Source organism: Acidovorax sp. 100, from assembly GCF_003688355.1.
GTDB lineage: Bacteria > Pseudomonadota > Gammaproteobacteria > Burkholderiales > Burkholderiaceae_C > Acidovorax > Acidovorax delafieldii.
In genome coordinates this window covers 2,497,865-2,554,900 of sequence record NZ_REFD01000001.1, presented here as the reverse complement: position 1 = coordinate 2,554,900, position 57,036 = coordinate 2,497,865, and the positions used below count along the sequence as shown (strand labels likewise).

At 65.4% G+C, this 57,036-nt stretch carries 52 protein-coding genes (2 of these 52 only partly in view); 36 read left to right on the top strand and 16 right to left on the bottom strand.

What is annotated here, in order from left to right:
• Positions 1 to 520, top strand: the 3' portion of a protein-coding gene (locus C8C96_RS11770) for an alpha/beta hydrolase (RefSeq protein WP_121942427.1). Its footprint begins 26 nt before the window's first position; only the last 520 of its 546 coding nucleotides appear in the window; its start codon lies off the left edge, out of view; it ends in the stop codon at positions 518 to 520.
• Positions 521 to 581: 61 nt separating this feature from the next.
• On the opposite strand, the gene C8C96_RS11765 is transcribed toward C8C96_RS11770, so the two are convergent.
• Positions 582 to 1,076 (bottom strand): DUF2242 domain-containing protein, encoded by a 495-nt coding sequence (locus C8C96_RS11765; RefSeq protein WP_056747050.1) that lies wholly within the window; start codon positions 1,074 to 1,076, stop codon positions 582 to 584.
• Positions 1,077 to 1,565: 489 nt separating this feature from the next.
• Between C8C96_RS11765 and C8C96_RS11760 the strand changes: the two genes are divergently transcribed.
• The 4 genes from C8C96_RS11760 (at position 1,566) to C8C96_RS11745 (ending at position 6,649) form a co-directional block, all read left to right on the top strand.
• On the top strand, positions 1,566 to 2,000 hold the full coding sequence (locus C8C96_RS11760; RefSeq protein ID WP_121942425.1) for a thermonuclease family protein: 435 nt from the start codon (positions 1,566 to 1,568) through the stop codon (positions 1,998 to 2,000).
• Positions 2,001 to 2,148: 148 nt separating this feature from the next.
• Positions 2,149 to 3,441, top strand: coding sequence for an MFS transporter (locus tag C8C96_RS11755; protein WP_121942424.1), 1,293 nt, complete (start codon positions 2,149 to 2,151; stop codon positions 3,439 to 3,441).
• A gap of 169 nt (positions 3,442 to 3,610) precedes the next feature.
• Positions 3,611 to 5,221 (top strand): DUF1800 domain-containing protein, encoded by a 1,611-nt coding sequence (locus tag C8C96_RS11750; protein WP_121942423.1) that lies wholly within the window; start codon positions 3,611 to 3,613, stop codon positions 5,219 to 5,221.
• Positions 5,222 to 5,422: 201 nt separating this feature from the next.
• Positions 5,423 to 6,649 (top strand): DUF1501 domain-containing protein, encoded by a 1,227-nt coding sequence (locus C8C96_RS11745; protein ID WP_121942422.1) that lies wholly within the window; start codon positions 5,423 to 5,425, stop codon positions 6,647 to 6,649.
• Between the two features lie 98 nt (positions 6,650 to 6,747).
• Here the strand turns inward: C8C96_RS11745 and C8C96_RS11740 are convergent, their stop codons facing one another.
• A complete protein-coding gene (locus C8C96_RS11740; protein ID WP_099730750.1) occupies positions 6,748 to 7,665 on the bottom strand; it encodes a DHH family phosphoesterase in 918 nt (305 codons plus the stop codon).
• Positions 7,666 to 7,789: 124 nt separating this feature from the next.
• Here C8C96_RS11740 and C8C96_RS11735 point away from each other — a divergent pair, with 124 nt between their 5' ends.
• Positions 7,790 to 8,269, top strand: a complete 480-nt coding sequence (locus tag C8C96_RS11735; RefSeq protein WP_121942421.1) for a TerB family tellurite resistance protein — start codon at positions 7,790 to 7,792, stop codon at positions 8,267 to 8,269.
• Positions 8,270 to 8,347: 78 nt separating this feature from the next.
• Here C8C96_RS11735 and C8C96_RS11730 read toward each other — a convergent pair whose 3' ends face one another.
• A complete protein-coding gene (locus tag C8C96_RS11730; protein ID WP_121942420.1) occupies positions 8,348 to 8,683 on the bottom strand; it encodes an ankyrin repeat domain-containing protein in 336 nt (111 codons plus the stop codon).
• A 273-nt stretch (positions 8,684 to 8,956) separates the two neighbouring features.
• Between C8C96_RS11730 and C8C96_RS11725 the strand changes: the two genes are divergently transcribed.
• From C8C96_RS11725 to C8C96_RS11695, 7 genes are all read left to right on the top strand, one after another.
• Positions 8,957 to 9,745: a pseudouridine synthase gene (locus C8C96_RS11725; protein WP_121943986.1), complete on the top strand. Its 789-nt coding sequence runs from the start codon at positions 8,957 to 8,959 to the stop codon at positions 9,743 to 9,745.
• Between the two features lie 70 nt (positions 9,746 to 9,815).
• Positions 9,816 to 10,766, top strand: a complete 951-nt coding sequence (locus C8C96_RS11720) for a nitronate monooxygenase family protein (RefSeq protein WP_121942419.1) — start codon at positions 9,816 to 9,818, stop codon at positions 10,764 to 10,766.
• Between the two features lie 161 nt (positions 10,767 to 10,927).
• Entirely contained in the window at positions 10,928 to 12,106 is a 1,179-nt protein-coding gene (locus C8C96_RS11715; protein ID WP_121942418.1) for a two-component system response regulator, read from the top strand.
• Positions 12,107 to 12,178: 72 nt separating this feature from the next.
• Positions 12,179 to 12,796, top strand: a complete 618-nt coding sequence (locus C8C96_RS11710; RefSeq protein WP_233584223.1) for a histidine phosphatase family protein — start codon at positions 12,179 to 12,181, stop codon at positions 12,794 to 12,796.
• A 23-nt stretch (positions 12,797 to 12,819) separates the two neighbouring features.
• On the top strand, positions 12,820 to 16,473 hold the full coding sequence (locus tag C8C96_RS11705; RefSeq protein ID WP_121942416.1) for a response regulator: 3,654 nt from the start codon (positions 12,820 to 12,822) through the stop codon (positions 16,471 to 16,473).
• A 215-nt stretch (positions 16,474 to 16,688) separates the two neighbouring features.
• A complete protein-coding gene (locus C8C96_RS11700; RefSeq protein WP_233584222.1) occupies positions 16,689 to 17,600 on the top strand; it encodes a DMT family transporter in 912 nt (303 codons plus the stop codon).
• 128 nt (positions 17,601 to 17,728) lie between these two features.
• Positions 17,729 to 17,944, top strand: a complete 216-nt coding sequence (locus C8C96_RS11695) for a hypothetical protein (protein ID WP_121942415.1) — start codon at positions 17,729 to 17,731, stop codon at positions 17,942 to 17,944.
• Between the two features lie 43 nt (positions 17,945 to 17,987).
• On the opposite strand, the gene C8C96_RS11690 is transcribed toward C8C96_RS11695, so the two are convergent.
• Positions 17,988 to 18,923 (bottom strand): succinylglutamate desuccinylase/aspartoacylase family protein, encoded by a 936-nt coding sequence (locus C8C96_RS11690; protein WP_121942414.1) that lies wholly within the window; start codon positions 18,921 to 18,923, stop codon positions 17,988 to 17,990.
• Positions 18,924 to 19,028: 105 nt separating this feature from the next.
• Here C8C96_RS11690 and C8C96_RS11685 point away from each other — a divergent pair, with 105 nt between their 5' ends.
• On the top strand, positions 19,029 to 22,157 hold the full coding sequence (locus C8C96_RS11685) for a polymer-forming cytoskeletal protein (protein ID WP_121942413.1): 3,129 nt from the start codon (positions 19,029 to 19,031) through the stop codon (positions 22,155 to 22,157).
• A gap of 139 nt (positions 22,158 to 22,296) precedes the next feature.
• Here C8C96_RS11685 and C8C96_RS11680 read toward each other — a convergent pair whose 3' ends face one another.
• Entirely contained in the window at positions 22,297 to 22,995 is a 699-nt protein-coding gene (locus tag C8C96_RS11680) for a VOC family protein (protein ID WP_121942412.1), read from the bottom strand.
• A gap of 176 nt (positions 22,996 to 23,171) precedes the next feature.
• Between C8C96_RS11680 and C8C96_RS11675 the strand changes: the two genes are divergently transcribed.
• Positions 23,172 to 24,458, top strand: a complete 1,287-nt coding sequence (locus C8C96_RS11675) for an MFS transporter (RefSeq protein WP_121943984.1) — start codon at positions 23,172 to 23,174, stop codon at positions 24,456 to 24,458.
• Positions 24,459 to 24,538: 80 nt separating this feature from the next.
• Positions 24,539 to 24,682, top strand: a complete 144-nt coding sequence (locus tag C8C96_RS25015) for a hypothetical protein (protein WP_167514358.1) — start codon at positions 24,539 to 24,541, stop codon at positions 24,680 to 24,682.
• A gap of 142 nt (positions 24,683 to 24,824) precedes the next feature.
• On the opposite strand, the gene C8C96_RS11670 is transcribed toward C8C96_RS25015, so the two are convergent.
• A complete protein-coding gene (locus C8C96_RS11670; protein WP_121942411.1) occupies positions 24,825 to 27,101 on the bottom strand; it encodes a bifunctional diguanylate cyclase/phosphodiesterase in 2,277 nt (758 codons plus the stop codon).
• Between the two features lie 171 nt (positions 27,102 to 27,272).
• Positions 27,273 to 28,259, bottom strand: coding sequence for a ribosome biogenesis GTPase YlqF (gene ylqF, locus C8C96_RS11665; RefSeq protein ID WP_121942410.1), 987 nt, complete (start codon positions 28,257 to 28,259; stop codon positions 27,273 to 27,275).
• Positions 28,260 to 28,353: 94 nt separating this feature from the next.
• Here ylqF and C8C96_RS11660 point away from each other — a divergent pair, with 94 nt between their 5' ends.
• Both C8C96_RS11660 and C8C96_RS11655 read left to right on the top strand, forming a co-directional pair.
• The gene (locus C8C96_RS11660; RefSeq protein WP_121942409.1) at positions 28,354 to 28,605 is read left to right on the top strand and encodes a hypothetical protein; all 252 of its coding nucleotides are present in this window, start codon (positions 28,354 to 28,356) and stop codon (positions 28,603 to 28,605) included.
• A gap of 56 nt (positions 28,606 to 28,661) precedes the next feature.
• Complete coding sequence (locus C8C96_RS11655) at positions 28,662 to 28,832, top strand: oxidoreductase-like domain-containing protein (RefSeq protein WP_121943983.1); 171 nt, start codon at positions 28,662 to 28,664, stop codon at positions 28,830 to 28,832.
• Positions 28,833 to 28,926: 94 nt separating this feature from the next.
• On the opposite strand, the gene gshA is transcribed toward C8C96_RS11655, so the two are convergent.
• Together gshA and C8C96_RS11645 are read right to left on the bottom strand one after the other, a co-directional pair.
• On the bottom strand, positions 28,927 to 30,453 hold the full coding sequence (gshA, locus tag C8C96_RS11650; protein WP_121942408.1) for a glutamate--cysteine ligase: 1,527 nt from the start codon (positions 30,451 to 30,453) through the stop codon (positions 28,927 to 28,929).
• A gap of 71 nt (positions 30,454 to 30,524) precedes the next feature.
• On the bottom strand, positions 30,525 to 31,433 hold the full coding sequence (locus tag C8C96_RS11645; RefSeq protein ID WP_121942407.1) for an SDR family oxidoreductase: 909 nt from the start codon (positions 31,431 to 31,433) through the stop codon (positions 30,525 to 30,527).
• A 317-nt stretch (positions 31,434 to 31,750) separates the two neighbouring features.
• Here C8C96_RS11645 and C8C96_RS11640 point away from each other — a divergent pair, with 317 nt between their 5' ends.
• From C8C96_RS11640 to tolA, 11 genes are all read left to right on the top strand, one after another.
• Entirely contained in the window at positions 31,751 to 32,032 is a 282-nt protein-coding gene (locus tag C8C96_RS11640) for a DUF427 domain-containing protein (protein WP_056064826.1), read from the top strand.
• A gap of 566 nt (positions 32,033 to 32,598) precedes the next feature.
• Positions 32,599 to 33,237, top strand: a complete 639-nt coding sequence (locus C8C96_RS11635; RefSeq protein WP_121942406.1) for a DUF938 domain-containing protein — start codon at positions 32,599 to 32,601, stop codon at positions 33,235 to 33,237.
• Positions 33,238 to 33,249: 12 nt separating this feature from the next.
• A complete protein-coding gene (locus tag C8C96_RS11630) occupies positions 33,250 to 33,546 on the top strand; it encodes a 2Fe-2S iron-sulfur cluster-binding protein (RefSeq protein WP_056064834.1) in 297 nt (98 codons plus the stop codon).
• A 225-nt stretch (positions 33,547 to 33,771) separates the two neighbouring features.
• Positions 33,772 to 34,893 carry a bifunctional 3,4-dihydroxy-2-butanone-4-phosphate synthase/GTP cyclohydrolase II gene (gene ribBA / locus C8C96_RS11625; protein WP_099730764.1) on the top strand — a complete coding sequence of 374 codons (1,122 nt, stop codon included), beginning with the start codon at positions 33,772 to 33,774 and terminating at the stop codon, positions 34,891 to 34,893.
• 19 nt (positions 34,894 to 34,912) lie between these two features.
• Entirely contained in the window at positions 34,913 to 35,377 is a 465-nt protein-coding gene (gene ribH / locus C8C96_RS11620; protein WP_015015031.1) for a 6,7-dimethyl-8-ribityllumazine synthase, read from the top strand.
• The gene (gene nusB / locus C8C96_RS11615) at positions 35,374 to 35,913 is read left to right on the top strand and encodes a transcription antitermination factor NusB (RefSeq protein ID WP_056064843.1); all 540 of its coding nucleotides are present in this window, start codon (positions 35,374 to 35,376) and stop codon (positions 35,911 to 35,913) included. The genes ribH and nusB overlap by 4 nt, the downstream gene beginning before the upstream one ends.
• 118 nt (positions 35,914 to 36,031) lie before the next feature.
• On the top strand, positions 36,032 to 37,216 hold the full coding sequence (locus tag C8C96_RS11610; RefSeq protein ID WP_121942405.1) for a pyridoxal phosphate-dependent aminotransferase: 1,185 nt from the start codon (positions 36,032 to 36,034) through the stop codon (positions 37,214 to 37,216).
• A 20-nt stretch (positions 37,217 to 37,236) separates the two neighbouring features.
• Positions 37,237 to 37,656: a tol-pal system-associated acyl-CoA thioesterase gene (gene ybgC, locus C8C96_RS11605; protein WP_056065182.1), complete on the top strand. Its 420-nt coding sequence runs from the start codon at positions 37,237 to 37,239 to the stop codon at positions 37,654 to 37,656.
• Positions 37,653 to 38,366 (top strand): protein TolQ, encoded by a 714-nt coding sequence (gene tolQ / locus C8C96_RS11600; protein ID WP_121942404.1) that lies wholly within the window; start codon positions 37,653 to 37,655, stop codon positions 38,364 to 38,366. Before ybgC ends, tolQ begins: the two co-directional genes overlap by 4 nt.
• A 15-nt stretch (positions 38,367 to 38,381) precedes the next feature.
• On the top strand, positions 38,382 to 38,804 hold the full coding sequence (locus tag C8C96_RS11595) for an ExbD/TolR family protein (RefSeq protein ID WP_116747557.1): 423 nt from the start codon (positions 38,382 to 38,384) through the stop codon (positions 38,802 to 38,804).
• 31 nt (positions 38,805 to 38,835) lie between these two features.
• Positions 38,836 to 39,807 carry a cell envelope integrity protein TolA gene (tolA, locus tag C8C96_RS11590; RefSeq protein ID WP_116747558.1) on the top strand — a complete coding sequence of 324 codons (972 nt, stop codon included), beginning with the start codon at positions 38,836 to 38,838 and terminating at the stop codon, positions 39,805 to 39,807.
• A 279-nt stretch (positions 39,808 to 40,086) separates the two neighbouring features.
• Here the strand turns inward: tolA and C8C96_RS11585 are convergent, their stop codons facing one another.
• Entirely contained in the window at positions 40,087 to 41,427 is a 1,341-nt protein-coding gene (locus C8C96_RS11585; protein WP_056065185.1) for an MFS transporter, read from the bottom strand.
• Between the two features lie 261 nt (positions 41,428 to 41,688).
• Between C8C96_RS11585 and cyoA the strand changes: the two genes are divergently transcribed.
• The 7 genes from cyoA to C8C96_RS11550 are packed head-to-tail and all read left to right on the top strand — an operon-like array spanning position 41,689 to position 48,499.
• On the top strand, positions 41,689 to 42,747 hold the full coding sequence (gene cyoA / locus C8C96_RS11580) for a ubiquinol oxidase subunit II (protein ID WP_116747559.1): 1,059 nt from the start codon (positions 41,689 to 41,691) through the stop codon (positions 42,745 to 42,747).
• 8 nt (positions 42,748 to 42,755) lie between these two features.
• On the top strand, positions 42,756 to 44,759 hold the full coding sequence (gene cyoB, locus C8C96_RS11575; protein WP_056064859.1) for a cytochrome o ubiquinol oxidase subunit I: 2,004 nt from the start codon (positions 42,756 to 42,758) through the stop codon (positions 44,757 to 44,759).
• Positions 44,752 to 45,387, top strand: a complete 636-nt coding sequence (cyoC, locus tag C8C96_RS11570; RefSeq protein ID WP_015015041.1) for a cytochrome o ubiquinol oxidase subunit III — start codon at positions 44,752 to 44,754, stop codon at positions 45,385 to 45,387. The genes cyoB and cyoC overlap by 8 nt, the downstream gene beginning before the upstream one ends.
• Positions 45,388 to 45,810, top strand: a complete 423-nt coding sequence (gene cyoD, locus C8C96_RS11565) for a cytochrome o ubiquinol oxidase subunit IV (protein ID WP_056064862.1) — start codon at positions 45,388 to 45,390, stop codon at positions 45,808 to 45,810.
• A complete protein-coding gene (locus tag C8C96_RS11560; RefSeq protein WP_121942403.1) occupies positions 45,810 to 46,628 on the top strand; it encodes an SURF1 family protein in 819 nt (272 codons plus the stop codon). The genes cyoD and C8C96_RS11560 overlap by 1 nt, the downstream gene beginning before the upstream one ends.
• Positions 46,603 to 47,934: an ATP-binding protein gene (locus C8C96_RS11555; protein WP_056747020.1), complete on the top strand. Its 1,332-nt coding sequence runs from the start codon at positions 46,603 to 46,605 to the stop codon at positions 47,932 to 47,934. The genes C8C96_RS11560 and C8C96_RS11555 overlap by 26 nt, the downstream gene beginning before the upstream one ends.
• Positions 47,935 to 47,953: 19 nt before the next feature.
• The gene (locus tag C8C96_RS11550) at positions 47,954 to 48,499 is read left to right on the top strand and encodes a response regulator transcription factor (RefSeq protein ID WP_056064872.1); all 546 of its coding nucleotides are present in this window, start codon (positions 47,954 to 47,956) and stop codon (positions 48,497 to 48,499) included.
• Between the two features lie 104 nt (positions 48,500 to 48,603).
• Here C8C96_RS11550 and sbmA read toward each other — a convergent pair whose 3' ends face one another.
• The 6 genes from sbmA to C8C96_RS11520 all read right to left on the bottom strand — a co-directional run.
• Positions 48,604 to 49,593, bottom strand: coding sequence for a peptide antibiotic transporter SbmA (sbmA, locus tag C8C96_RS11545; RefSeq protein WP_121942402.1), 990 nt, complete (start codon positions 49,591 to 49,593; stop codon positions 48,604 to 48,606).
• 150 nt (positions 49,594 to 49,743) lie between these two features.
• Positions 49,744 to 52,287: an ankyrin repeat domain-containing protein gene (locus C8C96_RS11540; protein ID WP_121942401.1), complete on the bottom strand. Its 2,544-nt coding sequence runs from the start codon at positions 52,285 to 52,287 to the stop codon at positions 49,744 to 49,746.
• A gap of 155 nt (positions 52,288 to 52,442) precedes the next feature.
• Positions 52,443 to 55,034: a bifunctional aconitate hydratase 2/2-methylisocitrate dehydratase gene (gene acnB / locus C8C96_RS11535; protein WP_121942400.1), complete on the bottom strand. Its 2,592-nt coding sequence runs from the start codon at positions 55,032 to 55,034 to the stop codon at positions 52,443 to 52,445.
• Positions 55,035 to 55,121: 87 nt separating this feature from the next.
• Positions 55,122 to 55,763 (bottom strand): hypothetical protein, encoded by a 642-nt coding sequence (locus C8C96_RS11530; protein ID WP_108498859.1) that lies wholly within the window; start codon positions 55,761 to 55,763, stop codon positions 55,122 to 55,124.
• 32 nt (positions 55,764 to 55,795) lie between these two features.
• Complete coding sequence (locus C8C96_RS11525) at positions 55,796 to 56,863, bottom strand: CoA ester lyase (RefSeq protein WP_121942399.1); 1,068 nt, start codon at positions 56,861 to 56,863, stop codon at positions 55,796 to 55,798.
• Between the two features lie 20 nt (positions 56,864 to 56,883).
• Positions 56,884 to 57,036: the end of a malate dehydrogenase gene (locus C8C96_RS11520; protein ID WP_056064888.1), read on the bottom strand. It continues 834 nt past the right edge of the window; 153 of the gene's 987 nt are visible here — the last part of the coding sequence; its start codon lies off the right edge, out of view; the stop codon is at positions 56,884 to 56,886.

The window sequence follows — 57,036 nt, the reverse complement described above, 5'->3', positions numbered from 1 at the left end:
CATCTACAATTCTGGCCCCCGCCACTGGCAATCATTGTGGCAAACCCAGCACACGGGCGTGGTGCGGGTGGAGCAGGCCGATTGGGCACACCCGCAATGCGACGCCTGGGTGCATGCCATTGACGCGGCCATCACCGCAGCAGGCCAGCCTCCCATCCTGGTGGCCCACAGCCTGGGTTGCCTGGCACTGGCGCGGTGGGCTGCCAGCGCGTTGACCGCTGTGCATGCCCTGATGCTGGTGGCCGTGCCAGACCCCGACGGGCCCGACTTTCCACCGGATGCCAAAGGCTTCACGCCCGTGCCTGCGGCGCTGACCGCCCCGGGTCAGCCCGCGCGGCAGACCATGCTGGTGAGCAGCAGCGACGATCCGTATTCCACTGCATCCTTCTCGGCCCATTGCGCGGCCGCCTGGGGTGCCCAGCAGGTGGACCTGGGGGCCAAGGGGCATATCAATGCCGACAGCGGCCTGGGCGACTGGCCCGAAGGATGGGCCTGGGTACAACGCTGGCGCGCCGCCTGATGAGGCACCAGCGGGAAGTGGGCCGAGAGACGAGCGAAAAGCCGGGCACGCCCCCGGCCGCTCAGTCCGCCAGCGCCTGGTCAATGACCAGGTAGCGTTTGACCAGATCAAAAAAGCTGTCGTAGAAGGTGTCCTTGGCAATGGTCTCGCTGCCCACCTTGACCAGGGACTCGCTGCTGGATGAGAACGGCAGCGACACCGAGCCGATGGCGCCCACACCCACGCTGGCCGAGTTGTTGGTCTTGCGCAATGCGTAGGTGTCCTGGGTGGCCGTCACAAAGCCCAGGCTGACCTTGCCGTCGTTGGCCTCGGGCACACACACCACGCGCACCACCATCTGCAGGTGCGACTCGGGCTCGGGCTGGAAGCTCTTCTTGCCTTCCACCAGGTCGGCCGCGCTGGACGAGATGACGTAGCCCTGGCTGAGCAGCGCGCGGCGCGAGGCTTCACACGTCTGGGCCGGCGTGGCATCGAACAGGCGCGAGTACGTGGCGACCGAGCCAAAGTTCTCCTGCACGCCAAACGTCTTGGCCCCTGTGCCGGCACAGCCCGCCATGACCAAAGTCGCGCCACAGGCCAGAGCCACTGCAGCGGCGCGCAGGGGCGCTGGTTGGGGGGCATGGGATTCTGTGGACCAGGGGAAACGCAAAACCGGGACTCCTTGGGGGTGGGCGGCTATCGCCGACGATAACAAGCGCGAAGCAAACGCGACGCGAGCGCATTGGACAATGCACCCCATTGTCACAGCGCCTGTGGTGTCTGACGGCAGTAACCGTTCCCGGTTCCCCAGATTCTTCAAGCCATACACACCACGGCGTGGTCTCACCTTGAAGCAAAGCAGACCTGTGGCCCGCCAGGTGCTACGCTGGGCGGCGGCAGGCGCATGCCCCCATACCAGCCCTTGTTGTGTCACCGTCACCACGCAGCACACCGCTATACTATTAATAGCTACAAAAGCATGCCGTTGTGGCGCACCCAGCCAAATCGCTCCATTTTTGCAAGAAACACTGGCGCCAGTGCCTGCAAACACACACCCAAGCTCCCTGTGCCCCTCGCTTCCCTGTTTTGCCTGGTCGTTGCCATCAGCGACGGCGACACCCTCACTGCCCGCTGCGGACCACCTGGTGCCTACCAGCAGGTGAAGGTGCGCATCGCCGCCATCGATGCGCCCGAGTCGCGGCAGGCGTTTGGGCAGAAGTCGCGGCAGCACCTGGCACAGCTGTGCTTTCGACAACGGGCCACGCTACAACCCGTGGATGAGGACAGCTACGGCCGCATGGTGGCGCAGGTGCGTTGTGGTGGCACCGATGCCGCCACGGCACAGGTGCGCGCAGGCATGGCCTGGGTGTACACGCCCTACGCCAGCCACTACCCGCACCTGGCGCCCTTGCAGCGCTCTGCACAGGCACAGCATGCGGGCCTGTGGTCCCAGAAGCGGCCTTTGGCGCCCTGGGACTACCGGCACCGGCAGCGCCGTTGAAGCCATCGAATGCTCGTCATCAGCGCGCCCACTGCGAGGCTTTACCAACGCTTGACTGCAGCCCGGCGCAACAATCGCTAGCATCTGGCCTCCCGCCGTTTGGGAGCATCGCCGCATCGGGCGGATGCTTCCCCCGCTGACCCTATCCATGCCCACCCCTGAGCCCCTCACCCCGAGCGCTGCTGTTGCCGCGCCCGCCGAACCTGCCAACGTCTACCGCCATACCGGTTTTGTTTCATTTCTGGTCGCCCGCGTGGTGGCCGTCATCGCCACCCAGGTACAGGCGGTGGTGGTGGCCTGGCAGGTGTACGACCTGACCCGGCAGCCGCTGGCGCTGGCCTATGTGGGGCTGGCGCAGTTTCTGCCCATGCTGGCTTTGTTGCTGCCCGCGGGCGACCTGATCGACCGCTTTGACCGCAAGCGCATCCTGGCGATCGCCTGGTCGGTGGGCGGCCTGTGCAGCGCCCTGCTCTGGTGGCTGTCTGGCCACGGCAGCAGTGGGGTGGCGGGCATTTATGCCGTGCTGGTGCTGTATGGCTGTGCCCGCGCGTTCTCGGGCCCGGCCATGCAGAGCCTGTTGCCACAGATCGTGCCCCGTGCACAACTGGCCCAGGCCATCGCCGCCAACAGCATGCTGATGCGTGTGGCCAGCATTGGCGGGCCGCTGCTGGGCGGGCTGCTGTATGCGCTGGGCGGCGGCGAGCTGACCTATGCCATCTGCTGCGCGTGTTTTGTGCTGGGGGTGGCCCTGCTGCTGCGCGTGGTGGTGGCCCACGCCACGGCACCCGGCCCCGCGCAAGGCACGATGTTCGAGCGCTTTGGCGCGGGCATCACCTTCATCCGCACGCGGCCCATCATCCTGGGCACCATCTCGCTGGACCTGTTTGCCGTGCTGCTGGGCGGCGTGGTGGCGCTGCTGCCCATCTATGCGCAAGAGGTGCTGCATGTGGGCCCGGCGGGCCTGGGTGCGCTGCGCAGTGCCATGGCTGTGGGCGAGGTCAGCGCCGGGCTGTACCTGAGCATGCGGCCCTTCAACCGCCAAGTGGGCCGCACCATGTTCATCGCGGTGGCGGTGTTTGGCGTGGCCAACCTGGTGTTTGCGCTGTCCACGCTGTTCTGGGTGTCGTTTGCGGCGCTGCTGGTGGCGGGCGCGGCCGACATGGTGAGCGTGTACATCCGGGGCGCTCTGGTGCAGTTCTCCACGCCCGACACCATGCGCGGGCGGGTGAACGCGGTGAACATGCTGTTCATCGGCTCGTCCAACGAACTGGGCGAATTCCGCGCGGGCACCAGCGCCGCATGGCTGGGCGTGGTGCCCGCCGCCATCGTGGGTGGCCTGTGCACGCTGGGTGTGGTGGGTGGCTGGATGATGGCGTTCCAGACCCTGCGCAAGGTAGACCGTTTTGAGGAGGCCGCACAGGCCACGGGCGCAGCGCCATAGCACCGAGAACCTGTTCTCAGGCGATCATGTCTGGGGGTTTGAAGATACCCCTCGATACATCCTCCCTGGCGTTTGTGTCGCGCAGGTAAAACCGGCCGTGCGGGCTTGCATGCGGGTGGTGGCAGCGGCACCATGCGGACAGCCATTGGCTGGCTGCCCGCGAGGCCCCATGACCCCCACTAACCCACTGCACCTCCACCGCCGCACCCTGCTGCTCGGCCTGGCGGGCTGCGCCGTCTTTGGCGCCCCCCTTGCCACACAAGCCGCGCCCCCCGCAGCCGCAGTGCCCCACACAACAGGCCCGGGCACCTGGAGCGCGGCCGACGAGCCCACCCTGGCCCGCCTGCTGGACCGCGTGACCTGGGGCTGCACCGCCCAGGGCACGCAAGCGCTGGGCGGCTTGGGCATCAGCGCGTATCTGGCTGCGCAACTGCGCCCAGGTGTCCACACCGCACTGCCCCGCGAAGCCCAGGCGCAGATCGACGCCATGGCCATTTCGCGCACCCCCATCGAGGCGCTTGCAGCCGACATGGAAGCCCGCAACCGCGCCGCCAAGGCCCTGCCCACCGAGGACGAGCGCAAGGCCGCGCTCAAGGCCTGGCAGCAGGACATGCGCGCCCTGCAGCAAGAGGCTGCCGCCCGGTTTGTGCTGCGCGCGCTGTATTCGCCCAGCCAGTTGCGCGAGAAGATGACTTGGTTCTGGATGAACCACTTCAACGTGTTTGCAGGCAAGGGCAACCTGCGCGCCCTGGTGGGCGACTACGAAGAGCGTGCGGTGCGCCCCCACGCGCTGGGCCGCTTTCGCGACCTGCTGGGTGCCACCGTGCGCCACCCGGCCATGCTGCGCTATCTGGAAAACGCGCAGAACGCCGCAGGCCGCATCAACGAAAACTACGCGCGCGAGCTGATGGAACTGCACACGCTGGGCGTGGACGGTGGCTACAGCCAGCAGGACGTGCAGGAGCTGGCCCGCGTGCTGACCGGCGTGGGCGTGTCGCAGCGGCCGCCGGGCGACGAGCCCCCGCGCATGAGGCCCGCACTGCTTCGCCACTACGTGCGCGAGGGATTGTTTGAATTCAACCCGCAGCGGCATGACTGGGACCCCAAAACACTGCTCGGCCAGCCGCTCCGCGCCCAAGGCCTGGCCGAGGTGGAAGAAGCGCTGGACCGCCTGGCCCGTGCGCCTGCCACCGCGCGCTTCATCACCCGCAAGATCGCGCTCTTTCTGGTGGGCGACAACCCGCCCCCTGCACTGCTACAGACACTGGCCCGCAGCTTTGAGCGCACGGACGGCGACATTGCGGCAGTGCTGGAAACGCTGTTCCACACACCAGAGTTCCGCGCATCCCTGGGCCAGCGTTTTCGGGACCCGCTGCACTACGCACTGGCGGGCCTGCGCCTGGCCCACGGCGATGCCGTGCTGCCCAGCCCCGACCCTGCGCTGGCTTGGCTGCAACGGCTGGCCGAGCCTTTTTATGGCCGTGTCACGCCCGATGGCTACCCGCTGGACTCCGCGACATGGTCAGGCTCGGGGCAGATGAGCACGCGCTTTGAGATGGCGCGGGCCTTGGGTGCAGGCGCCATGGCCGCCCCACCAGCGAACGATGACGCGGCACCCCGCGCCGCGCCGCGCACGCCCCCGGCCCTGGCGCAGACCGCCTACGTGCGTACGCTGGAGCCCACGTGGTCCCCAGCCACGCGCAGCGCCCTGGCGCAGGCCACCTCACCGCGCGAATGGAATCTGCTGTTCCTCGCATCCCCTGAGTTCATGCACGGATGAGGAGAAGAGATGGAGTACATCCCCCTGAATCGCTTCGCGCCTTCCCCCTTCTCTCGAATGGCTTCGCCCTTCGGGAAGGGGGACGCAGCCCGTGCGGCGGGGCGGCCCTTGCACGGCTGCCATCGCTTTGGCCGCGCACGCGCCTGCGCAGCAGCCGATGATGCGTTCGGGCGCCATTGAATAGGTTGAAAGGACAGCCCCATGCTTTGTAGACGACACCTTCTCCAGGCCCTGGGCGCCAGCGCACTCGGCACGGGCCTGGGCGTGTACAGCGCCAGCGTGCTCGCCGCACCCCGCGCGCAGGACGCGCGCTTTCTGCTGGTGTTCTTGCGCGGTGGCTACGACTGCGCCAGCCTGCTGGTGCCCACGGCCAGCAGCTACTACTACGAGACGCGGCCCAACATCGCCATCGCCCGGCCGGGGCAGGAGGGCGGCGCCCTGCCGCTCACGCCCGACTGGGGCTTGCATCCGGCACTGGCTGAATCGATGCTGCCGCTGTACCAGCAGCGCCAGCTCGCCTTTGTGCCGTTCGCGGGCACGGACGACCTCTCCCGCAGCCACTTCGACACCCAGGACAGCATTGAGCTGGGCCAGCCCCTGGGCGGGCGGCGCGACTACCGATCGGGCTTTCTGAACCGGCTGGTGGCGGAGCTGAACCCGCGCGCCGACAGTGCCCCGGTGGCGCTGCAGCCGATGGCGTTCACCAGCACCCTGCCCCTGGTGCTGCGCGGGGCGGTGGACGTGCCCAACACCGCACTGAGCGCAGGCGCGGGGCGCGGTGGTGTAGATGCGCGGCAGGCCGAACTCATCGCCTCCATGTACCGGGGCACACCGCTGGCCACGCCCGTGAACGAAGGCTTTGCCACCCGCGATGAGGTCGCCCGCACCATGCAGGGCGAGATGGAGGCCGCCAGCCGCAATGCGCTGAGTACCAAGGGATTTGAAGGCACGGCCCGGCGCATGGCGCGGCTCATGCAGTCGCGCTACCAGCTCGGCTTTGTAGACGTGGGCGGCTGGGACACCCATGTGGGCCAGGGCGCCGCCACCGGCACGCTGGCCAACCGCCTGGAGGAACTGGGCCGGGGCCTGGCAGGCTTTGCCGACGAGATGGGCCCCGCGTGGAAGTCCACCGTGGTGGTGGTGATCAGCGAGTTTGGCCGCACCTTCCGCGAGAACGGCAACCGGGGCACAGACCATGGCCACGGCACGGTGTTCTGGGTGCTGGGCGGCGGGGTCAATGGCGGCCGCATCGCGGGAGAGCAGCAGGCGCTGACCGCCACCACGCTGTTCCAGAACCGCGACTACCCCGTGCTCAACGACTACCGCAGTGTGTTGGGGGGATTGTTCGCCCGCATGTACGGGCTGAACGCGGCGGCCGTGGCGCGGGTGTTTCCAGGGACCCAGGGGGCCGACCTGCGGCTGGTTTAGCCGCGCTGGCGCGCCATATCATTCACTATATTTTTGATAGCTACTCAGGCATGGAAATGTAGCGCTACAGACGATTTATCCTCAAAATCGCCCGGGCATCACGCGTTGAAGGTACCTGTCAGCAGCTCTGGCAGGCGCTCCACCTTCATCTTGAAGCCGCAGGCCTGCGCATGGCCACCGCCGCCCATGCTTTCGGCCAGCGCGATGCAGTCAAAGTTGCGCTGCGCACGCAGCCCCACCTTCACGCCCTTTTCGCCTGCACTCCACATCAGCGCAAAGGTGCCCGTTTTGGCCGAGAGGATGTCGCCCACCAGGCTGTGGAACATGCCGGGGGCGTTGACCATCAGGCCGGTGATGCCGTTGAACACCAGCGGCTGCGCGCCTTCGGCGATGTCGGCGCAGAGCTTGCGGTACTTCTGGTCCATGGCCTCGCCGCGCACCATGAACTGTTGGAGCTGATCGGGCGTGAAGTCGGCAATCTCGCGCCAGCGCGCAAAGCCTTGCTCTTCCATGTCCAGGGCTGACAGGAAGGCAGCGCTCTCGGCAAACTCCCACTTCCAGATATCGCGGTCTTCCACGTATTTGAACAGGGCAGGCATCGGTTCGTGCGGATGGAAAAACTCCCACGCCAGCCGCGCACCCGACTTGTTCATGTCGAAGTGCACCACACCGCAGCGGCAGGCAAAGCCGGTGAGCTTTTCGGCCGCGCTCTTGTGGTGGTCCAGCATGACCAGCTTGGCGGCGCGCTCGTCGATGGCGGCCATCACCTCGTTGGCAAACGAGAAGTCGAGGATGTAGACCGCGCGGCCTTGCAGGGGCGGCAGGTCGTCCACGGTCTTGACATCGCCGTGGTCCAGCCCCACGTATTCAGCCTGGTCGCCGTAGTACAGCCATGCCGCCAGCGCCGCACCAAAGCCATCGGGGCAATTGCGCCCGTGGTACAGGATCAGCGGTGCGGGGTCGTTCTTGTCGGGGGCAACCAGCAGTTGCAAGGGGAGTATGGTTTTCTTCGTCATGGCCCCCGATTGTCGCCGGGGCTTTGTGCCGCAGCGAGCGCAACGTGCGCAGCCAGCACACGTCAGCGGAACCAACCCCATCCCCAACGCCTCCACCCTACTGACGCAGCCAGCAAACCACACGATGTTCCAAGCCCTCAAAGACCTGCTTGAAAGCCTCACCCCGTTGAACCCCGTGCCATCTCCTGCAGAGCGTGCGCGGTCTGTGCAACTGGCAGCCGCCGTGTTGCTGGTGGAGGTGGTACGGACCCAGTCGGCGGTGGGCGATGCGGAGCGCAGCGTGATGCAGACTGCACTGCACCGGCAATTTGCACTAAGTGACGATGAACTGCAGCGCCTGCTGGAACAGGCCGCAGCCACCTCCAGAACCGCCTACGACTACCAGCGCTTCACCAGCCAGCTGAACGAGCATTTCACGCAGGACGAGAAAATCCAGCTCGTTGAAGCCATGTGGCAGGTCGCCTACGCGGACGCACGCCCGGACGAGAACGAGATGCACACCATCAGCAAGGTGGCCGGCCTGCTGCATGTGACGCACGGCGAGTACATCGGCGCCAAGCTCAGGGCGAAAGAAGCAGCACACGCCGGCCAGTCACCCCATTGAGACGGGCGCGGCCCCGGTGAGCGCCGCAGCGCACGGGTGGCGTCCCTCGGGGAAAAGGACGCCAAGCAACCCAGGGGGTTAAATGGGCAACCAGCGCCACCAGAACGGCTTGCGCTCTTCCTTGGCGCCCTGCGCCTGCAGCAAGGCGATGAACTCGGTGCGCCGGTAGCGGCGCGCGGCCTCCAGCGGGGTCATGTCGTCAAAGTCCGATCGCAGCGCTGGGTCAGCCCCATGAGCCAGCAGGTAGTGAGCGATCTCGTGGTGGCCGTGGATCAGGCTCGCCACCAACGGCGTGCAAAGGATCTCGGGATGCTGGTAGTTGGGGTTCACGCCTGCACTGATGTGGTGGCGCACCAGCGCCAGGTCGCCCGCCACGGCGGCGGCGTACATGTCTTTCCAGTCTCCAGCGGACATACCTGGGCATCCTTTGCAAGGGTTGAACGGGGCCAGTGTAGGCAGCGGGGCGTGCGGCACAATCCGCGCCTTCCCCTAGGTATCCTCTGCACGAATCAGCGCGCCGTGTGCATCAGCGGCCTCGGGCGGTCTGCAGCGTTGCAAATACTCGCAATAGCTACGGCTATTGCTGCGTTTTGCGCCTTGCAGCCCCTCCCGATCCGCTGCGCTCACTTGGCCAGCGAGATTCGTGCAGAGGATCCCTAGCCCGCGATGGCCCACACACATTCCTCCATGCCCCCTCCCCTGCAGATCCTCTGGCGCGACGAGCACCTGGTGGCCGTGTACAAGCCCGCAGGCTGGCTGGTGCACCGCACGGGGCTGGACGCGGGCGAGACGCGGTTTGTGATGCAGACCCTGCGCGACCAGCTGGGCCAACATGTGTACCCCGTGCACCGGCTCGACAAGGGCACCTGCGGCGTGCTGGTGATGGCGCTGCACAGCGATGCGGCGCGCGCGCTGTCACAAGCGTTTGAGCATGGCGCCACGCACAAGCGCTACCTGGCGATGGTGCGCGGCTGGGCGCCTGAGGCCATCGAGGTGGACCATGCCTTGAAGCCCGACGATGCGCCTGCGGACGCCGCCGTACAGGACGCCCACACACGCTTTCGGCGGCTGGCGCAGCTCACGCTGCCCGAGGCCAGCGACGCGCGTTTTGCAACCACCCGCGCCTCGCTGGTCGAGGCCATTCCGACCACGGGGCGGCGCCACCAGATCCGCCGCCACCTCAAGCACCTGGCGCACCCCATCATTGGCGATGCCACGCATGGCAAGGGCCCGCTCAACCGCTGGTGGGCCGAGCGGCTGGGCCAGCAGCGGCTGTGGCTGCATGCCTGGCAGTTGACGGTGCCGCACCCGGTGTCGGGGGTGGCGATGACCTTCGACAGCGGGCTGCGCTGGCCGGGGCCCGCGGACTGGGACTGCGGGCACGCCCCCGCCGACGACTCCACCGTGCCATGTGCCGACTGGCAGCGCCTGTTTGCCAAGCTGCCCTGGCACGAGCCCCCCGCCCAGGCCCCGTAACGCGGGCGACACGGCGACGGCATGCCCGTCGAAATAATGGGCGCTCTCAAAAAATCAGGAGACCTTGCCCATGACCTCACCCGCCACCAACCGCGTCCTTGCCCACACGGGCGCGCGCTACCCCATCATCCAGGCGCCCATGGGCTGGATTGCGCGCACGCAGCTGGCCTCGGCGGTGTCACGCGCGGGTGGGCTGGGCATCATTGAGACGTCCTCCGGCGAGACGGCCAACTGCCAAGCCGAGATCACCAAGATGAGCGCGCTGGGCCTGCCGTTTGGCGTGAACCTGCCCATCCGCTTTTTGAAGGACGACGCCATGCTGCGCTTTGTGTGCGCGTCGGGTGTGAAATTTGTGACCACCTCGGCGGGTAGCCCGGCCAAGTTCATTGCGCCGCTGAAGGACGCGGGCATCACCGTGTACCACGCGGTGCCCACGGTGGACGCCGCGCTGAAATGCGTGGACGCAGGCATTGACGGCCTGGTGGTCGAAGGCGGTGAAGGCGGCGGTTTCAAGAACCCCGAAGAGGTCTCCACCCTGGTGCTGCTGCAGGCCATTCGCGCGCGGGTGGACGTGCCGCTGGTGGCGGCAGGTGGCATCTGCGACGGGCGCGGCATGGCCGCAGCCTTTGCGCTGGGGGCCGAGGCGGTGCAGATGGGCACACGGTTTGTCAGCTGCGCCGAAAGCCCCGTGCACGCCAACTACAAGAACGCCATCGTCGATGCGGACGTCACCGGCACCTGGATGCTCAACACCAAGGCCAGCCCCTGCATCCGCGCGCTCAAGTCGCAGCGCACCCAGGCCATCCACGAGGCGGGACTGATGCCCGCCGACAGCTTTGCAGGCATCCAGCGCGTGTACTTTGACGGTGACATGGAGGCGGCCCCTGCGCTGGCGGGCCAGACCGCGGGATTGATTGACTCCGTCAAGACCGCGCAGCAGATCATTGAAGACACCGTGGCGGAATTTTTTGCCATCAGCCAGCGCATGGGTGCCATGGCGGCAGCGCAGTCGTTTGGCTGAAGGCGGGCCGGTCGTCCGGCAGCAGCAGCGGCGGCGATGCTCGGTTGCGCTGAGCTATCCGACCACCGCGCCATGGAAAGCTTCTCAGCCCCTGTAAGCGCAGTAACATGCGCTTACACTCCAGCGGATTCTCTGCGTGGTAGCCCGAAAGCACTCCGACCATGTTTTTGCCGACCGATGACAAAGCCCTGCTCAGAACGGTACTGGTCGTCGATGACACCCGCGAAAACCTGACCGTCATTGGCCAGCTGCTGCGCCCGTACTACCACGTGCGCGTGGCCAACTCGGGGCAGCGGGCTTTGCAGGTCGCCCAAACCCAGCCGGTGCCCAACATCATCCTGCTCGATGTGATGATGCCGGAGATGGACGGTTACGAGGTGCTGGCGGCCCTGCGTGCAGCGCCGGAGACCCGCGAGATCCCGGTGATCTTCGTGACCGCCCTCGACGCCATTGCCGACGAAGAACGCGGCCTGCAAGCGGGCGCCGTGGACTATGTGGCCAAGCCCATCAAGCCCGCCGTGCTGCTGGCGCGGGTGCGCACCCATCTGGAACTGAAGGCCGCGCGCGACTGGCTGGCGGACCAGAACAGCTACCTGGACGCCGAGGTGCAGCGGCGCATGGCAGAAAACGAACTCATCAAGGACTTCAGCCTGCACGCCATGGCCACGCTGGCCGAAAAGCGCGACAACGAAACCGGCAACCACCTGCACCGCACCCAGGCCTACATCGAGGCACTGATGCTGCACTTGCAGGACCACCCCCGCTTTCAGCACCTGCTGGGCAGCGCCCACCAGCGCCAGCAGATCGCCAAGGCTGCGCCGCTGCACGACATCGGTAAGGTGGGCATCCCTGACGCGATCCTGCTCAAACCGGGGAAGCTCACCCCTGAAGAGTTCGAGATCATGAAGACCCACGCCCGCATTGGCGCTGATGCCATCGAAGAGGCCATCCGCAACGTGCTGGAGGTCGGCCGTAGCAAGCATCTTTCCACCGAGTCCGCACTGGGCGACCCGGCGCTGCAGTTTCTGGAGACAGCGCGCCAGATCGCAGCGGGCCATCACGAGAAATGGGATGGCTCAGGCTACCCCGAAGGCCTGCGGGGCGACGCCATCCCGTTGCCAGCCCGGCTGATGGCCATTGCCGACGTGTTTGATGCACTGATCTCGCGCCGCCACTACAAGCGGGCCTTCACCTTGGACGATGCGGTGGACATCATCCGCAACGGCCGTGGCCAGCATTTCGACCCCGATATCTGCGACGCGTTTTTGGAGCTGGTGCCGCAGTTTTCCCTCATTGCCGAGCGATTTTCCGACCACCCTGCAGAGCACGCCGAGGACTGAACCATGCCGCCCTGCTGCCCACCCCCTGCAGCCAAACCACAACACCGTCTGGCCCGAATGACGCTGGCCTGCATGACGGTATGGACGGGCATTGCGGCCGCACAGACCCCGGCCTTTCAGGAAAAACTGGCGGATGCGGCCCTGCTCGCCCAGCTGCGCAACGGTGGCTTTGTGCTGTACCTGCGCCATGGCGCCTCAGACAGCACGCGGGCCGACCGGGCCCCGCAGGTAGACCTGAACGACTGCAGCACCCAGCGGGTGCTCAGCGACGAAGGACGCCGGCAGGCACGTGAGTTGGGCCTCATCCTGCAGCGGGCGCGGGTGCCGGTGGGTGAAGTCATTCACAGCCCACTGTGCCGGGCCCGCGAGAGCGCACAGCTCACCTTTGCCACCCAGCCCCAGCTGTTGCGCGCAGAGCCCCTTTTGGCCTACACCGCCAACCTGACCAGCGAGCAAAAAATACCGGTGATTGCCGCCACGCGGGCACTGGTGTCAGCGCCTGTCCCCGCTGGCACCAACCGCGTCATCGTGGCGCACGCCCCCAACATGGCGGACCTGATGGGCTATTTCGTCAAGCCCGAAGGAACCATGGTGTTGCTTCGTCCCCTCGGGCCGTCCGGCTTTGAATACCTGGGCAGCATCCCCCCGTCGCACTGGGACACTTTGCTCCCCCCCAACCCTAAACGCTGATCCCACACGGCGCTCACTGCCCCATGCTCCGCCTGCTCAAGCGCCAACGCTTTTTTCTGCGATTTTTCCTACCAGTGGTATTGGCCGTGCTGGCAGGCGTCGGGTTTGACTACGCGGTGCAGCACCGCACCCAGGCCGTACAGCTCCAAGCGCTGCAGAGCCAGGAAGAAGACATCGAGGTGGCTGCCAAGGCAGAAGCCATCAGCCGCCAACTGCTGGAGATCAAGCTGCGGCTTACACAGGCCCTCACCGCCTCCAAGTACCGGGAGGTGGACGAAGCCAAGGCCTACCAGCTGCACGCACTCATCGTGGACGAAATGGCGGCGCTTGAAAAAGACCTGACCGCACTGACCACAACCCATGACTTCACGCACATCCGGGCCCACTACCCCGCCGCGCTGAGCGCTTTCCAGGAGTTTCGCCAGTTCGCCTTGATGAGCTCGGACCAGATGTCCATCGACCAGTCTCTGGCTGGCGAACACCTGATCAGTGCCACGGCGTACTACGGCGTGTTTGCCCTGCGGATGGGGGACATCGCCAAGACCTTCATGGACCACGCAGTCCAGAATGCAGCCACCACGCGCAACCAGGTGAAGGATTTCAACCGCCAGATGCGCCTGTACGGCACGCTGGCGACGCTGGCCTTTCTGTTGCTGTGGTTCTGGCTTTCGCGATCCACATCGCGGCAACTGGACCGGCTCAACCACCTGCTGCAAAAACTGGCGCGCGGCGAGAGTGGACTCAGCGACTACAAGACTTTTGCCGAGATCAAGACGGTGGCCGCGCGCAAAGGCACCCTCATTGGCGACATGGCAGATGCCGTGCTGGCGTTCCAGAAAGCGCAGGACGAGCGCCGCCTTGCATTGACAGAGCTGCATGACCGCGAGGAACTGCACGCCAACATCATCAGCCAGGCCCCCATTGGCATCGTGGTGCTGGATGTGCAGACCCTGCAGTTCGTCAGCTTCAACGACGCCACGTACGAATCGCTGGGCTACACGCGCGAAGAGTTTGCCCAGATGACCCTGTACGACTTGCAGCTGAACCCCGACACCCAAAAAGTCGATGACAAGCTACGGCGTATCGTAGCGGAGGGGGGGCTGGACTTTGAGACCCAGCGGCGCGACAAGAACGGCAATATCCGGGATTTCTGGGTGTCCATGCGCCCCCTGCACATGCACGATCGCGAATGCATGACAGGCATTTGGGTGGACATCACCAACCGCAAGCAGTCCGAGCGCGAGTTGGCGCGCTACCGCGACGAGCTCGAGCAACTGGTGGCTGAGCGCACGCTCGATCTCGAAAAAACCAGCCAGGCCCTGGCTCAGCAAACCCTGGAGCTGCAGCACACCAACGCGCAGCTGCGCAGCGCCAAGGCCATGGCCGACGAGGCCAACCAGGCCAAGAGCGCCTTCCTGGCCAACATGAGCCACGAAATCCGTACGCCCATGAACGCAATCATCGGCCTGACCCACCTGATCCGCCGCGACACCACCAACCCGCACCAGCGCCAGCAGCTCGACAAGGTGTCCGGCGCTGCCATGCACCTGCTGGCCGTCATCAACGACATTCTGGATTTTTCCAAGATCGAAGCGGGCAAGATGGCCCTGGACCCGACTGATTTCGAGCTGGAGAAGGTAGTGAGCAACGTGTTCACCATCACCGGCGACAAGGCCGAGGCCAAGGGCCTGGAGGTGATGGCCGAGCTGGCGGGCGTGCCGCCCATCCTGCACGGCGACGGAGTGCGGCTGGGGCAGATCCTGACCAACTTCATGGGCAACGCGGTCAAGTTCACCGAACGCGGCAGCGTTTCATTGCATGCTTTTGTCATCCACCGCGAAGCGACCGAGGTGCGCTTGCGTTTTGAGGTGCGCGACACCGGCATCGGCCTGAGCCCCGAGCAACAAGGCAAGTTATTCCTCGCGTTTCAGCAGGCCGATGTCTCCACCACCCGTACCCATGGCGGCACAGGACTGGGGCTTGCCATCTCGCGCCGACTGGCAGACCTCATGGGTGGGCAGGTGGGCGTGCGCAGCGAGCCTGGCAGGGGCAGCACCTTCTGGTTCGAGGCGCCCTTTGGCATCAGCACACAGGCGGCCGCCACACAACATGTCCAGGCCCTGCCCCCGAGCACCCGCGTCCTGGTGGTCGATGACATGGAGGAAGCCCGCGAGTTGCTGGCCGACATGCTCACCCACCTGGGAGCGCGGGCCGATGCCGTATCGTCTGGCGCGCTTGCGCTGCAGGCGGTAGCGCAAGCCGACGAAGTGGGGGACCCCTACGAGCTGGTGCTCACCGACTGGCTGATGCCAGGCCTGAACGGCACCCAGACCTGGCAACAGATCTGCGCACTGCCGCTCAAACATCGCCCGGCCTGCATTCTTGTCAGCGGCAGCCTGAGTTGCCCGGCCGACGAGGTGGATGCAGGCCCGTTTGCCGCCTTCTTGCCCAAGCCTGTGCTGCCCACTGCACTCGACGAAGTGCTGGTGCGCGTGTGGAACCGTGCCCAACTGCCTGAGACCGCTACGCCCGCGCTGACCGCCGATGCGCCGGTGCGCTTCACCTCGGGATTGCAATTGCTGCTGGCCGAAGACAATGCGCTGAACCAGGAAGTGGCGGGAGAACTGCTGCGCCAACTGGGCTTTGCAGTGGATGTGGCAGGCGATGGGGCCATGGCCGTGGAGCGCGCGCGTGAACATCACTACGACCTGATCCTGATGGACATACAGATGCCCCACCTGGACGGTCTGGAAGCCACGCGGCAGATCCGCACACTGCCGGGTCACGCACAGACCCCCATCGTGGCCATGACGGCCAACGCCTTCGCCGAAGACCGCGCCGCCGCGCTGGCTGCGGGCATGAACGACCACCTGCCCAAGCCCGTGGACCCGGCACAACTGGCACGGGTGTTGGCGCGCCTGCTGCCCCACGCCGGGGACGCAGACGGCGCAGCCCCAACGCCCAGCGTCGCGGCACAGCCCCCCACGCTGGTGAATGAAACTCGGGTGCGGGCCCAGCTACAGGGCGTGGCGGGCTTTCAGCTGGAGCAGGGGCTGCGATCGCTGGGCAACAACTTTGCAGCGCTGGTCCGGCTGCTGCAGCGCATGGTGATGGAACACCCCCAGGACGCGCAAAAGGCTCTGCAGGCCTGGCAAGGCGGTGACCTGGCCGAAACGCAGCGCATCTTGCACACCCTCAAGGGCCTGGCGGGTACAGCAGGACTCACCGGCTTGCAGGTGGCAGCGCAGCAAGCCGAGGCCAGAGTACAGGCCGCTCCGCCAGGGGGCCTGGACGCCGACACCCAACACGCGCTGCAAGACCTGGATGCACGACTGCAACAGCTGGTGCAATCCTTGCGCTTTGTGGTGGATGCCTCTGCACAGACAACAAGTACAGACCCTGCCGCCAGTGCCGACCACCTGCGACAAGGCTTGCGCACGCTGCGGCCCTTGCTGGCCAGTGACGATCTCGATGCCAGCGCTGCATATGCCGAACTGCACCCGGCGATGCTGCAGCACTACCCGGACCGCGCCCAGGCGCTGGCACAGGCCATCGATGGGTTCGACTTTCTGCAGGCGCTGGCGCTACTTGATGCCATCCTCGCCTCGGCGGACGGCGGAAGCAGCAGCGATACCCCCCCTGCCAGCACGCAGATGCCCGCCGCGCCAGCGGGCTGACAGCACCGCGGCGCAGCGCGCCTGGGCTACACTTTTTGGCCTTGCCGCACACGCCCTGCAATGGTCTGGCCACACCACAGGCTGATCCCGCAGGGCCCACGTTCTCATGCACCTGCCCAGCCCGCCATTGCCGCGCCTTTTCTCCGCACAGGCTCCTGTCCCACATGACCGCCAGCGAGGCCTGGCCTGCGCGCGCACAGCCACAGGGCCGCACCATGTCTGAAGCGCAACCCAATGCCTCTGCAGGCCTGTCGATGCCCTCGGGCAACCTGCGCGGCATCATCGCCATGGTGGCTGCGGTGGGTTTCTTTTCGCTGATGGATGCGCTACTCAAGACGCTGAGCGCCCACTATCCCGCCATGCAGGTCGCGGCGCTGCGGGGCTGGGCTGCGCTGCCGCTGGTGGCGCTCTATGCGCTGTGGCGTGGCGAGGTGCCACGGCTGCTGAAGGTGCGCTGGCCCCTGCATTTTCTGCGCGGCGGACTCAATGTGGCCATGCTGGCACTGTTTGCATTTGCCATCCGTGAACTGGCACTGGCCGAGGCCTACACACTGTTCTTCATTGCGCCGCTGCTCATCACTGCGCTGTCCACCGTGGTGCTGCGCGAGAAGGTGCGCGCTGCCCACTGGGTCGCCATTGCGCTGGGCATGGTGGGCGTGCTGGTGGCTCTGCGACCCAATCAGGAGGCGTTCTTTACCCTGGGAGCGCTGGCCGTGCTGGCGGCAGCCACCTGCTATGCGGTGTCGGCCATCACGGGCCGCATGCTCACCCGCACCGACTCCAGTGCCAGCCTGGTGTTCTGGACCACCACGCTGTTGGCACTGGGTGCCGGCGCGCTGGCCTGGCCGCATTGGGTGGGCGTGGCACAGGCGCATTGGCCACTGGTGGCAGGGCTCGCCATCACAGGGTTTGCAGGCCAGTTGGCGATCACCGAAGCCTTTCGCCACGGGCAGGCTTCCGTGGTGGCGCCATTTGAATACACGGCGCTGGCCTGGGGCATGGGGCTGGATTGGGTGCTGTGGCAGACGGTCCCAGGCTACAGCACGCTGCTGGGCGGCGCCATCATCATTGGCAGCGGCCTGTACCTGGTGCGCCAGGAGCGCACGCAGGCAGTGGTGCCACCCTGACCGGCGCGAACCGGTGCGAGACCGGCCACTTGCCGTCGCTCCGGCGCGGCATGCGCTGACACGGCAGTCAGGCAGTTCACCCTGTAATGAAGCGATGAACACAGCGGCACTGCCGCAAGGAAATCGCCATGACACAACACGCCACCGTGCACGGCCACGTGACCTACACACCGGGCGACGGCACCCCGATCGCCATCCCCGAGGGCCCGATCGAGGTGACCACCAGCGCGGACAGCACCACGCTGAGCTGGTCGGTCGAAGAAGACATCGTCGGGTCTGCGGCACTGCCACCCGACCAGTTCAACCAGTACGTCAAGGACGGCAAGATCCGTTTCAAGAAATAGCCCGGGCGCCCACGCCCTAGACCTCCCTGCCGCCCCAGCCGGATCAGATCGGCCGCGTGAGGTACACCGCCTCGCGGCCCACGATGGGCTCGCGGGTGGGCATGAGGATGGTGCAGTCGTCGCACAGCGCGCGGATCTCGTGCGGCCCATCGGTGGCGATGAGGTCACCCTTGGCAAACACCTCAAACCCTTGCACGGGCTTTGTGAAGCGGAAGTCCGACGTGCGCACCATGCAGGTCTCCAGCAGCTCGTAGCGGCGCTGCTCGGCGGGCGTGGGCCGGTCGGCCACCGGTGCGATGAGGCCAAAGTGCGCCAGAAAGTCCAGCGCCACCGCCGTGGCCATGTCGGCCGCCGATTGGCGGAAGTGCTGGCCACATTCCACCACCAGCGCCACCCCATCTCCCTCGTCCTGCCCGTGGCGACCGTGCTGGATGAGCGGCGTGCCCGAACCCAGGCCACTGGGCATCACCAGGTGCACCGGCGGGCGGCCGATGGCCAGCGCCACCTCCGCATTGCGCGGGTAGGCTGGGTACACCCAGAACGGCTGCACGTCCTGGCTGGTGGAATGGATGTCGAGGATGTGATCGGCCACAGCCACTACGGGGCGCAGGATGCGGGCACGCTGCAGCTCGGGGCTGTCGGCCGTGCCGTCCAGCTCGGCCGCCGACCAGATGCGGTTGAGGTTGTGCACCAGCTGTCGGCTCTCGAACGGACGGCTCTGGTCAAACGATTCGTAGGCGGCCACATTCGCAAAGCTGATGGTCAGCGTGCCGATGAGGGGACGCACACCCGTGTCCAGCAGGTGGGTGGCCGCCACCATGCCGCAGATCTCGTTGCCGTGCGTGAGTGCATTGATGAGCACATGCGGGCCAGGCTTGCCCGACTCGAAGCGGTGCACATAGTCGATGCCGACATTGCCCTGGCGGTAGGCAGAGAGGTCGCGGGGGAGGACTTCAAAAACGGGGGGGTTCTGCGTCATGGCAATGAATTAATAAGATGACACATCATTGTCTGCGCAAAGCCGGATCAGTGCTGGGCGCGGTGTACGATGCCCGCCGGTTGAGTCCCTCCTGCGTCCCTGCCCATGCCCACTGCCCGACTTTGCCCACTGGCCGATCTGGCCCACCGCATTCCCCCCGACTGCTGGATGGCCGAGCGTCTGGCGCAGGACCCTGAGGCCCTGGCTGATGAACCCGTGCTGTGGATCACCGGCGACGCGCACTGGCCTGCGCTGCACCTCGACGCCCCCCTGGCCCAGGGCAGCCCGCTGCGCCAATGGCTGCAAGAGCAACCCGACGGCCCCATTGAGGCCTCCGTGCCCCGTGCGCCCTTTGTGATCGTGGTGGATGGAGACCTGCGCATCGACGGCGCCTTGACCAGCGCCGACACCGATGGCACGACGCACCTGGTCGTCAACGGCAACCTGCATGTGCAGAACGCCGTGATCGGCGGACAGCTGGTGTGTGTGCAAGGTGCACTGCAGGTGCATGACCTGCTTTGGGGCCACTACAACCATGGCGAGCTGCGCGTGCGTGGTGGGCTGCAGGCCCGGGTGACGCTGTTCACCGACGAATACCACGTAGACATCACAGGCCCAGAAAAGGTGGAGTTTTTGCTGGACGAGGTGCGCGGTGTGCCGCACCGTGCGGAGTTCTCGGCCGAGATCGTGGGTGCCGTGTTCGCCCCCGAGTTCCACGAGGGCGTGGACGCCGGCGAAGACGGCCTGGCTGCCATGATCAGCCGCCGCCAGGTGCTGGCCGCCGTGCGGGCAGGCCAGAGCGCGGTGCGCAGCAGCGCAGACATCCACGCCGACCAGCCTGTGGCCGACGACCTGTGCGCCGACAACACCATCAGCATCGACAACATCCTGGCCGTGGTGCACACGCCAGTGATTGCACACAAGGAACACAAAGCCTACGGCTGGTTCCAGCAGACTGATTTCTCACTGTGCCAACGGCATGTGGACGAAGAAGGCGACGCGCGCGACGACAACGTGTTCATCACGGTGTGGAAAACCTGGGACTTCTACCTGTCGGTGGAGCAGGTGCCCGCGCCGCGCAACTGGCTGGAGCGCCTGGCCACCAAGCTGTGGCGCCATGCTGCCCCCACGGTAGCGCAGCGCACGCTGCTGTACCGCCGCTACACACAGGGCGAGCCTGGGGAGTGGCAGGTGCTGGCGCCCCCCGCCGAGCCCGGCCACGACCCCGACGCCTGGAAGGCCTGCGAACACGCCTGGCGCGGAGTGCTGGACTATGTGCGCAAGGCCGTGGGCCAGCACCGCGCACGCTACCCGCTCTACCAGCGCCTGCAGGCCACATTGACGGCAGAGCACATCGAGGCCTTGACCAGCCTGCCCGTGTTCACCGAGCAGTACAACGACTGGTGGGACAGCGACCGCAACGGCTACTGGGAGGGCGAGGTCTGGGTGGGGGCGCGCCAGCCCTGCATGCACGACGGCGAACCCTGGGGCCGCGCGCTCAAATACAGCTGGCGCAACGGTGACGACGCGCCGGGCGATGACGAAGACAACGCCCACAGTGCCTACCAGATCCAGGTGGACGAGGCGCGCGAGGGGCCTGCCGCCGTCGAGTTCAGCTACGCCCAGCGCCAGAGCGACAGCCGCGCCCCCCTGCCCCGATGCGCCGCCGACCACATTGCCCGCCTGCTGCGCTTTCATGGTCTGGTGCAGGCCCGCATCCGCGCGCGGCACGAAGAGGCGCAGGCCCAGCAGGCCGAGGCCCGACGCATCGAAGCCGCCGTGCAACTGCTGGCCACCCCCCCATTGCCCCCCGACCTACCCGATGCCGCCGTGTTTCCCGTCGAACTCATGACGCTGTCGGAGCAGTGGCAGGCCGATGGGCAATCCTACGTAGCGGCCATCCGCGCGCACCAGCTGGCCAACGATGCCAACCGCGCCGAGGCCTCGGCAACAGCCGGTGGCGGCGATGAGGAGAAGGGCGCCGAAGAACACGACAACGCCCTGCCCGAAGACCCGCGCAAGGCCGAGGCGCCCACCGTGCTGCAACTGGCGCGCGTGGTGAGCCACTGGGCCGACGAAGAGCTTGCCACGCGGTTTCGCCAGCGCTTTGCCTTTGCTCCGGATGCCTATGTGGCGCGTGCCGCCCAGGCCGGCCAATTCATCGGCCCCGTGTTTGTGGTGGACGATGACCGTGTGGTCGCCCGCATCGGCGCGGCCCATGACGGCGACGCCCGCTGGGTGTTGCTGCATGGCACAGAGCACACGCCCCTGCCCGCCATCCAGGGCCTGGGCCGCTCGCCCGATCGCCGGTGCTTTGCCCAATGCGACGGCCTGCACATCACCACCCACCACGGATGGAATGGCCCCGTGATTGCGCAATTTGCCCTGCCGCGCGGCAACGAAGGCCTGCCCCCGCAGGTGCTGGTGTCGGCAGGCCCGCTGGGGCAGCGCTGCGATGAAATCATTCCCTTCAACGATGGCCTGCGCGTGCTGCTGCGCAACCCCACAGGGGTGTATCTTCTGCACCCCGCAGCCCAAGGTGCCGACAGCCCAGTGCAACGCCTGCACCCGCAGACGTTTGAAGAAAATGGCCCCTACACCTGGCCCAAGAACCAGATGGATGAGGAGGTTGATGGTGAGACCGTCACCGTGCTGGCGCTGGACATGCTGCACATGGCCCTGTCGCCTGATGAGCGTCACATTGCCGTGGGTGACCAGGACAGCTGCCACATCCTACTGGACGCGCACGGCGCTGTGGTGGCCGAATACGAGCCCCTATCGTCTTACCCCCACCACGCGGCGTTCTCGCACGACGGCACACGCCTGTTTGCCAACTCATGCCATCTGTATTGGGGCAGTACCTGCTCGATCCCCATCGGGGCGGCACCGCAAAAAGCGACCGATGAGGACACCCTACCACTGGACGAACGCTGCCGCGTGTACGCATCTGTCACCTTGCCCGGCCTGGTGATCCTGGGCGATGCGGACGGCTACCTGCATGCCATCAGCGACGAGGGACAAGCCCTGTGGCACCACCACATCGGCAGCACGATCAGCGCTGTCGATGCATCCCCCGATGGAGAAACCCTGTGGGCGGCCAGCTATGGCGGCTACCTTGTGCGGCTGCAGCGCAGCGAGGCGGGCATGGACCCTTACTCCATCAGCACGTCACTGTATGTGGAGACGCGGCGGTGGATATTCTGGCGGGATGAGGTGGGGCCGGTGCGGTGGTAGGCGATATGCCGCAGCTCGTTACGAGGCGACGGGTTCCATGGATGCCAAATATTGAGCCAACGGGAACCAGCAAACCATGGCGTCGAATTTGGCGGCGGGTGGCCCATTGCAGCCGTCGGTGCTCCGCTTGAGCGAGGACTTAAGCGCCACCCAGCCTGCGCAGCCCTGACGGCGTTTGTATCTCTGCCACCAAGGCACATGCCGCTCCTTGAGCGACTGTGACGCGTGGTGTTGAAGCGAGGCCAATGGCGGCAAAGAGTGCGAGCACTTCTTCGGGCGCAGGATGCACTATGTGAAGTGATCTGAAATGAAGGGGATTCGTGGGCAGCGCTGCGACAGGATTGGCATCAGCGGCCCTTTGAATCAATAGCGGCACAGCCCCATCCAGCGCGAGTGCACCGTCTGGACGGAACGCCATCCGCCAAGTATGGGAGTCACGGTGCATCGTCTCAACCTGACCAATGGCAGGTACGGTCGCGGCAGCGATGTCATTTGTACTCGCTACCCAGGCAGCCAAACGAGGTGTAGCGCCGTCCGGTATGTCGTCGATGCCAAACCAGCGAGCCCGCGAAACAGGCGCTGCGTCACGGTTGGCTGCGATCACCTCCAAATAAACCGAAGGCCCAAGGGCCAGCAGCAGGTTATGCGTCGCCATGCTGGGATGCTCTCTGCCCGGCCCCGGAGCTACGCCAAGAGCAGTCTCAACATAGGCTGATCCAGCATCGAGGCTGGGTGCGACGATGGTGATGTGGTCGAGACGCGACGCCATCCGCTCTGTGAAGCCAAACGTCATTTGGACAGCAAAACATGCAGGATCGACTGGCCCATACTGGTTCATTTTGACACTGATTTCTCCCGAAGATGGAGTGCGGTCTTGGTTTGAAGAAGACCACTGCCTGACAGGTCAAGCATAAATTCCGCGGAGCTTCACGACAAGCTCTTGGAAATCGAGGCGACGGCAGCCGTGCATGGCATGAGCGTTGCATGCGCTCCCTGCACGCACCTGCACCCTCCATGACTTCATCCCACCGCCCAGCCCGCTCCCGTGCACCCGCTCATCCAGATGCGCCACCACCCAGCGCCCCTGACCTCAGCACGCCGGTGCTCTTGCTCATGGCCGTGGCCTGCGGCCTGTGTGCGGGCAGCAACTACTTCAACCAGCCGCTGCTGCACTCCATTGCCACGCAGCTGCAAGTGCGGGACGCGTCGGCGGCGCTCATCGTGACGCTGGCGCAGGTGGCGTACGCGGCAGGGCTGCTGCTGTTGGTGCCGCTGGGCGACCTGCTGGAGCGGCGGCGGCTTATCACCACACTGATGCTGCTGGCCGCTCTGGGACTGTTTACCAGCGGGTTTGCGCACAACTACGCCATGCTGGCGCTGGGCACGCTGCTCACCGGCCTGTTTTCGGTGGCGGCGCAGGTGCTGGTGCCGCTGGCAGCCACCCTGGCTGCGCCGGGCCGCAGCGGCCGGGCCGTGGGGCTGGTGATGAGCGGGCTGCTGACCGGGATTCTGGCGGCGCGCAGTGTGGCAGGGCTGCTGTCGGAGGTGGGCGGCTGGACGCTGGTGTACCGGGTGGCGGGCGTCGCCATGGTGGCCGTGGCGTTGGCGCTGTGGTGGGTGATGCCCATGTCACGCAATACGACTTCAGCACCGACACAGGGGTATGGACGGGTCTTGCGGTCGCTGGGCACGCTGGCCTTGCACCACCCCCGGTTGCGCAGCCGGGCCTTGCTGGGAGGGTTGTCGTTTGCCTCCGTCAGTGTGTTGTTCTCCACCATGGCGCTGCTGCTGGCGGGGCCTGCACACCGACTGGGCGACGCCGGCATTGGGCTGGTGGGGCTGGCGGGCGTGGCCGGTGCACTCATGGCCAATGTGGCGGGCCGCATGGCTGACCGTGGGCAGGCGCAGGTGGCCACCGCCGCATCGGTAGGTTTGCTGCTGCTGGGCTGGGGCGCGCTGTGGCTGGGCGCCAGCAGCCTGGTGTGGTTTGTGGTGGGCATGCTGGTGGCCGACCTGGCGCTGCAGGGCGTGCACATCAGCAACCAGAACGTGATCTACCGGCTGGACCCCACCGCCCGCGCGCGGCTGAACGCGGTGTACATGACCAGCTACTTTGTGGGTGCGGCCACGGGCTCGGCGATGGGGTCGGTGGCCTGGCTGTGGGGCGGATGGGGCGCCACCTGCGCGCTGGGCATTGGCATTGCCGTGCTGAACGCGCTGGCACTGGCTTACGACCAGCGGCTGGCTGTGCGGGCGCTGGGTGATGGTGTGCGGCAGGCTACAGAAGGCGCAGGTGCGTAGCCCCCGGCAGCTGCCAGCGGCGTAATTTGTGACGTACCATCCTCGCACGGTCCCATCCCGAGACCTTTCAAGGAGGCCCCATGGCCAAAGGCGAACAGCGCAGCAACAAGATGGCGAAGAAACCCAAAAAGGACACCTCGCCGCCCAAGGAACACAGCGCATCGGACCGGCCCATGCCGCCGATGACCACCGTCATGCCCAAGGGCAAAGACAAAAACAAATAGGTCACACCAGCACTCCGCCTGTCCCGGCGAATGCGCTACCAAAACAATAGCTGCAGGCGCATATTGCATAAGCGCCTGCAGCTATTTTTGTTTGAAATTCCGCATCAGGCAGCCCTTCATTCGGCGCTCGCCGCCGCAGGGCTCAGGCAGGCTGGGCCCACCGCGCCAGCCACTGTGCATCGGGCTCTGGCCGGCCAAACAGGTAGCCCTGGTACACGATGTCCGGGGCGCGCTGGCGCAGAAAGTCGGCCTGGGCCTGGGTCTCCACCCCCTCGGCCACCACGCGCAGGCCGAAGTGCCGGGCCACCGACAAGATGCCTTCGACCAGCACGCCATCGTCGGCATTGGTGGGGGCTTCGTGCACGAACGACCGGTCGATCTTGATCTCCTGGATGGGCAGGCGCTTGAGGTAGGCCAGCGATGAGTAGCCGGTGCCAAAGTCGTCCAGCGACATGTCCACGCCCAGCGCGGCCAGGGAGCGCATCTTGGCCACCGCATCATCAAAGTCGTCGATCACCAGGCCTTCGGTCACCTCCAGCGTCAGCAGCCGGGGGTCGGCCCCCGTGGCAGCCAGCACTGCCCGCAGTTGCCCCACAAAACCCGCCTGCCGGAACTGCCGCGCGCTGAGGTTGACCGAGAGCCGCAACCGCCGCTCGCGGAACACCGGCTGCGCCAGCAGCGCACAGGCATGGGCCAGCACCCACTCGCCCAGGCTGACGATGAGGTCGGACTCCTCGGCCACCGGAATGAACACGCCCGGCGCCACCAGGCCGTCACGCGGATGCTGCCAGCGCACCAGCACCTCGGCACCCGTGACCTGGCCCGACACATCCACCTGCGACTGCAGGTGCAGCCGCAGCTCGCCTGCGCCAATGGCATGGCGCAGTTCGCGCTCCACCCGAAAGCGCTGCTCGGCGGCCTCGCCCATGCCCTGCTCAAAAAACGCAGCCCGTCCGCCCCCGGCCTGCTTGGCGCGGTGCAGGGCGGTGCCCGCGCGCCGCAGCGCATCGTGTGCACCGTCGTCCGACGTTTGGGGGTACAGGGTGATACCCACGCTGGCGCCCAGTTGGGCGTCCTGCGCATCGCCCTCCAGACGCAAGGGGCGCAGCAAGGCGGCCTGCAGTTTTTCGGCAAAGGCCAGCGCATGCCGGCCCGCCAGCGAGGCATCCACCCCCAGGCCATGCAGCACCACGGCAAACTCATCGCCCGCCACGCGCACCAGCAGGTCTTGGGGCGGCAGGATCTCGGACAGCCGCAGCGCCACGGCACAGAGCAGTCGGTCCCCCATCTCGCTGCCGCGCGCATCGTTGAAAGTGGTGAACCGGTCCAGGTCCAGCAGCAGCAAGGCATGCTGGGTGGAAGGCGGGCGACCCGCACGCCCGCGCAACACGTGCAGCCGCTCCATCAGGGTGGACCGGTTGGGCAGGCTGGTGAGGCCGTCGAAATGCGCGAGGCGGTGAATTTCGTCGGCAGCGCGCTTGCGTTCGGTGATGTCCTGCTTGAGCTCCACATAGTGGCTCACGCGGCCGTCGGTCTGGCGGATGGGGGCCACCACCACGGCCTCGGTGATCTCGGCGCCGTCCTTGCGGCGGTTGACCTGCTCGCCCGCCCAGTTGTCGCCGCGCGCCAGCGTATCGCACAGTCCCTGGCGCTGTGCGGGCGCCAGGCCGTTGCTGGAGATCTGCGCCGACAGCTGGCCCAGCGCTTCGTCACGCGCGTAGCCCGTGCGGGACAGAAAGGCGGCATTGACGTATTCGATGCGCCCTTCCAGGTCGGTGATGACAATGCTCTCGGGGCTTTGCTCCACCGCGCGCTGCAGCTTGCGCAGCTCGGCATCGACCGCGGCCAGGTTGGTGGCGGTAAGCCGTGCCTCCTGCACGCGGCGCAGGTAGCTGCGGCGCGACAACAGGGTGGCGGCCGCCGTCACTGCGAGGATGGCCCCCAGATACGCCACGTAGGCCAGACGATTGCTGTAGCGTGCAGGTGGCAGCCAGTCGTACAAGTCTGCCCAGACAAAAAACAGGAACAGCCCGCCTGTGGCACCGGTGAGCAGCAGCGTGGGCCGCGCGCCCAGGATCCAGCCCGAAAAAACGATCAGCACCGGAAAATTGAGCAGGTTGGGCCCCCGCAGACCGCCGTTGTTGGCAGCGACCACCGAGACCATGGCCCATACGCCCCAGATCAGCACCAGGGCTGCCTGGCGCCAGCGCTGCAGGTGGCCCAGGAACACGGCCAGGCCGCCCATCGCCCCGGCGCCCAGGTTGAGCAGCACCTGCGTCCAGGACAGGGGCCGGTCCAGCAGCAGCAAAGCGGCGATGGTGGTGCCCGCCAGCATCACGGTCCACGCACCCACGCGCACCAGCTGCTCGGTGGTGGCATCGTCTCTTTCGGGGGGCGATGAAGGGACAACAGCGGGCATGGTGAAGCCGGTAACTGCCAGACTGGCATGGTAACTCGATACATCACGGCTATCGAGACTTGATTGTCGTCAGCGTTGGGACTCCATCACACCCAGCCCCCTGCCCCGCTGTCACCGCCCCTGCCTACGCCACCCCCCCCCGCCACGGACCGGTTGCCGACGGAGCGTCCCTCACTCGCCGTCGTCGGGCGTGTGGTCCGAGTTGCTGCCCTGCTCGCGCACGCCAGAGCCCTTGCCCTTGGCCTTGGCACGCGCGTCTTTCTTGGCCTGGCGCTTGGCGTCTTCGGCCAGGCCTGCAGCACGCCAGGCTTCAAACTCGGCGGGCGTTTCCAGAGTGATGCGGCCCAGGATGGCGGTGCGAAAGTCCGTCATCACAATCTCGGCCGTCTTTTGCAGGTTGACCTTGCCGCCACCCAGCATGGCGCCGCGCTTCTTGCCGATGGCTGCGAGCAGTTCCTCGTCGTGCATCGTGGCCACGGCCCCCGCAGGCAGGCCCAGCTTGTAGCGGGACTCCAGCAAGGGGGCGTAGTGTTTTTGCAGGCGGCGCAGCAGCTCCAGCGCCACCAGTTCCTCGTCGTAGGCATTGCGGCCCACGGCGCCGCTGGCGGCCAGGTTGTAGCCACTTTCGGGCACCACAATGCGCGGCCACAGCATGCCGGGCGTGTCCCACAGGTAGAAGTCGTCGGCCAGGGTGATGCGCTGCTCCAGCTTGGTGATGCCCGCCTCGTCGCCCGTCTTGGCATGGCGCTTGTTGGTCAAGGTGTTGATCAGCGTGGACTTGCCCACGTTGGGCACGCCGCAGATGAGCACCCGCATGGGCTTGGCCATGCCCCCGCGGTTGGGCGACAGCAGATGGCAGGCGTCGATGAGCTTGCGCGCAGGGGCGGGGTCGGACGCATCCAGCGGCACGGCGCGCGTGTCGCTCTGGGCGTTGTACCAGTCCACCCACAGCGCGGTGCGCTCGGGGTCGGCCACGTCCTGCTTGTTGAGCACCTTGAGCGTGGGCTTGTGGCCCGTGATCTCGGCCAGCAGCGGGTTGGCGCTGGAGCCAGGCAGGCGCGCGTCCAGCACCTCGATCACCACGTCAATGTCCTTGATGCGTTCGGTGATGGCTTTGCGGGTCAGGTGCATGTGACCGGGGAACCACTGGATGGCCATGCGGGGGTACTTTCTTCTTGATTCAACAGGTTCTGAGGGTGGCAAGGATAATCGCGGTCCCACTTGCACCACGCCACCGCGCTATTTGACCTCCATGCCAGCCCCTCTCGACAACTCGCGCAAAGCCAATGCCACCAAGGCCGACAAGGAACTGCTGTTCAAGAGCGTGACCCTGGCCCTTATTGGCCTGGTCATCTTGTTGGCGCCCTATGTCGCCCGCTCCAGCAGCGTGCGCGACCTCATGACCCAGGCGGCGCTGGTGGGCTGGTTTGCGCTGGTGCTGGGCATAGCATTCGGCGTGCAGTACGGCCTGCGCCGCGCCAAGGCGGGGCACCGCCAGCCGTGACCTTGCCGGAGTGGACGGCCCCGGCACCGGCTGCGGACGGCGCCACGGCACAAGCCATGTTCGCGGAACTGCAGCAACGCGCGGCCAATGTGGGCATCACGCTGCGCAACCCGCCGCCCGAGCCCACCACCTGCTGTGGGCGCGGCTGCAATGGCTGCGTGTGGGAAGGATTCCTGGACGCCGCCGAATACTGGCGGCAAGAGGCTCTGCTGCAGCTGCAAGACTGATTTTGAAGCCGTTTGGGCTGGTAGCGCTAGTGCGATATGCCCAGGCAGCTACCAAATTAATAGCACGCCCATGCCACTCGGCACGGTCGCACCCTCAGCCCAGCTGCTCCACCGCCATGTACTGCTCGCGCCATTCTTCAAACGGGAGCGTGTCTGCGGCTTCGATGGCCTTTTGCGCGGCAATCGACTCGTCGGCCATCGCCAGGTAGCGCGCCTGCTGCTCGGCCGTCCAGGGCAGGGCCAGCAGTGCGTCGCGGGCGGCGATGGACTGCTGCCGTGCAAAGGCTTCAAAGTGGTGCTGGTGCTCGCGCGCCATGCTGTCCAGCACGCGGGCCGATGGTGTGCGCTCGGGCGCAGCCATCAGTGCGCGGGCATCGCGCAGTGCAACGCTGTAGTCGTTGGTGCCGTGGGTGGCATCGAGCGCGGCGGCCAAGGGCTCGCAAGCGGCCAGCACTTCAGTGCCCCATTCGGTCAGCGGCACGCTCTGGCCGTTGCGCGACAGGCGCAGGCCGGGCTCGCGGCCCCGCTCGGCGGTGAGGTGCTGGTTCTGCTTGAGTTCGGCAATTTCTGCGGGCGTGTCCGGCGGGCTGTCGGACAGCAGGCAGTGCAGCAAAAACACGTCGAGCAAGCGCATGGTGGGTGCGGTGATGCCCACGGGCACGAACGGGTCCAGGTCCATCAGGCGCACTTCGACGTATTCGACCCCGCGCTCGCGCAGGGCGTGCAGCGGGCGCTCGCCCGTGCGCACGGTGCGCTTGGGGCGGATGGTGCCGTAGAACTCGTTCTCGATCTGCAGCAGGCTGGTGCCGAGCTGGTTGTAGTCACCGCCGGGGTTGCGCACACCCACCGTTTCGTAGGCGGGGTATGGCTTGGTCAATGCCTCGTGCAGCGAGTTGGCGTAGCCCGTGAGGCCGTTGTAGCTCACTGCCAGCGTGGCTTGCGCGTCGCTCTGGTAGCCCAGGCGGCCCATGCGCAGCGATGTGGCGTGGGGCAGGTACAGCGCGCTGCCGCCCTCCATGCGCTCCAGGCGGTGCTCGCGCCCCTCCACAAAACAAGGGCACAAGGCGGGTGAGGCGCCAAACAGGTACAGCAGCACAAACGCGTGGCGCCGGAAGTTGCGAATCAGCGCGAAATACTGCTCGCTGTCCACGCCCGGCAGCGACCAGTTGTAGTGAATGCCCGAAATGGTCTGCATGCGCCGGCCATAGCGGTGGCCCAGGCCCATGCGGTATACGCTCTTGGCGCGGCCCACGTTGGAGCTGCCGTAGCGGCCGATGGGAATGGTCTCGTCCGTGGGCAGGCCGCAGGGCATGCTGGAGGCCCACAGCAGCTCGCCGCCGCTGTCCTTCAGGGTGTGGTGCACGAACTGGTGCACCTCGGTCAGCTCATCCAGGCACTGCTGCACGCCCTTGTGGGCGCCAGTGATCAACTCCAGCTGCGACTCGCTGTAGTCCGTGGTGATCAGGGGATGTGTGAGGGCCGAGCCCAGCGCCAGCGGGTGGGGTGTGAGGGCCAGGCCACCGGTGGGCAGCACGCGCAGCCCTTCCTTTTCGATGCCACGGCGAATCTCCCCCAGGGCGTCCGCCGGGTAGGCGGCCAGTCTCTCGTGCAGTTTGCTCATATGTTTATACCGATCCAACTTCTGTCGGCCCGGAACTTAGCACGTTGAGCGCTGGCCCGCCCAGAGGGGTGTCAAGCCCTTGCGGCCAAAGCGCGTCCAACCTCGTTGGTTCCCTGCGCTGCGCCACTTTGTGGTACTTGCTCGCCCGCCCGCTCCGTCACCTCGGCCAGGCGGGCGGCCAGTTGCTCGGGCACTTCGGTGCCAATGCCCAGATGGATACCTTGGGTGAGGGTGATGTGGGCGGCTTCAAACGTGCCCGCTCCGGCACACAGGATGGTGCGCGTGGGCGCGCTTTCGTGCACCAGCACCAGCATGGCGGGTACCACAGCCTCGGGCTTCAAGGCGTCCAGCACTTCCTGGGGCATCAGGCCCTCGGTCATGCGCGTGGCGGCCGTGGGGGCCAGGGCGTTCACGTGGATGTTGTACTTGGCGCCCTCGATGGCCAGGGTCTGCATCAGCCCCACCTGGGCCAGCTTGGCGGCGCCATAGTTGGCCTGGCCAAAGTTGCCATACAGGCCGGTGGACGAAGTGGTCATCACGATGCGGCCATATTGCTGGGCCACCATGTGCGGCCACGCGGCCTTGCAGCAGTTGGCGGCGCCCATCAGGTGCACATCCACCACCAGGCGGAAGTCATCCATGCTCATCTTGGCGAACGACTTGTCGCGCAGGATACCGGCGTTGTTGACCAGGATGTCCACCCGGCCCCAGGCGTCGATGGCCTGCTGCACCATGGCCTCGACCGCCGCAAAGTCGGTGACCGACGCGCCATTGGCCAGCGCCTCGCCGCCCGCAGCGCGAATCTCATCGACCACGGCCTGCGCCGCACCCACGGTACCGCCGCTGCCGTCCACCGCGCCGCCCAGGTCATTGACCAGCACCTTGGCGCCGCGCTTGGCCAGCGCCAGAGCATGCTGGCGGCCCAGGCCGCCGCCCGCGCCCGTCACGATGGCCACGCGGCCTTGGAAATCAATACCCATGGTGAAGGTTCTCCTGTTGTCTTGGTCAATCGGTCAGTGGAATAAAAACCTCTGGCACCTGCCCGAATGGGCTGGCGCCGCGCGCTGCACTGTAAGCCACAGCGCGGCCCGAGCAGGTTGCACAGGCGACTGGCCCCTCCGCCTCCTCCGGCCAAGCAGGCCGAGCACCGCACACGCCCACGCGGCACATTGGGAATAATGGGTGCCTGCGCCAGCCCCGGGGTAGCGGCCGGCGCAGCCCTCCTGAACTCATTTTTTGATAGCTATTGGCGTATGTAACATCTGCGCTATCGGCCATTTTTACCCAAGGATCTCCCATGAAAGCAATCTGGAACGGCGTGGTGGTTGCCGAGAGCGACGACACCGTGGTGGTGGAAGGCAATCACTACTTTCCCGAAAGCGCGCTGCACCGCGACTACTTCACGTTCAGCAACCACAAGACCACCTGCGCCTGGAAGGGCCAGGCCAGCTACCTGTCGCTGCTGGTCAACGGCGAGATGAACACCGACGCTGCGTGGTTCTATGCCGACCCCAAGCCCGAGGCCGCCGAGATCAAGGGCCGCGTCGCGTTCTGGAAGGGTGTGAAGGTCACGGCCTGAAACGGCCTGACAGCACCCTGCGCAGGTTATCCCTGCGCGCACTGGACAATCGTGTGGATAAGTTTTGGCAAGTCCTGTATGACAACGCCAAGTGCTTGATTTGCAAGGAAATGCACTGCATTGCCTTATTTTTAGGCAACCCGGTAAGTCATGGCACGGGTTATCCCGGCGCACACTGGACAATGGTGTGGATAACCTTGGATAAGCCTTGTATGGCACGCTTAAGTGGTTGATTTTCAAGGAATATCCTTGAATTGCTCAAAAAACAGGCAATTGCAGAACGTCCTTTGCCACGTGCGGCCGATACCCCTTCACAGGCATCCAAACCCCTGGTTATCCCTGCCCGCACTGGACAATCTTGTGGATAACTGTGAACAAACCTTGTATGACAGTCTTAAGTCATTGATTTACAAGGCAACTTCTTGTGCCGCTGAAAAAACAGGCAGCACGGGTGGGTAAATCGTCTGCGGTACAGTGCACGTCGGCCCTTGGTTGGCCGCTCCTTATTTCATAGCTGCCAGCGCATGATCCACTAGCGCTAGCGGCCAAAAACACTCCGTCTACCAGTGTCCACCACGTACCTTCAGCACAGTCCCGCCGCAGAGCGCAACCAGGGGCCCATCCTGGCGCAGCTGCTGGCGTTGCTGCCCAACACCGGCGCCGCGCTGGAGATTGCCAGTGGCACCGGCCAGCATGCCGCGCACTTTGCAGCCGCCCTGCCCGGCTGGACCTGGCAGCCCACCGACCTGCAGGACACCCATTTCGCCTCCATCACCGGCTGGGCCGCGCAGGCCGGTGCCAGCAACGTGCAGGCGCCCCGGCGGCTGGACGTGCTGCACGACCAGTGGCCCAGCGACGGCCCGGCATTCGGTGCCGCGTCGTTCGACCTGGTCTATTGCGCCAACATGCTGCACATCGCCCCCTGGGCCTGCTGCACCGGGCTGATGCAGGGCGCCGCCCGCCACCTGGCGCCAGACGGCCACCTGGTCACCTACGGCCCCTACCTGGAAGACGGCGTGCCCACCGCCCCCGGCAACCTGGCCTTTGACGCCAGCCTGCGCGCGCAGGACGCCGCCTGGGGCATCCGCCGCATCGAAGACGTGATGGCGGTGGCCGCCCAGGCCGGCCTGCAACTGGCCGCGCGGCACGCGATGCCCGCCAACAACCTGCTGCTGGTGTGGACCCACGCCGCCCACCAACCCTGAAGAGACACGTCCATGACGACACCCACCGCCGCCCCCTTCTTCATCGCCAAGGTCGAGCCCGATGGCACCCAGTGCGACGCCTGGCCCGAGCAGCCGCTGCTGCTGTCCATGGAGCAAGGCGGCATCGACTGGCCCAGCTCCTGCCGCAACGGCACCTGCCGCACCTGCCTGGGCCAGCTGGTCGAAGGCACGGTGCGCTACGCCATCGAATGGCCAGGCCTCACGGCCGAAGAAAAGGAAGAAGGTTGCGTGTTGCCCTGCGTGGCCTACCCCACGTCGGACGTGGTGCTGCAGGGCAGCGCCATCTGATCTGCGTCAGGCACCGCGCCTTTCAAACACCAAGCAGGCCCCGGTGCACTAAAATCCAGGGCTTTGGGGGCACGATGCCCCTTTGACGTGCGGCAGCGCCGCATCGCATGTTCTTTGGGGCGGTTTCTTGGAGGCACGACAGTTGCCTTCGGCCACGGGGACCTGTGCTGCAGCACACCGCCAGCTGGCAACCGCCAGAGGCTCCACAGAAAGCCCCGACCTTCCATGAACACCCCCCTCACCCCCGTGCCGATCTCGCCCGTCGAGGACATCGTGGCCGAGATGCGCGCCGGGCGCATCGTCATCCTGGTGGATGAAGAAGACCGCGAAAACGAAGGCGACCTCGTCCTGGCCGCCGACCATGTGACGCCCGAGGCCATCAACTTCATGGCCCGCTTCGGCCGGGGCCTGATCTGCCTGACATTGAGCCGCGAGCGCTGCGAGTTCCTCAAGCTGCCGCCCATGGCAGCGCGCAACGGCACGGTGTACAGCACGGCGTTCACCGTCTCCATCGAAGCCGCCGAGGGCGTGACCACCGGCATCTCGGCCGCCGACCGCGCCCGCACCGTGCAGGTGGCGGTGGACCGCAACAGCCAGCCCAGCGATCTGGTGCAGCCCGGCCACATCTTCCCGCTGCAGGCAGTGGACGGCGGCGTGCTGATGCGCGCAGGCCATACCGAAGCCGGTTGCGACCTGGCCGCCATGGCGGGCTGCAGCCCCGCATCGGTGATCTGCGAGATCATGAAGGACGACGGCACCATGGCCCGCCTGCCCGATCTGCAGCTGTTTGCCGCCGAGCACGGCCTCAAGATCGGCACCATCGCGGACCTCATCGAATACCGCAGCCGCAACGAGTCGCTGGTCGAAAAGGTCGGCACGCGCACACTACAGACGGCGTATGGCGAGTTCACCGCCCATGCCTTCCGCGACAAGCCCAGCCAGGCCGTGCACCTGGCGCTGGTCAAGGGCCAGTGGAGCGCCGACGACGTGGTGCCCGTGCGTGTGCACGAGCCGCTGTCGGTGTTCGATGCGCTCGAAGTCAACCGCTCCATGCACTCCTGGGGCCTGGACACCAGCCTGCAATACCTGGCCAAACAAGGCAAGGGCGTGGCCGTGCTGCTCAATTGCGGCGAAAGCGCCTCCCAGCTGCTGGCGCAGTTTGAAGGCACCGCCCGCTCCGCCCAGGCGCCCGAGCGCGGCCGCATGGACCTGCGTACCTACGGCGTGGGCGCGCAGATCCTGCGCGAATGCGGCGTGCACAAGATGGCCCTGATGGGCCAGCCGCGCCGCATGCCCAGCATGACAGGCTACGGCCTCGAAATCACCGGCTTCATCCCCAAAGAATAAAGACAGGAACAGGATCACTATGTTTGGCGCAGACAAAGGCACCGCAGACAAACTGGACGGCAAGAAGCTGCACATCGGCATCGTGCAGGCCCGTTTCAACGAGAGCATCACCAACACCCTGGCTGCTGCCTGCCGCGCAGAGCTGCTGGCCCTGGGCGTGCAGGAAAAGCACATCAAGCATGTGCTGGTGCCCGGCGCGCTCGAAGTGCCCGTGGCCCTGCAGGCCATGGCCGAGAGCGACGAGTACGACGCGCTGATCGCGCTGGGCTGCATCATCCGCGGCGAGACCTACCACTTCGAGCTGGTAGCCAACGAATCCGGCGCGGGCGTCACGCGCCTGTCGCTGGACTACCAGATCCCGATTGCCAACGCCATCATCACCACCGAGAACATGGAACAGGCCATCGCCCGCCAGACCGAAAAGGGCGTGGACGCGGCCCGCGTGGCGGTGGAAATGGCCAACCTGCTGGACGAACTGTCATGAGCGAAAACACCCCTACGCCATCGTCGGCACGTCCGCCCAAGCAAACCCGCACCGGCCTCAAAAGCACGGGCACGCGCAAGGCCGCCTCCAAGTCCAACCGCAGCCGTGCACGCGAATTCGCACTGCAGGCGCTGTACCAGCACTTGGTGGGCGGCAACGACGCTACTGCCATCGATGCGTTCACGCGCGACCTGGCGGGCTTCCACAAGGCTGACTCGGCGCACTACGACGCGCTGCTGCATGGCTGCATCGAGCATGCCGCCAGCATGGACGCATTGATCACCCCGTTGCTGGACCGCAAGATGGCCGAGATCTCGCCCATCGAACACGCCACCATGTGGATCGGCGTGTACGAGTTCCAGAACTGCCTGGATGTGCCCTGGCGCGTGGTGCTCAACGAATGCATCGAACTCGCCAAGGAATTTGGCGGCACGGACGGCCACAAGTACGTGAACGCCGTGCTCAACGGCCTGGCCCCCCAACTGCGCGCCGTGGAAGTGGCGGCCGACAAGGCCGCAGGCGCGGGCGCTGCCTGACCTGCCACCGCCCCGCTGCCGCCCTGCCCGTTGAACCGGGGCGGCTTGGTTTCTTTTCTTTCTACGCCCTCACGCCACCACGTCCACAAGGGGCCCGGTCGGGGCAGGATGCCATTCCATGAAGTTTTCCACGCGCGCCGAGCGCATTGAACCGTTCTATGTGATGGAGGTCGCCAAGGCCGCGCAGGCCCTGGCCCGCGAGGTGGCGGGCACGCGCGAACCGATGATCTTCCTGAACATCGGCGAGCCCGACTTCACCGCCCCGCCCCTGGTGCAGGAAGCCGCAGCCCGCGCCGTGCACAACGGCGCCACGCAATACACCAACGCGCTGGGGCTGGATGCGCTACGCGAGCGCATCAGCGGCTGGTACCAGAGCCGCTTTGGCGTCAACGTGCCTGCACGCCGCATCGTGGTCACCGCCGGTGCATCGGCCGCGCTGCAGCTGGCGTGCCTGGCGCTCATCGAGTCGGGCGACGAAATTTTGATGCCCGACCCGAGCTACCCCTGCAACCGCCACTTTGTGAGCGCCGCAGAAGGCAAGGCCGTGCTGCTGCCCACCACGGCCGCCGAGCGCTATCAGCTGAGCGCCGACAAGGTGCGTGCGGCATGGAATGAAAAAACGCGCGGCGTGCTGCTGGCCTCGCCCTCCAACCCCACGGGCACCTCGATAGCGCCCGATGAGCTGCGCCGCATCCATGACGTGGTGCGGTCGCAAGACGGCATCACGATGATCGACGAGATCTACCTGGGCCTGTCGTACGAGGAAGAGTTTGGCCACACCGCGCTCGCCATCGACGACAACATCATCAGCATCAACAGCTTCAGCAAATACTTCAACATGACCGGCTGGCGCCTGGGCTGGATGGTGGTGCCCGAGGCCATGGTGCCGGTGGTCGAGCGCCTGGCGCAGAACCTGTTCATCTGCGCTAGCACCGTGTCGCAGCATGCAGCGCTGGCCTGCTTCGAGGCAGAGAGCATTGCCGAATACGAACGCCGCCGCGCCGAGTTCAAGGCTCGGCGCGACTTCTTCATACCCGCCCTGCAGTCGCTGGGTCTGAATGTGCCTGTGATGCCTGATGGCGCCTTCTATGCCTGGGCCGACTGCACGCAGGCCGCGCAGCGCCTGGGCGTGAGCGGCAGCTGGGACTTTGCGTTTGAGCTGATGCGCCGCGCGCGCATCGCCGTGACACCGGGGCGCGACTTTGGTACGGCCGAGCCCGAGCGCTTCATCCGCTTCTCGACCGCCAACTCCATGGCGCAATTGCAGGAGTCCGTGGAGCGGCTGCGCAAGCTGCTTGGATGACGAAGGCGAGCGACCCCACGATGGCGTTTGAATTTCCGATCCGGATCTACTGGGAAGACACCGATGCCGGTGGCATCGTGTTCTACGCCAACTACCTCAAGTTCTTTGAGCGCGCGCGCACCGAGTGGCTGCGCTCGTTGGGTGTGGGCCAACAGCAGTTGCGGGAACAAACCGGCGGCATGTTTGTCGTAACCGACGCGCAGCTGCGCTACCACCGCCCCGCGCGGCTGGACGATGAACTGATTGTTACTGCCGCCCTGCAAAGCAGTGGCCGCGCATCGTTGACAATAGTGCAGCAGGCGCTCCTGAAACCAGAGCAGATGACCGACCAGCCCCCGACCTTGCTGACCGAAGGCACCATCCGCATCGGATGGGTGGATGCCGCCACCCTGCGCCCCGCCAGAATTCCAAGCACCCTCCTGGAACAACTCACACCATGAATTCCCAAAACATGTCCATCATCTCCCTGGTGCTGCACGCCAGCTGGGTGGTGCAACTCGTGATGCTGCTGCTGCTGGGCGTGTCGGTGGCCAGTTGGGCCGCCATCTTCCGCAAGCTGTTTGCCTTGAAGCGCGTGAAGACACTGAACGAGGATTTCGAGCGCGAGTTCTGGTCGGGCACCAGCCTGAACGACCTGTACGCAGCGGCCGCCCAGAACGCCAAGCAGGCCGGCCCCATGGAACGCATTTTTGCCAGCGGGATGCGCGAATACCAAAAGCTCCGTGAACGCCGCATCACCGACCCAGGCACCTTGCTGGACGGCGCGCGCCGCGCCATGCGTGCAAGCTTCCAGCGTGAGATGGATGTGGTCGAGTCGAGCCTTTCCTTCCTGGCATCGGTCGGCTCCGTATCGCCGTATGTCGGCCTGTTCGGCACCGTGTGGGGCATCATGCACGCCTTCACCGGCTTTGCAGGCATGGAACAGGTCACGCTCGCTACCGTGGCCCCAGGCATCGCCGAGGCGCTGGTCGCCACCGCCATCGGCCTGTTCTCGGCCATCCCGGCCGTGATCGCCTACAACCGCTTTGCACGCGACATTGACCGCGTGGCCACGCACCAGGAGACCTTCATCGAAGAGTTCTCCAACATCCTGCAGCGCAACCTGGGCGCCCAGCCCGCGTCCTCAGGCCACACGGCCTCGGGCCACTGATCCGGGAGGCGCCCCATGCCCGCCATGGCATCCCGCGGCCGAGGCCGCCGCACCATCAACGAGATCAACATGGTCCCGTTCATTGACGTCATGCTGGTGCTGCTCATCATCTTCATGGTGACGGCGCCCATGCTCACACCCGGCGTGGTCGACGTGCCCAGCGTGGGCAAGAGCAAGAACCCGCCCAAGGTAGTGGCCCAGGTCATCGTCAACAAGGACGGCACCCTGCAGTTCAAGACCCCCGAGGCCACGCGCAGCCTGAATCAGCGGGAGATTGGCGATGCCGCCAGCCGCTGGCAAAAGGGCCAGGGGCCCGAGAGCGCCGTGGTCATCAGCGCCGACAAGGGCGTGCAGTACGAAACCGTGGTGAAGGCGATGGACGCCCTGCAAAAGGCAGGCGTGCAACGCGTCGGCCTGTCGGTCAAGCAAGGCGGTTGAACCGAACCCGCCCGGCACCGCTCAGACGCCCATGCACGCCCACACCGACCGCGACCAGTTTGCCCCGCCCCGTCCACCGGCGCGCCTGCGCGCCATCACGCTGGCGGTGCTGGTGCATGCGGTGCTGATCGGCGCGTTGACCTGGGGTGTGAACTGGAAGAACACGGCCGACCAGCCTGCCGTAGAAGCTGAGTTGTGGGCCGCCGTGCCCACCCAGGCTGCGCCGCGCGCCGTGGAGCCCCCACCGCCCCCGCCACCACCGCCTGTGCAGCAGGTCACCCCTCCCCCGCCCCCTGCCCCCCCCGTGCGTGCGGCCGAGCCGCCCGACACGCGCGAGGCGGACATCGCCATCGAGCGCGAGAAAAAGCGCCTGGAGCAGGAAAAGAAAGCCCGCGAACAACAGCAGCTGCGCGAAAAGCGCGAACGTGAGCGCAAGGAAGAAGAACGCCGCGACCGCCTGGAGCAGGAGAAAAAAGAGCGCCTGCAAAAAGAACGCGACAAAGAAAAGGAACAGCGCGAAAAGCAGCTGGCCGAACAGAAAAAGGTCGAGCAGGACAAGCAGAAGAAGCTGGCGGAAGACAAACGCAAGGCCGACGAGGCCGCCAAGCGCAAGGCAGAAACCGAGGCCAAGCAACTGGCTGAACAGCGTGAGGCCAACCTGCGCCGCATCCAGGGCATGGCCGGGGCCACAGGGGGCGAGAACGCCACCGGCACGGCCCAGCGCAGCGCGGGCCCCTCAGGCAGCTACGGTGGCAAGGTGGCGGCCAAGGTCAAGCCCAACATCGTGTACCCGGACGCTATCTCGGGCAACCCGCGTGCCGAGGTCGAGGTACGGCTGTCGCCCGACGGCACCATCGTGGGCAAGCGCCTGGTGCAGTCCAGCGGTAACAAGGCCTGGGACGACGCGGTGCTGCGGGCCCTGGACAAGACCGAGACGCTGCCGCGCGATGTGGACGGGCGCGTGCCGCCCTCCCTCACCATCGGCTTCAGGCCCCAGGACTGAGCGGGACCCAAGCCCCTCCCTCACGGGGCTTGCACTTCTGCCGTGGGCCCTCGCCTCGTTGCTGACGCGCTGCTGGAGCCCACGCCGCAGCAGCGCTGACCGCCTGCGTGTGAGCCCTTGTGGCAGTGTGCCCCGGTACGATGGACTGAGTCGTGCCTTGCAAGCCCCCCAAAGCAAAGCGCCCGGCAGAACCGGGCGCTTTTTGAGCCTTTTATGCTGGTAGCGCTAGTGGAATATGCGCTACAAGCTATACATTCGATAGCAATTCGCCAGCATGCATCAGCGGTCGCGCCGCTCCATGCGGCGGTTCAGGTTCAGCGCGCCCAGCGTGCAGGCCACACCCGACAGCAGGTACACCGTCACTGCCAGCAGACCGAACTGCGATGACAGATACAGGGCCACCAGCGGTGCGAAGGCTGCACCAATGATCCAGGCCAGGTCGGCCGACAGGGCGGCGCCGGTGTAGCGATACTGCGGCGAGAAGTTGGCCGTGACCGTGCCCGATGCCTGGCCGTACGACAGGCCCAGCAACACAAAGCCCAGCAACAGGAACATGGTGCTACCCACCTCGCCGGTGTTGAGCAACACCGGCGCCATGAAGCTGAACACGCCAATCAGCACGGCCATGCCGCCCAGCAGCTTGCGGCGGCCCAGGTGGTCCGACAGCCAGCCCGACACCATGATGGCGCCCGCCGCGAGGAACGCGCCGACGATCTGCACGCCCAGGATCTGGGTGACAGGCTGGTCGGAGTACAGCGTGATCCATGACAGCGGGAAAACCGTGACCAGGTGGAACAGTGCAAAGCTGGCCAGCGCCGCAAAGGCGCCCAGCAACACGTTGCTGCCTTCATCACGCATGACGCGGCTCACAGGCACGGGCTGCAACTCGCGGTCCTTGAGCAGTTCGGAGTACGACTGCCCCACCACCAGACGCAGGCGGGCAAACAGGGCCACCACGTTCACGGCAAAGGCCACAAAAAACGGATAACGCCAGCCCCAGGCCAGAAACTCTTGCACCGTGAGGCTGCTGTACAGGTAGGCAAACAGGCCCGCAGCCAGCACAAAGCCCAGAGGCGCGCCCAGCTGGCCGATCATGGCGTACCAGCCCCGGCGCTCTTTGGGTGCCGACATGGCCAGCAGCGACGGCAAGCCGTCCCACGAACCACCCAGCGCCAGGCCCTGGCCCACACGCAGGATCAGCAACGCCACGATGGCTGTAGTGCCCACATCCTTGTAGCCCGGCAAAAAGGCCATGCCCACCGTGCAGACGCCCAGCACGAACAGCGCAATGGTCAGCTTGGTGCCCCGCCCCCAGCGCCGCTGGATGGCCATGGAGATGGCGGTACCCACCGGGCGGACCACGAAGGCAACGGCCAGCAGCGCAAAGGCCATCAGCGTGCCGTCCAGGCGCGACAGGAAGGGAAACAGGAAGGACGGGAAGACAAGAACGCAGGCGATCCCGAAAACGAAGAAGTCGAAATACTCGGACGAGCGTCCGATGATCACGCCCACAGCGATTTCGCTGGGGGTGACGTCTTCATGCGTATCAGCCCGCGAGAGAGAGGCGGCGCTTTCGTGAAAACCGGCCGCGGGGTAAGTGGCAGTGGCGGGGCTGCTCATGAACATGGCTCCTTGACGTTGTGTAGCGAACTCAGACCGTTCCGTTCTACACGCAACTTCTGTGGGCCACAAGTGCGGTTTCACTATGCCGACTGCAGGAAATGTCCTTCAAAGCCCTTGAATGCACCACATTGGTGCAAAAACAGCCTGCGCTTTTGACCTTGGACAAAATGTCCAATCGACAAAAAAGCTAGCGCTAGTACATTCGCACACATCCCGTTATCCGCGTTTACCCTGAAACGCATTGATCGCGCTCTACACATGCTCAAACTTCCCCAACTTCGTGGGCCCACCTGGCTGCTCGCCCTGACAGCGCTGGGTAGCCTGGCAGGCTGCAGCAAGGCTGTCGTGCTCAACCCTGCCGGTGACGTCGCTGCCCAGCAAGGCCAGATGGTCATCACAGCCACGCTGCTGATGCTGATCATCATCGTGCCCGTGATCGCGCTCACCCTGCTGTTTGCCTGGAAATACCGCCAGGGCAACACCGAGGCCGAGTACGACCCGGAATGGCACCACTCCACCACGCTGGAGCTGGTGATCTGGACCGTGCCGCTGCTGATCATCATTGCGCTGGGCGCCATCACCTGGATCGGCACCCACAAGCTGGACCCCTACCGTCCCCTGGACCGCATCGACGCGCAGCGCGCCGTCCCCGCCGATGTGAAGCCGCTTGAAGTGCAGGTAGTGGCCATGGACTGGAAGTGGCTGTTCTTCTACCCCGAGCAAGGCATCGCCACCGTGAATGAAGTGGCGGCCCCGGTGGACCGCCCGATCCTGTTCAAGCTGACGGCCACATCCACCATGAACGCGTTCTACGTGCCAGACCTTGCCGGCATGATTTACGCCATGCCCGGCATGCAGACCGAGCTGAACGCGGTGATCAACAAGCCTGGCGTGTTCAAGGGCATGTCGTCGCACTACAGCGGCGCGGGTTTCTCGGGCATGACGTTCAAGTTCCATGGCCTGAGCAACGAGGACTTTGCCCAGTGGGTGCAAAAGGCCAAGACCGAAGGCAAGCCCCTGGACAAGGGCACCTACCTGAACCTGGTCAAGCCCAGCGAACGTGATCCGGTGCAGCGCTTTGCCTCGGTGGAAGAAGGCCTGTACGACAAGGTGCTCAACCGCTGCGTCGAAGACGGAAAGATGTGCATGCACCACATGATGGCCATCGATGCCCTGGGTGGCGACGCTTACATGCGCGCTGCAGGGCTGAACCTACCCCAGGACGTCTGCACCGTGCAAAACGCCGCCCAGGTGGTGGCCGCACTCGAAACCCGCAACGCACCGGCACCAACGACTGGCGCCAGCATCCGTCAATGAGCACTCCTATGTCCTCCGAAACCCTTTCTCCATCCCACTGGGCGCTGGGCCGCCTGAGCTGGGACGCCGTACCGATGGCGCATGAGCCCATCGTGCTGGCCACCTTCATTGCCGTGGTGTTGGGCGGCCTGGTCGTTCTGGCCGGCATCACCAAGTTCCGCCTGTGGGGACCCCTGTGGCGCGACTGGATCTGCAGCATTGACCACAAACGCATCGGCATCATGTACATGATCCTGGGCCTCGTGATGCTGCTGCGCGGCTTTGCCGACGCTGTGATGATGCGCCTGCAGCAGGCCATGGCCTTTGGCGACAACATGGGTTACCTGCCGCCGCACCACTACGACCAGATCTTCACCGCCCACGGCGTGATCATGATCTTCTTCGTGGCGATGCCGCTGGTCACCGGCCTGATGAACTACCTGGTGCCGCTGCAGATCGGCGCGCGCGACGTGTCGTTCCCGTTCCTGAACAACTTCAGCTTCTGGATGACCACGGCCGGCGCCGTGCTGGTGATGGTGTCGCTGTTCCTGGGCGAGTTCTCCACCTCCGGCTGGCTGGCACTGTCCAACCTGGGGGCGCAGAGCCCCAGCACCGGCCTGGACTACTACATCTGGGCGCTGCAGATAGCGGGGGTGGGCACGACGCTCTCGGGCATCAACCTGATCGTGACCATCATCAAGATGCGCGCGCCGGGCATGAGCCTGATGAAGATGCCCGTGTTCACCTGGACCGCCCTGTGCACCAACGCACTGATCGTGGCGTCGTTCCCAGTGCTCACGGCCGCGCTGGTGCTGATGTCACTGGACCGCTATGTCGGCACCAACTTCTTCACCAACGAGCTGGGTGGCAACCCCATGCTCTACGTGAACCTGATCTGGATCTGGGGCCACCCTGAGGTGTACATCCTGGTGCTGCCTGCGTTCGGTGTGTTCTCCGAAGTGGTCGCCACGTTCAGCAAAAAGCGCCTGTTCGGCTACACGTCCATGGTGTATGCCACGGTGTGTATCACCATCCTGTCGTACCTGGTGTGGCTGCACCACTTCTTCACCATGGGTTCGGGTGCCAGCGTGAACACCTTCTTCGGTATCACGACGATGATCATCTCGATCCCCACGGGCGCGAAGATCTTCAACTGGCTGTTCACCATGTACAAGGGCCGGATCCGCTTCGAGCTGCCCATGATGTGGACCGTGGCATTCATGGTCACGTTCGCCATCGGCGGCATGACGGGCGTGCTGCTGGCCGTGCCCCCGGCCGACTTCGTGCTGCACAACAGCCTGTTCCTGATCGCCCACTTCCACAACGTGATCATCGGCGGCGTGGTGTTTGCCATGTTTGCCGGCATCAACTACTGGTACCCCAAGGCGTTTGGCTACAAGCTGGACCGCACCTGGGGCGTGCGCTCCTTCTGGCTGTGGCTGGTGGGCTTCTGGGTGGCGTTCACGCCGCTGTATGTGCTGGGCCTGATGGGCGTCACCCGCCGTGCCAACCACTTCGAAGACCAGTCGCTGCAGATCTGGTTCGTCATCGCTGCCATCGGCGCGGCCATGATTGCCGCAGGCATTGGCTGCTTCCTGATCCAGCTGGTGGTCAGCTTCCTCAAGCGCGAACAACTGCGCGACTGGACGGGCGACCCCTGGGACGGCCGCACGCTGGAATGGGCCACCTCTTCGCCTCCACCCAACTACAACTTCGCCTTCACCCCCGTGGTGCACGAGATCGACGCGTGGTGGGACATGAAGAAGCACGGATACAAGCGTCCTCTGGCGGGCTTCCAGCCCATCCACATGCCTGCCAACACCGGCGCTGGCGTGGTGATCTCGGGGCTGTCGCTGGTGTTCGGCTTTGCACTGATCTGGCACATGTGGCTGCTGGCGGGCGTCTCGTTTGCGGCCGTCGTTCTGGCCGCCATCATCCACACGTTCAACTACAAGCGTGACTTCTACATCCCGGCATCCGAAGTGATCTCCACCGAAGAAGCCCGCACACTCCAACTGGCCCGCCATGTCTGATATCCGCATCCACGCTGGCGCCGCAGCAGGCGCCCTGGCCCCGCGCGAGTACCACCTCGCGCACGAGCCCCATCCTGAAAACGGCACGGCCCTGGGTTTCTGGCTGTACCTGATGAGCGACTGTCTCATCTTTGCAGCACTGTTCGCCACCTACGGCGTGCTGGGCCGCAGCTATGCCGCAGGCCCCACCGGCGCGCAGCTGTTCGACCTGACCCTGGTGGCCATCAACACCGCCTTCCTGCTGCTGTCGTCCATCACCTTCGGTTTTGCCATGCTGCGCAAGCAGCTGGGCGACGTGAAGGGCACGCTGCTGTGGCTGGCGGTCACGGGCGTGTTTGGCCTGTGCTTCCTGGGCCTGGAGCTGTATGAGTTCTCACACCTGCTGCACGAGGGCGCAGGCCCGCAGCGCAGTGCCTTCCTGTCGGCGTTCTTCACGCTGGTGGGCACCCACGGCCTGCACGTCACCTTCGGCCTGATCTGGCTGGTGGTGCTGATGGTCCAGATTGGCAAGCATGGCCTGATCCCCGAGAACAACCGCCGCCTGATGTGCCTGTCCATGTTCTGGCACTTCTTGGACGTGGTCTGGATCGGCGTTTTCACCTTTGTGTACCTGATGGGGGTGCTGTAAATGAGCGCACAACACGCAACACACGCGCACGATGCGCATGGGCATGACGATCACCACCACGACGCAGGCCCCCACAGCACCTTTTCGGGCTATGTGATGGGGTTTGTGCTGTCCGTCATCCTCACGGCCATTCCCTTCTGGCTGGTGATGGCCAAGGTGATTGCAGACCGCAACACGGCTGTGCTGGTGCTGGGCGGCTTCGCCGTGATCCAGATCCTGGTGCACATGGTGTTCTTCCTGCACATGAACGGCAAGATCGAAGGCGGCTGGACGCTGCTGTCCACCATCTTCACAGTGGTGTTCGTGGCCATCGCGATCGCGGGGACCTTGTGGGTGATGTTCCACATGAACGCCAACATGATGCCCGAGCACCCCACGCCCACGCCGCCCACGCACGAGGCGCCTGGACACTCCACGCCCTGATGCCTGCAGCCCCCACCACCATGGCACTGCCGCGCCGGGGGTTGCGCCGCGCAGTCCTGCTGGTGCTGGGCATGGCCCTGTTCCTGGGCTTTGTGTCGCTGGGCACCTGGCAGGTCCAGCGCCGTGCCTGGAAGCTGGATCTCATCGAAAGAGTAGACCGACGGGTGCACGCCGCACCAGCCGCCTTGCCCACTGTGGAGCAATGGTCTGACATCCGTGCCGCACAGCATGAGTACCTGCCGGTGGTCTTTCAGGGCCACTGGCTGCCCGGCAAAACGGTGCTGACGCAGGCGGTCACCGAGCTGGGCGCGGGGTTCTGGGTAATGACGGCCCTGCAACGGGATGACGGTACCCAGGTGCTGGTGAACCGGGGCTTTGTGCCCCAGGAGCAACGCGCCCAATGGCTGGAGGCCCAGCCACCCGCCGAGGGCACGGCCACCGTCCAGGGGCTGTTGCGCATGCCAGAGCCAGGCGGCGGCTTTCTGCGCACCAACGACCCGGCGCAACAGCGCTGGTATTCGCGCGACGTAGCGGCCATCAGCAGCGCGCTGGGTCTGACCCGGGCGGCTCCATTTTTTGTGGACGCCGGACTTCCGGGTACCGCAGCGGCGTCTTCAGCCGCCTCCGGCTGGCCCCGCGCTGGCCTGACCGTCATCCGGTTCCACAACAGCCACCTGGTGTACGCCCTGACCTGGTATGGTCTTGCGCTCATGGTTGTCGTTGCCGGCTGGTATGTGGCACGCTATGAGCGCCGCCTGGGCGCACGGGCCACCAGCCGCCTCCCGACCCACGATGAACACCCTCCCACAACGCCCTGACCCTGCGCTGGCCACTGCGCCGCGCAATGCACGTTCCGCCGACGCCGCCGCCGGGATCAAGAACCTCCAGCAACTGATCGAGCTGCGCTGGATTGCAGTGGTGGGCCAGGTGTTCACCATCGAGATGGCGCACTACAGCCTGGGCTTGAAGCTGCCGCTGCAGGAGATGCTGCTCGTGGTCGGCTGCCTGGCGGTCTTCAACGTGGTGAGCCTGCTGCGCCTGCGCACGGGCCGAGCGGTGCGCAATGTGGAGCTGTTTCTGGCGCTGCTGATTGACGTGGCGGTGCTCACGGTGCAGCTGTACCTGAGCGGTGGCACCAGCAACCCCTTCGTGTTCTTGTACCTGTTGCAGATCACGCTCGGCGCCGTGCTGCTGCGCGGTGCCTACATCTGGTCCATCGTGATCATCACCGTCCTGTGCTTTGCGGCGCTGGCAGACCACCACCTGCCACTGGCCCTGCCCCAGGATCTGCACCAGGGCCTGTCGAGCCTGTATGTGCTTGGGCTGCTGGTGTGTTTTGTGCTCAACGCCACGCTGGTGATGGTGTTCATCACCCGCATCAACCGCAACCTGCGCGAGCGCGATGCCCGCCTGGCGGCCGCACGCCGGCGCCGCGTGGAAGAAGAGCACATCGTGCGCATGGGCCTGTTGGCGTCCGGCGCTGCGCACGAACTGGGCACCCCGCTGTCCACCCTTGCGGTGATCCTGGGCGACTGGCAACACGACAAGCGGCTGGCCAGCAACGCCGCTCTCAAGGAAGACATTGCCGAGATGCAGACCCAGGTGCAACGGTGCAAAAGCATCGTGAGCGGCATCCTGCTCTCGGCGGGTGAAACGCGCGGCGAGGCGTCGGTGCAGACCACTGTGCGCAAGTTTGTCGATGCGCTGGCACAGGAGTGGCGCAGCACCCGCACGATCCCCCAGTTTGACTACGACAACGACTTCGGCACCGACACGCCCATGGTGTCGGACACCACCCTCAAGCAAATGGTTTTCAATGTGCTGGACAATGCACGCGACGCCTCGCCAGGCTGGGTGCGGCTGGCGGTCACGCGCAATGCCGACGCCCTGTGCATGACCGTGACCGATGCCGGCCCCGGCTTTGCGCCCGACATGCTGTCCAAGCTGGGTACTCCCTACCAGTCCTCCAAAAACCGCCCCGGCGGTGGTCTGGGCCTGTATCTGGTGCTGAACGTGGCCCGAACCCTGGGCGGCAGCGTGGAGGCGCGCAACCGTCCCGAAGGGGGCGCACAGGTGACCATCGAATTGCCCCTGGCCTCGATTGCGCTTCCCCCGAAGGTATGAATGAACGAAAGAACCCACCGTGGACACTGAAGAAGCGCAACGACAGCTGCTGATCGTCGAGGACGACGAAGCCTTTGCGCGCACGCTGGCCCGCTCGTTTGAACGGCGCGGCTACAGCGTGTTGCAGGCAGCGAGCCTGGCCGACGTAGAGGTGTTGCTGGAGCAGCACCAGCCCGGTTATGCGGTGGTGGACCTCAAGCTCAAGGGAGAGGCCTCAGGCCTGGCCTGCGTGCAGACACTGCACGCCGCTGACGACGAGATGCTGATCGTGGTGCTCACGGGTTTTGCCAGCATTGCCACCGCCGTGGAAGCCGTGAAACTGGGCGCGTGCCACTATCTCGCCAAGCCCTCCAACACCGACGACATTGAAGCTGCGTTTGGACTCAAGGAAGGCAATGCCGAGGTGGAACTGACCAACCGTTCCAGTTCCATCAAGACGCTGGAATGGGAACGCATCAACGAGGTGCTGGCTGAAACAGGCTTCAACCTGTCAGAGGCCGCGCGGCGCCTGGGTATGCACCGCCGCACCCTCACACGCAAGCTCGAAAAGAAACAGGTGCGTTAGCCCCAACGGCTTTGGACCCGCCCTCCCCTGTTTCGGTGCCGATCCATCTCGCGGGGCGCAATCTGCACGGCCGGTCACGCGCTCCCTTGGCTCCCAAACAGCACTCAGGCAGCCTCAGGCACCGCCTTCAGCATCTGCTGCTCGAAAGCGCGCAAACGCTTGTAGATCGATATCTGTTCCACCACCGTGCTCCAGTTCAGCACCAGAAACTGGAACGACTCCAGCACCTTGTCAAAGGCCCGGGCAATCTGCTGCATCACCCCCAGGGTGATCACCCCCGCGATCAGCGTGGGGCCCAACGCCACCAGAGGCACCAGCACACTCACCTGCAGGTAGGACCACTTCACCACATCGAAGTACAGGTAGTGGAAAAACAGCCGGAAGTAATTGCGGCGCACGCCCGCGAACAGCTCAGCCGCCGTCGGCGGAGAAGCCCGGTTCGGGTCGTCCTCGCCCAACACCAGCTCCTTGCGGTACGCCGCCTCCACCCGCTGGTTGTGAAACTCCAGCCCCGGTAGCTTCACCCCCACGCAGGCCAGCAGCAGCGTGCCCCCCAGTGACCAGGCCAGTGCGACCCAGACCAGGGAATGCGGAACGGCGCCGATCAAGGGCAGCGCAGTGACTTTGTCGGACAACGTCCAGAGCACCGGCAGAAAGGCCCCGAGCGTCATGAGGCTGCGCATGAAACTCAGGCCCAGATCTTCCATGGTGCGGGCGAAACGCATGGTGTCCTCCTGCACACGCTGTGCCGCACCTTCGATGTGCCGCAGGCGTGGCCAGGCCGCCATGTAATGCTCATTCATCGCCTGCCGCCAACGAAAGATGTAGTGTTTGCTGAAAAAATCCGCCAGCACCGCCGTCGTCACATAGATCATGGCAATGCGCGCGAAGGTTGCAAGCTGTCCCCAGAACTCCTCTGCGGTGATGCTGCCAGGCTTACCCAGAGCCTCCTGTATGAGATCGTAAAAGCTGCCGAACCAGTCGTTGATCTGCACGTCCAGCTGCACACGGTAAGCCGTGGCCAGAAGAATGACGAGAGAACCCAAGATGGACCAGGCCCACCAGCGGCGGGCGAAAAAGAAGGACTTGAACATCGTAGTGCCGTGTTGGAATGGTTCTGCGAATTCTGAGTGCCACACGCAATGATCGTTCCGCGGCAAACAACGCCGCCGATCATCTGCCGCCGGGGCAGACGCCGACACATCAGCCGTCGCACCGAGCACAGCCCCAGCGCCAGGCCTTGGCTAGCGCGGCCGGGTCCTTTCCTCCAGCCATTCCTGAGCCGCCTGCTGCCCACCCCAGCGCGCCCAATCCAACGCGCTCTTTCCGTGCGGATCTTTTTGCGAAAGATCCACCCCCTGCTCATCCAGCCAACGCAGCACAGCCACCTGTCCTTTGGCCGCAGCCAGCACGGCGGGGGTCTCGCCCCGGCTGGCGGGGGCGGGTTCGGTCAGCGATTGCCCTTGCTCTTTGAGCCAATCCAGGCACGGCACACAGCCGCTCTGCGCGGCCATGTGCACGGGGCCCCAGTCCCAGCGGTTGCGGGCTTGCAGGCTGGCACCTGCCTGCACCAGGCGTTGCGCCACCACCAGATGGCCGCCATAAAAGGCCCGCAGCAGGGCCGTGTCACCACGCTCACTGTCTTTGGCCGTCTGCCGCAAATCGGGCTGGGCCCCAGCCTGCAACAGCGCCTCCACATGCGCCAACTGCCCCCGGTGGGCGGCCAGCATCAGCACGGAGGAGCCGGTGTCTGCCAGCAGGTTGGGGTTGGCGCCGTCGCGCAGGGCCTGCGCCAGTGCGCTGGCATCGCCCGCTTTCTGAGCGTCCATGAGGCGGGCATCTGCAGGCGCCCAAATGCGCGATGAGGCCACTGCCGCAGGGACTTGCAGCACCGCGCTGCGACCTGCCCACCACAACGCACGCCCGCCATGGGCCCACCATACGAGCAAGCCAAAAGCCAAAAGCCATGCCCAGCCACCCCAGGCTGCACGTGAATGGGCCGCCACCTGGGGCCGCTGCGCCCCTGGCGTGAAGCGCCCCCGCCGGTCCAGCCACGCACGGGCTACCGCCTGGCCCACGGCCTGCGCGGCGGCAGTGCCGCTCAGCCCTGGCGTCAGCGTTTGCGAATGCCCTGACGCATCCTTGCCCAGCACCGCGTGGTAGGCCTGAGTCCCCGCCGTGAACTGCAGCTTGTGCACCAGCGACTGGCTGGATTCGCCTGGCAAGGTTGCCGCGCGAGACCAAACCCAAGAGCCGCGACGCACAACCAGGCCGTCGTCTTGCACCCGCAGCGTCCACCGCAGGGTGGCGGCATGCAAGGCCCAGGCGGGCAGCACCAACAAAGCCAACCAACCCCAAAAGCCGCTCGGCAGCACCAGGGCGCTGGGCTGGATGCGGTCGTTCACCCACCACTCCAACGCCAGCAAAGCCACAGCCACCGCCGCGGACCAGCGCCAAGCAGTCTGCTCGAACGCGAGGGACCAGGCGTCTGGCGTTTCGCTCAAACGCACGCCAGGGGGAAAAAAGCCTGGAGATTCAGCGGACTTCACCGTACCCAGCGAATCCAACGACTGAGAGGCGGCATCGCGCCCCAATGCGGGTGGTTCGATGGGGACTTCCTGTTCCCACTGTGCCCGCCGGTCAAAGCGGTCCGGCACCGAAGCAGCCTCAGCCCAGGACGGGATGGCGGCCTGGACCGCCAAGTCGTACGCCAACTCCAGCGCACCATCGGCACGCACCAGTTCCAGCCGCCAGTCCACCCGGTCGCCACCGCGCCGCGCACCGTGGGTGGGGGCGTCATCAGGCAGGTCAAAACGAGCTACCAAGCGCATGCCGCCCTCGCCCGTCGGCTGGCGCCGCGCCGTGGCCTTCAGCACCTCCACCTGGCGCTCGGGCGAGCCGGAGCTGGATTCGTCCACACGGTATTGCGCCACTTGCAGGCGCAAGTTTTCAGCCCCGGCTTGCTGCACAGCCCGCGCAGGCTGCACCAGCGTGATTTCGACCGATCGCCCCGCCGTGGGCCGCGAAGGCAGGGCCGTCATACCAACCCCCTGGTAGCGCCAGGCCTTGCGGCTGTTCTGCCAAGCAGCAGCGACCAAGCCCACGCCGATCACCACAAAGACGCCCATGAAGCCCTTGGCCCACCAGGGCCCTTTGCCGTCCGACCAGAACAAGGCGGCCATGGGGAAAGCGATGCCGCACCAGAACACCGCGAAGAACCACAACGCCCCCTGCCCCTTGGCCACGGAATGCGTTGGCTCCAGGTCTGGCACATCGCCCTGGGGGCGCCTCAAGATGCGCAGAAACAACCATGCAGCAGTCACCCCGGCGCCGGTGAACACCAGGGCAAACGGCAGCCGAAAAATCTGCAGCCGCCAGCGGATGCTGCGGTCCAGCAGAGCCTGGGCCGGGGCCTGGGGGTTGACCCAGGCGGTGATGAATTCGCCCCGCTCCTGCGCTTGGAGCAGGGTGCGGTGCCATTGCGCCTGCCAGTCGCCCACGTTGTCGGCACTGGAGTTCGGGTCCAGCCCCACGCGCTGCGCTTCGTACGTTTGGCTCGCCACCGTGTAGCGGTACCGGGCCAGCACCTGGTAGGTGGTGCCCCCCTCGCTGCCCGCGTGCTGCTTCAGTTGCACATCCAGCACCTGGGCCGGCACAGGCTGCCATGAGCGCACCGTCCAGGCTGCCTGCGCCGTTTCAGCCAAGGGGCGCAAACCTGCCCAATACCCGCCGGCACCGAACACCACCGCAAAGATGGCGCAGAAAACCAGCAAAACCCCTCGTCCCATTGTGTTGCCTATAGCTCCCTCCTTTTGTTGTTGTTATGGATGTCTTGTTATGGGCTCCAGCATAGTGACGAATGGATGACGTTTGTGTGACACCCAAGGTGGGCCAAAAAAAACGGCCCCTGAGGGCCGCTTCTGTTGCGCAAAGAACGCGAGGATCAGGCGGTGACGCCCTTGGCGGTTTCTGCGTACTCTTCGATCTGGTCGAAGTTCAGGTACTTGTAGATCGACGCGCCGTCCTTGTTCACGATGCCCATGGCTTCGTGGTATTCGGCCACCGTGGGGATCTTGCCCAGCTTGGACGCGATGGCGGCCAGCTCGGCAGAGGCCAGGAACACGTTGGTGTTCTTGCCCAGGCGGTTGGGGAAGTTGCGGGTGGAGGTGGACACCACCGTAGCGCCTTCGCGCACCTGTGCCTGGTTGCCCATGCACAGCGAGCAGCCGGGCATTTCGGTACGGGCACCGGCGGCACCGAAGTTGGCGTAGTGGCCTTCCTTGATCAGCTCGCTTTCGTCCATCTTCGTGGGCGGTGCCACCCACAGCTTGACGGGAATGTCACGGCTACCGCCGAGCAGCTTGGCGGCTGCGCGGAAGTGGCCGATGTTGGTCATGCAAGAGCCGATGAAGGCTTCATCGATCTTGGTGCCAGCCACTTCCGACAGGGTTTTGGCGTCGTCCGGGTCGTTGGGGCAGCACAGGATGGGTTCCTTGATGTCGGCCAGATCGATCTCGATGACGGCGGCGTATTCCGCATCCTTGTCAGCTTCGAGCAGGTTGGGGTTGGCCAGCCAGGCCTCGACCTTCTCGATGCGGCGCTGCAGAGTGCGGGCGTCTGCGTAACCGTCGGCGATCATGTTCTTCATCAGCACCACGTTGCTGGTCAGGTATTCCTTGACCGGCTCGGGGTTGAGCTTGATGGTGCAACCGGCGGCGGAACGCTCTGCAGAAGCGTCCGACAGCTCAAACGCTTGCTCGACCTTCAGGTTGGGCAAGCCTTCGATTTCCAGAATGCGGCCCGAGAAGATGTTCTTCTTGCCCGCCTTGGCCACCGTCAGCAGACCGGCCTTGATCGCATACAGAGGAATGGCATGCACCAAGTCGCGCAGCGTCACGCCCGGCTGCATTTCGCCCTTGAAACGCACCAGCACCGACTCGGGCATGTCCAGAGGCATCACCCCCGTAGCAGCGCCGAAAGCCACCAGGCCAGAGCCTGCGGGGAACGAAATACCGATGGGGAAACGCGTGTGCGAGTCGCCGCCCGTACCCACGGTGTCAGGCAGCAGCAGGCGGTTGAGCCAGCTGTGGATCACGCCGTCGCCAGGACGCAGAGCCACGCCGCCACGGTTGCTGATGAACGCAGGCAGTTCGCGGTGGGTCTTCACGTCCACGGGCTTGGGGTAGGCCGCCGTGTGGCAGAACGACTGCATGACCAGATCGGCCGAGAAGCCCAGGCAGGCCAGGTCTTTCAGCTCGTCGCGGGTCATCGGACCGGTGGTGTCTTGCGAGCCCACGGTCGTCATCTTGGGTTCGCAGTAGGTACCGGGGCGCACGCCCTGGCCTTCCGGCAGACCCACGGCGCGGCCAACCATCTTCTGAGCGAGGGTGAAGCCAGCCTTCGAAGCGGCAGGTGCCTGGGGCAGGCGGAACAGCGTGGAGGCTGGCAGGCCCAGGAACTCGCGGGCCTTGGCCGTCAGCGAACGGCCGATGATGAGGTTGATACGGCCGCCCGCACGCACTTCGTCAAACAGCACATCGCTCTTGAGCTTGAACTCGGCCACGGTGGCACCGTTCTTCACGATCTTGCCGTCGTAGGGCAGGATGTCGACCACGTCGCCCATTTCGAGCTTGGATACATCGACTTCGATCGGCAGCGAGCCCGAATCTTCTTGCGTGTTGAAGAAGATGGGAGCGATCTTGCCGCCCAGCGTGACACCACCAAACCGCTTGTTCGGCACAAACGGGATGTCCTGGCCCGTGGCCCAGATCACACTGTTGGTGGCCGACTTGCGGCTGGAACCGGTGCCCACCACGTCGCCCACGTAGGCCACGAGGTTGCCCTTCTTCTTGAGGTCTTCGATGAACTGCATCGGACCACGCTTGCCGTCTTCTTCGGGCTTGAACGCCGCATCAGGGCGGGTGTTCTTCAGCATGGCCAGGTAGTGCAGCGGGATGTCTGGGCGGCTCCAGGCATCCGGTGCGGGCGACAGGTCGTCGGTGTTGGTCTCACCGGGCACCTTGAACACCGTGACGGTAATCTTCTTCTCGACCTCAGGACGGGTGGTGAACCACTCGGCATCGGCCCAGCTCTTGATGACTTCCTGCGCCTTGGCGTTGCCTGCCTTGGCTTTCACAGCGACGTCATTGAAGAAGTCGAACATCAGCAGCGTCTTCTTCAGACCCTCTGCGGCCACACCAGCCACTTCGGCATCGTCCAGCAACTCGATCAGCGGGTGCACGTTGTAGCCACCCACCATAGTGCCCAGCAGTTCCGTGGCCTTGGCCTTGGAGATCAGACCCACGGTGATGTCGCCGTGCGCCACGGCAGCCAGGAAGCTGGCCTTGACCTTGGCAGCGTCGTCCACGCCAGGCGGCACGCGATGGGTGAGCAGGTCCAGCAAAAAGGCCTCTTCACCAGCGGGTGGGTTCTTGATCAATTCGATCAGCTCAGCCACCTGCTTGGCGTCCAGGGGCAGAGGGGGGATACCCAGTGCGGCGCGTTCGGCAGCATGGTCTCGGTAGGCTTTCAACATTGTTTTCTCCAGTTGCGTTCTAAAGTGGGGCGTAGCGTGTAGCGGTGGGCTCGGCACACACCAGTCGTTGATGGGTGCGCGCGGTTTTTATTTGGTGGCGGGCAGCGGGTCCAGCACGCTCACAGGCGGGTTCTTCTTGATGGCTTCTGCCACCACCACCTGCTCAGGGCTCATGCACTCGTCAGCCAGACGCTGACCCGCGCGCTGGTTCATCAGCATGGATTTGTTGGCGATCTGCAGCCACACGGCACCACCCTTGGCGTCCTCCAGGCGCACCGTGCCCGTGGTCGTGGCCACCGGCGACATGTAGTACTTGAAACCCTTGCCTTCCACATGGAAGTGGCCTGGGGTGGCGGGATCGGCTGTCACAGTGACAAAAGCACCGAGCTCGCAGGGCATGCGCCCCACGTGCACGCGCTCCGCAATCGCCAGTTCGGCGGGCGACAGGGCTGCTTCAGCGGCGATGATGCCGGCCGCCACCTGGTTGGTGGCGCTCTTGAGCTGGGTACGGCTGCTGGTGGGTTCGGCCTTGGCAGTGGCATGGCTCTTGGCGGGAGCCTTGGCTGCGGTCTTGCCATCTGCTGGCTTGGCGGCCGTCTTGGCGGTTGGCTTGGCAGCGGGTTTGGCTGCAGCCTTGGTGTCGGACTTGGCCGCTGGCTGGGCTGTTGTTTGTGCCAAGGCAAAGGCCGGAGCCAGCAACATGAGAGCGGAGGCAATGACGAATTTCATGGGAAGTCCTGCGTGGAAATGTCCAGGGGTGTTCACGATGGAACGAGAGTCGATGCGTCAAACCAGTGACGCACCGCCAAGGGTAGTGCGCGCCCAGTGCTGTGGGCGCGCTCCAGAATCTGCCAATAAAAGCGGTAGCTGGCACGGTCATGCAATACCCCATCCACACTGATGGGTGCCCAGTCCTCCGAGGCTGCCGCCGAAATGATCCGGGCTGCGGTGTCGATATCGTCCTGCAGGGGCGCAAAGGCCTGCAGGATGGTGCGGATCTGCGCCGGATGGATGCTCCACATCCGTGTGTAGCCCAGCTCGCGCGATGCGCGGCCGGCAGCACCTTGCAGGGCTGCCATGTCCGAAAACTCAGTCACCACGCAATGGGAAGGCACCTTGCCATGCGCGTGGCACGCCGAGGCGATTTCGAGCTTGGCACGCACCACCAGCGGGTGCGTGAACTGCCCGGCAGAGGTCATTGCCTGCGCGGGAATGGCGCCTCCATGGGCGGACACAAAATCCATGAGGCCAAAACTCAGGCTCTGGACGCGGGGATGGGAAGCGATTTCAAACGCGCGCTGCACGGCAGCGGGGGATTCGATCAACACATGCAGAGGCACATGAGCCGCCGACGCGCGCTCCAACGCACGTTCAGCCATCAGCACATCATCCACCGACTCGACCTTGGGCACCATGAGATGGCACAGCCTGTGTCCTGCCTCGCCCACAATAGTGGCGACATCATTGGCAAAAGCGGGGTGATCCACCGCATGAACACGAGCCGCTACCCGAGCCTCTGGAGCCGCAGCGGCTGCCAGGCGTGCCACCAGCGACGCATGCTGGGACTCCAGCCCGACAGGCGCACCATCTTCACAATCGAGAGTGACATCAAAGACGCAGGTGCCAAATTCCTGCGTCATCTCTGCCTGCAATTGCAGGCTTTTGCGCATGCGCACTTCCACGCCGCTGTAGTGGTCGCAGACTGGCAGAAAACCGGTCTGCGCCTGGGCGCCGAGCAACACATCGCGCGGATGGACGGACGCAACGCCCGGCCCCGGTACAGAGGCTTGGACGGCCCGAAGGCCCGATGCCAAAGGCGTCGGCTGCATCGCGTCGTTTACCAGCTTGATTACAGCAGGTGCTTGACGCCGTCTTGCTCGCCTTGCAGTTCGGCCAGCGTGATGTTGATACGCTCTTGCGAGAACGCGTCGATGTCCAGACCTTCAACAATCTTGTACTCGCCGTTTTCGCAGGTCACGGGGAAACCAAACATCGTGTCCTT

Bases quoted from the DNA above. Each gene is read 5' to 3' on its own strand.
- C8C96_RS11765 (WP_056747050.1), bottom strand. From the start codon at position 1,076: ATGGCGGGCTGTGCCGGCACAGGGGCCAAGACGTTTGGCGTGCAGGAG.
- C8C96_RS11755 (WP_121942424.1), top strand. From the start codon at position 2,149: ATGCCCACCCCTGAGCCCCTCACCCCGAGCGCTGCTGTTGCCGCGCCC.
- C8C96_RS11750 (WP_121942423.1), top strand. From the start codon at position 3,611: ATGACCCCCACTAACCCACTGCACCTCCACCGCCGCACCCTGCTGCTC.
- C8C96_RS11745 (WP_121942422.1), top strand. From the start codon at position 5,423: ATGCTTTGTAGACGACACCTTCTCCAGGCCCTGGGCGCCAGCGCACTC.
- C8C96_RS11740 (WP_099730750.1), bottom strand. From the start codon at position 7,665: ATGACGAAGAAAACCATACTCCCCTTGCAACTGCTGGTTGCCCCCGAC.
- C8C96_RS11735 (WP_121942421.1), top strand. From the start codon at position 7,790: ATGTTCCAAGCCCTCAAAGACCTGCTTGAAAGCCTCACCCCGTTGAAC.
- C8C96_RS11730 (WP_121942420.1), bottom strand. From the start codon at position 8,683: ATGTCCGCTGGAGACTGGAAAGACATGTACGCCGCCGCCGTGGCGGGC.
- C8C96_RS11725 (WP_121943986.1), top strand. From the start codon at position 8,957: ATGCCCCCTCCCCTGCAGATCCTCTGGCGCGACGAGCACCTGGTGGCC.
- C8C96_RS11720 (WP_121942419.1), top strand. From the start codon at position 9,816: ATGACCTCACCCGCCACCAACCGCGTCCTTGCCCACACGGGCGCGCGC.
- C8C96_RS11715 (WP_121942418.1), top strand. From the start codon at position 10,928: ATGTTTTTGCCGACCGATGACAAAGCCCTGCTCAGAACGGTACTGGTC.
- C8C96_RS11710 (WP_233584223.1), top strand. From the start codon at position 12,179: ATGACGGTATGGACGGGCATTGCGGCCGCACAGACCCCGGCCTTTCAG.
- C8C96_RS11705 (WP_121942416.1), top strand. From the start codon at position 12,820: ATGCTCCGCCTGCTCAAGCGCCAACGCTTTTTTCTGCGATTTTTCCTA.
- C8C96_RS11700 (WP_233584222.1), top strand. From the start codon at position 16,689: ATGTCTGAAGCGCAACCCAATGCCTCTGCAGGCCTGTCGATGCCCTCG.
- C8C96_RS11695 (WP_121942415.1), top strand. From the start codon at position 17,729: ATGACACAACACGCCACCGTGCACGGCCACGTGACCTACACACCGGGC.
- C8C96_RS11690 (WP_121942414.1), bottom strand. From the start codon at position 18,923: ATGACGCAGAACCCCCCCGTTTTTGAAGTCCTCCCCCGCGACCTCTCT.
- C8C96_RS11685 (WP_121942413.1), top strand. From the start codon at position 19,029: ATGCCCACTGCCCGACTTTGCCCACTGGCCGATCTGGCCCACCGCATT.
- C8C96_RS11680 (WP_121942412.1), bottom strand. From the start codon at position 22,995: ATGAACCAGTATGGGCCAGTCGATCCTGCATGTTTTGCTGTCCAAATG.
- C8C96_RS11675 (WP_121943984.1), top strand. From the start codon at position 23,172: ATGACTTCATCCCACCGCCCAGCCCGCTCCCGTGCACCCGCTCATCCA.
- C8C96_RS25015 (WP_167514358.1), top strand. From the start codon at position 24,539: ATGGCCAAAGGCGAACAGCGCAGCAACAAGATGGCGAAGAAACCCAAA.
- C8C96_RS11670 (WP_121942411.1), bottom strand. From the start codon at position 27,101: ATGCCCGCTGTTGTCCCTTCATCGCCCCCCGAAAGAGACGATGCCACC.
- ylqF (WP_121942410.1), bottom strand. From the start codon at position 28,259: ATGGCCATCCAGTGGTTCCCCGGTCACATGCACCTGACCCGCAAAGCC.
- C8C96_RS11660 (WP_121942409.1), top strand. From the start codon at position 28,354: ATGCCAGCCCCTCTCGACAACTCGCGCAAAGCCAATGCCACCAAGGCC.
- C8C96_RS11655 (WP_121943983.1), top strand. From the start codon at position 28,662: ATGTTCGCGGAACTGCAGCAACGCGCGGCCAATGTGGGCATCACGCTG.
- gshA (WP_121942408.1), bottom strand. From the start codon at position 30,453: ATGAGCAAACTGCACGAGAGACTGGCCGCCTACCCGGCGGACGCCCTG.
- C8C96_RS11645 (WP_121942407.1), bottom strand. From the start codon at position 31,433: ATGGGTATTGATTTCCAAGGCCGCGTGGCCATCGTGACGGGCGCGGGC.
- C8C96_RS11640 (WP_056064826.1), top strand. From the start codon at position 31,751: ATGAAAGCAATCTGGAACGGCGTGGTGGTTGCCGAGAGCGACGACACC.
- C8C96_RS11630 (WP_056064834.1), top strand. From the start codon at position 33,250: ATGACGACACCCACCGCCGCCCCCTTCTTCATCGCCAAGGTCGAGCCC.
- ribBA (WP_099730764.1), top strand. From the start codon at position 33,772: ATGAACACCCCCCTCACCCCCGTGCCGATCTCGCCCGTCGAGGACATC.
- ribH (WP_015015031.1), top strand. From the start codon at position 34,913: ATGTTTGGCGCAGACAAAGGCACCGCAGACAAACTGGACGGCAAGAAG.
- nusB (WP_056064843.1), top strand. From the start codon at position 35,374: ATGAGCGAAAACACCCCTACGCCATCGTCGGCACGTCCGCCCAAGCAA.
- C8C96_RS11610 (WP_121942405.1), top strand. From the start codon at position 36,032: ATGAAGTTTTCCACGCGCGCCGAGCGCATTGAACCGTTCTATGTGATG.
- ybgC (WP_056065182.1), top strand. From the start codon at position 37,237: ATGGCGTTTGAATTTCCGATCCGGATCTACTGGGAAGACACCGATGCC.
- tolQ (WP_121942404.1), top strand. From the start codon at position 37,653: ATGAATTCCCAAAACATGTCCATCATCTCCCTGGTGCTGCACGCCAGC.
- C8C96_RS11595 (WP_116747557.1), top strand. From the start codon at position 38,382: ATGCCCGCCATGGCATCCCGCGGCCGAGGCCGCCGCACCATCAACGAG.
- tolA (WP_116747558.1), top strand. From the start codon at position 38,836: ATGCACGCCCACACCGACCGCGACCAGTTTGCCCCGCCCCGTCCACCG.
- C8C96_RS11585 (WP_056065185.1), bottom strand. From the start codon at position 41,427: ATGAGCAGCCCCGCCACTGCCACTTACCCCGCGGCCGGTTTTCACGAA.
- cyoA (WP_116747559.1), top strand. From the start codon at position 41,689: ATGCTCAAACTTCCCCAACTTCGTGGGCCCACCTGGCTGCTCGCCCTG.
- cyoB (WP_056064859.1), top strand. From the start codon at position 42,756: ATGTCCTCCGAAACCCTTTCTCCATCCCACTGGGCGCTGGGCCGCCTG.
- cyoC (WP_015015041.1), top strand. From the start codon at position 44,752: ATGTCTGATATCCGCATCCACGCTGGCGCCGCAGCAGGCGCCCTGGCC.
- cyoD (WP_056064862.1), top strand. From the start codon at position 45,388: ATGAGCGCACAACACGCAACACACGCGCACGATGCGCATGGGCATGAC.
- C8C96_RS11560 (WP_121942403.1), top strand. From the start codon at position 45,810: ATGCCTGCAGCCCCCACCACCATGGCACTGCCGCGCCGGGGGTTGCGC.
- C8C96_RS11555 (WP_056747020.1), top strand. From the start codon at position 46,603: ATGAACACCCTCCCACAACGCCCTGACCCTGCGCTGGCCACTGCGCCG.
- sbmA (WP_121942402.1), bottom strand. From the start codon at position 49,593: ATGTTCAAGTCCTTCTTTTTCGCCCGCCGCTGGTGGGCCTGGTCCATC.
- C8C96_RS11540 (WP_121942401.1), bottom strand. From the start codon at position 52,287: ATGGGACGAGGGGTTTTGCTGGTTTTCTGCGCCATCTTTGCGGTGGTG.
- acnB (WP_121942400.1), bottom strand. From the start codon at position 55,034: ATGTTGAAAGCCTACCGAGACCATGCTGCCGAACGCGCCGCACTGGGT.
- C8C96_RS11530 (WP_108498859.1), bottom strand. From the start codon at position 55,763: ATGAAATTCGTCATTGCCTCCGCTCTCATGTTGCTGGCTCCGGCCTTT.
- C8C96_RS11525 (WP_121942399.1), bottom strand. From the start codon at position 56,863: ATGCAGCCGACGCCTTTGGCATCGGGCCTTCGGGCCGTCCAAGCCTCT.